This is a genomic window from Pseudoalteromonas sp. SG45-5 (assembly GCF_014164085.1).
Classification (GTDB): Bacteria; Pseudomonadota; Gammaproteobacteria; order Enterobacterales; family Alteromonadaceae; genus Pseudoalteromonas; species Pseudoalteromonas aliena.
In genome coordinates this window covers 1-40,665 of the sequence record NZ_JACJEM010000046.1, presented here as the reverse complement: position 1 = coordinate 40,665, position 40,665 = coordinate 1, and the positions used below count along the sequence as shown (strand labels likewise).

Genomic DNA, 40,665 nt, shown 5'->3' with positions numbered 1-40,665 from the left:
GTCTAACCGTTTGATTTTTAGATTCATATACACCTCAAAGTTGAGATGTTATTTTATCAAATTAAAGAGAATTAAGCGTTTAAATTAAATCGAAATTTTTGAAATTGGTCTGATCAATGTCTGTTGAATTCATTGTTTAGATGGGATTGATCAGCAAAACCGCATTCAAGAGCGAGTTGTGCCAAACTTAGCTGCGGGCTTTCTTTAATCAATTTTTTGGCCTGCCTGACTCTGTAAATACGTGCTAAGTGTTTGGCGGTAATGCCGCAGGTATTTTTTACGTAACGCTCTAATTGCCGCTTGCCTTTTGAGCTATCATCGTAAGCAGTAGTAAGTGGAGTAAGATTGATTATTTTATGGATCAGTGTTTGTGTATGCTCAATAGTATGATGATGTACTTCTGGTGCATTGAAGTGTGCTGATAATAAATCAATAAATGAATCTAAATTCGCATGTTGATTAAGCGCTTGTGCGATACCCGATAAAGTGGTTGGGGCAACAAGGGAATGATTAACCTTTTTTAGGTGAGCAAGCCCTGCGGGCTTAAACCTAATCCCACAAAAAATGGAGCCTGCAGTAAATGTCACTTTTTCTGATTGAGTTGATATGGTTTGCATGGAATAGGGGAGGCTTAATGGTTCGCCAGCTAAGTTAAGCTGCCCAGAAATTAAAAATATCACCCCTTGGGCACCATCGCAGGGTAGCCAACTCTCACCTGAAAACTGGGCGCGAGCAAACCAAAGTGCTTGTACATAATTTGCGATATTGCCCGTTGGACTATAAAGCTCAAGTAATAGTTTATCGTTCATTAAACTCAACAGTCGGTTTAAACATTTTCACCATGCGATTCCAGCTATTTATAGCATTGATTGCCACTGTGAGGGTAACTAAACTTGGTTGATCAAATAACTCGGCAAGAACAAGATAAAAGTCATCATCAATGTTCTGTGACAAGGTTAACTTTTCACAAAGCGCTAATGCAGCACGCTCTTTCTCGTTATAAAGAGGCGTGTCTTGCCACGTATTGAGGGCAATAATACGGTTAATACTTTCGCCATACTCCAGCGCTTGTTTGCTAAGCAATACGCACATTGGTTTAACTGTGATGCTCTTAGTTTTAGCAGCTCCCAAATTGTTAATCCAAAGCTCGCTTCGACTTTTTGTTTGATCAGTGCTTCTTGATTAATCAAGTAGGTCATTAACTCGGGTTCAACTGTATAGTAATTAGCTCTTTGCATAATCGTTCCTAATAGATAAATAACAGCTATCTAGTTTAGTGACGAGTAAATAAAAATAATTGTAAAAAAGCGACTTTCGCTGATAAGTGAATGGTAAAAAAGCACTGGCAATAGCAATGACCAGTGTATTAGGTTTTAAAGCTTACCCTTTGGCTCTATACGGTAAATACCTATGGCGTTGATCCCAAGATACAAATCACCATTTGGGTGGCTGGAGTACAACGATAAAATCGCTAGGGGTCGTCTAAATTGTAGGAGGAGTAAAAGCGAATTTCACCATTGATGGCACAGAGGCGTTTCGTTGCACAGAGATTAAATATTGGTAGTAGGAGATGGCTATAGCCACTAAGGATTTAACACCTGTGATAGGTTAACCATCATAGGTACTGAGCTTTCTGGCACGTGTTAAAAACTGTGTAAAAAACTTTATTCAAGGTTTCGTCGCGCTGGCGACAGCAGCCAAAGAGGGGCTATCGCTGGCCCCTCTCTGGACTCTCCGAGCGCCACCCGAGCATCACGTTTAATCCTTCAAAACATAATTGATGTGAACGTAAACGGCGAAGATAGGCCATCCATGGCCTAGTTTCGCCTCATCGCGCATCCATGCGCGATATTACTCATCAATTACTTATTTTCTGGGCGTGATGACGGGGGAGGGTGTTAAACGATAGATTGTTTTTTGGTCTTAGCAAGACATTAGGCCTTACTCAGTGCATTTTTATGATATGTATTTAAGAATTATATTTACTAACTTTGTATGGCACTATATAAAAAAGAGATATTTAAGAGGGAATTTGATGGCCGATATAAATGACTTTGATTGGAGCACACCGCCAAATCGTAAAATAGATGAGTACTTTCCTGCTGATAAGTTAGATAGAGCTAAATACGCAACATTTCTCACAAGGTTATTAATTCAAGAAGGTTTTGACGAGAATAGGCCGCAAAAAGAGCAAAAGAGAAATTACGTATTAAACTTAAATGCCGAGTGGGGCGCAGGTAAAACATACTTTCTCAAGCGTTGGTCGCAGGAACTCAAAAATTTTCCAGTTGTTTATGTCGATGCTTGGCAGCAAGATTACTCAGACGATCCGTTTTTAACTGTAATTTCGGGGATTATTAAGCAGCTACAACTTCAGGCGAAATTTGATATAACTATTCCCAAAAGCGCAGTTTCGATGTTTAAGGCTGTAGCACCAGCTATTGCACAAGGTTTAACTAAAAAAATATCAGGTATAGATATAGATGAACTGCATGCATTGTTATTTTCTGATAATGAAATTGATAACGATCAGAATCATAATACCAATAAGCTGACTGGTAGCGACTTTTCACCAGCAGTAAAAGCGCTTGCACAAAATTTGATTAAAGATCATGAAGCAAAAAATAAAAGCATCGAAGTAATAAAGTCTAAGTTAGCAGACTGGGTCAGTAAGTTTGAAAAGCAGGAAGGTAAATCGTTACCCATATTTATTTTTATCGATGAATTAGATCGCTGCCGCCCAAGTTATGCCGTCGAAATGCTAGAGACGATTAAACATATTTTTGATGTAGAGGGCATCGTGTTTGTTGTGGCAACAGATACAGAACAACTTCAACATACAATTAAATCAATTTATGGTGAAGGCTTTGATGCTAAGATTTACCTAGGCCGTTTTTTTAATAGCCGCTATAGCTTAAAACGACCTGTTTTAAAGGGTTTTTTATCAGTACATAGCGATACAACTAAATTTGAATCTGCGTATTTAGAAAGTAAAAATATTGAGCTACTCCCCCGCACAGAAACACCCGAAACCGCTTTAGCTAATATTTCAGTTGTTTTAGATGCGTTTAAGGTATCAGCAAGGACAGCTATTCAAATTACTGAACGTATTACTGCCATTATTGCAAATTTACCAAGTGGTAAAAAAGTTGATGTACTTGTGCTCGCTGTTTTGTTTTGTATCTATGAAAAAGACCACTCACTTTATGAAGAAATAATTACTGGAAGGTTTAAAAGAACAGAACTAGGTAGTGAAAATAAGATCATAGATATTAGCCTAGCTGACTCCTTACAAAAGGATATATCAAAAGAGTATTTATCAGCCGAGTTAATCTATTTTTTTGATCCACAGTCATACACCAGTCAATTGCATAGTGACCCAGATAGTTATTCTAAGGGAAACTACCCAATTTCATTATCTGAATTTATAGAAAAAGTTTTTTGTAAGATATTTAATAGCTTAGAAAGTTATTCTGTCTACTTTTTAGATCTTAATTATGAAGACGATACTTCTGAATTACAAAAAGCTGAGAGTGAATTAGCCAAACAGCCATATGGAATCTCTTATGAAACAACAATACTTTGGGTAAACTATATTTATATAAACGATGGATATAACACAATAACTAAAGAGCACTATCGTGAATTTATAGAGCTTTCATCACCATTAGATTACATGGGCGATAGTTAACTATCTCTGTGCAGTGCAAAGCGTCTCTGTGTTCTCGGTGGTAATATTTATCTAAATTACCACCAATCTCAACTGGACCAAACCACCTAAGCCCCACATTGCCTAACCCCAGCTCCTGCATGTTTAAGTGCAATAATTTGCCCTTTACCGTTATGCGCCATAGCGAGCATATCACCCGTATTTATATCGCTTTCAACCGCGTGTTTACCCTTTAAATCACTCAACAATGATTGCTTTATTTGCACTAGCACTTCATCATTACAGCTGGCTATGTACCAGTCGTTATCGACCTTTACGAGCGTACCGTATTCTAGGTGGCGCTGTTGGTGGCGACGTAAATCGTTAGCTAATTGGCTATCAAGCGCGTGTTTTTGCTCGTTTATAGAGCTTGCGTAGCTACCAGCTTGATTTATTTCGTGTGTTTTTATAAATGAATAGTCGTGAATGTCTATGGTGTTAAACACGGTTTTAGGTGCGTGGTTAAAGCCATCGTTATTATCAAATACAATAAATGCGAACACACCCAGTGCGCAGGCAAGGCTGGTTAGCTGCAACGTAAAGCCGAACTTTTTAGGCTTTGTGTGCGTGGCCTTTTTAAGTAGCGCTTTTTGCTGGTCACTTGTAAGTGTAGTGCGCGCTTTTCGCTCTTTAAAGTGTTGTGTGAGCTTTTGATCGAACGGCTCATCAGGCTTGTTCATTGTTTGCTCCTAATAAACGTTTAAGGTTTTGCTTGGCATAGCGCAGCCTTGTTTTAATGGTCTCGAGGCTGCTTTGCGTTATAAGTTCTATGTCGGTAAGCGAAAAGCCTTCTTGTTGTAATGTTATGGCTTCACGCTGTACAAAGCTAAGTTGTTTTAGCGCGGCATCGAACGCGTCATAGCTTATGTTTGAGCTGCCTATATGCGAGTCTCGACTAGCTAAGTCACCACTATTTAAGTCGCTTTCGCTTTTATCATTTTGTGCTGCTAAATGCGTGTTTTCGTCAAGCTCTACAAAGTGCTGTTGCCTGCGGTATTCGTCAATTAGTGTGTTGCGGGCAAGTTTAAATAACCACGCTTTGGGTGTGGTTTGTGCTTGGTAAAGGTGGCGCTTTTCGATTACTTTTAGCCATGTTTGTTGACTTACGTCGTATGCTAAATGCGTATTAGATTGCGTAACAAGGTAGTGATGTAAGTCGTTACTGTAGAGGGCAATAAGCTGCTCTAAGTAACGATTGTCGCCACTTTTTGCGTAACTTGCCATGCAGTCCTTGCTTGGCATTTCAAATAACCATGACTTAATACTTAGTAGCATAGGCTCATCGCTTTTATTGTTGTAATTTAAAATCGAGCTGTACAGTTTGACCTGTTTGTAATTGTGCCACACCTTCAATTACTTTGGGGCGATATTTCCAGCGTTTAATAGCTCTTATTGCTTCGCGGTCAAAGGTACGTTTTGGCTCGGCGTTAATAACTACTGGGTCGATTACCTCACCTGTTGGCGAAATACTAAAGCTTAGTTGTACCCAACCTTCAATACCATCGCGCGCGGCTGTGGTTGGGTATTTAGGGTTTATGCGCACTATAGGTGTTGCATCCCCTGTTGGGCGATTAATGGTGTTGTTAATGTCGCCACCAAAATCATCAATTGTAATCGGCGTAAAGTCGCTAATTGCAAGCACTGGATCGGCTGATGTATCAAGCGGTGGAGCTTTTGGCGGCACTTTAGGCATTGGCGGTGGTGGCTGTATTTTTTGTATGTGCCTTACTTTTGAATCCTCAGGCGCTTGAAAAATCTCTACTATAAAATCGTCCCCTGGTTTAACCGGTGCGCGTTGCTCGCCACTTATTAAATATTGCATAAACGCAAAAGCTGCAAAGGTCATTGCGGCGCCGCCAATAACGGCGGTCGATGTTTTAATAAATACTGGGTTGTTAGGTACTTCAAGTGTGTGCATAAGCCGCTCCAAATTTTATTGACCACTACAATTAGGGTGTTTTCAAAGCTATAACGGGTGGCAAATCAAAAAGGGGTGAAATAATTTTATAAAAAATGTGGGGTTTAGTTACAATAGCCATTCGCATTCTTTTACTTATTAACTTTTTAGGCTGTTATGCAACTCATTGAAATAAATAAAGCACGTTACCGTAAACATTTAAACCGTGTTATTGCAGGTTGTGGTATTGGCTTGGCTGTAGGTAGCTTGGCTATATCGCAAACGCTGATTGCTTTATTTCCTGATGAAAGTGGTAGCCACTTTCATTGGAACTTAATAGGCGTTGTTATTACAAGCGTTGGGCTTGCGTGGTTACTTAATAAATACCGTACACATACGTTTATGATTGAAGTTGTATATGTATGGGAGCTTAAAAAAGCACTTAACAAAATAACCCGTAAAATGGCTAAGTTAAAAGCCGCTGGCCGTGAAGGCAATGCCGATGCGTTATTAGCAATTCATTATAGCTACGCGGGCTCTCGGTTATTGTGGCAGCTAGACGATAACCTAATCACTATGGACGATTTAGCCATTAAACAAGCTGAGCTTGAATCTGTTGCAGCGCAACATAACGTAACGCTTAATGTTGAAGATTACGACGCAAGTATTTTAAAACAGTTTTAAAGCTTAGGTTTTTAAATTAGTTAGAGGAGCCTTAATGAAAAAAGTACTCATAGTGTGTTTAGGTAATATTTGCCGCTCGCCAACTGCAGAGGCGGTATTAAAAGCCCGTGCTAAAAAGCTAGGTGTTAACGTTAAAGTCGATTCGGCAGGGACTATTGGTTACCACGAAGGTAAAACGCCTGATAGCCGCTCAATGGCTGCAGGCGAAAAACGTGGTTATAGTTTTAAAGGTATTTATTCGCGTAAAGTACGCACAAGCGATTTTACTGAATTTGATTTAATTTTAGCGGCCGATACGCAAAATTTAGCTGATTTAACAGCGCAATGTCCTGAGCATCTACAGTACAAATTAGCGTTGTTTTTAGAGTTTGGTGAACAGATCGTTAGTGCGATTCCCGATCCGTATTACGGCGGTGATGATGGCTTTGAAAAGGTGCTCGATTTAATAGAAGCGGCTAGCGATAAGATTTTGTCAAAAATTTAATCATCCATAACGGCTAATTTAAAATATAACTAGGCTTTCCGCATTGCATTTAGATCCTAAAGTGGGTACATTTTGTGCTGGTTTTATACTTAATTAAAGGGAACTTTATGAAAACAAAAATATTACTACTCGCTTTATCTATTGCTTCTTACTCTAGTGCTGCCAACGAGGTTAGTTTTTCGATTGGGGGTGGCTATCCTTATTTAGTTATTCCTGAAGTGTCTTTATCGGCTAACGACGATACACAGCGCTGGTATGCAAACTATAAACTAGGCCTTGATGATGGATTTTCAGCAGGTTTTGAACAAGCAGTAAGCGATAATAAAAAGCATGCTTTTGGCGCGCTTGTGGGTGCTATTGGCGCAAGAGATACTGATCAAAAGTGTGAAAGTTCAACAAATGACGATATAGCAAGTGAATTTGGTAATATTATAGGTTGTGCAATTAGCGGTATTTTTGATGAAGAAACCACTAACGGTGTAGGGCTTACTTACAGCTATAACTTTAATGGGTTAAACAACTCCGGTTTTAGACTGGAATTAGATATAGGTTACGGAAAAGCAAGTGATAGTAACGAAAAAAGAGCGGATGGCGGTATTAGTTTAAGCTATGAATTTTAATTGCTTTGAGAATAATAATTAAGGCATAAAGGCGCTTAATGGCGCCTTTATGCCTATTAGTTTAGCGATTAATTTTAAAGTCTAGTCGTACTTGAGATGTCGCAGAAACGGGTTGTCCTTTTTCAAACTTTGGTGCATAGCGCCATTGCTCAACAGCTTTTATCGCCGATTTTTCAAAAGAGATACCACCATCAGAGTTTAATATACTAACGTTTTTTACAAACCCTGCCGTGTCTACTTCAAATTCCATAGCAACACTGCCACTTCTACCTTGTTTTGCCTTATTTAAAGGATAATCGGGATTAACACGGTAAAGCGGTTTTTGCTCTTGCGATTCTTTCCACGGCACCATTTTAGCAATAGCTAAGCAGTGTTTAGTTGCTTCATCACTTTTGCCTTGTTTCTCGTAAAGCCCAATAAGCTTAGAGTGCGCGCTTAGCTCTGCGCTATGATCAAAGCTTAAGTTGTTATCGAATACACCCACTACACGGTTTAGTCTTTCAATCGCTTGATTATACTTCTTACGACCTTCAGCGAATGAGGCCATTAAAAAATCTGCTTTGATACGATCAACTGAATTTTCAGGCAAATTGGCTTGATAGTACTCATCAGCCAGTTCTAAATAACGTTTAGCTCTGCGGTAATATTTATGTGAAAATTTTCGAGCAAGCAGCGAGGCGGCTTCAAATTGCATATCGGCAACAAGCTTTGGATTATTTTGTTCAGCTGCTATATCAATTATGTGTTCAAAATGGTTAGCAGCTTCTCTATCTGATTCGGTATTACTTGCCATACCGAGCAGAGCGTCGAGTGTTTCGACTGATTTATTACCGTGATTTTTGGCTAAAATGTCGTGCGCTTGCTTATAAAGTGCGTAACGCTGCTCGTAACCATCGCTAATGCGTGGGTTAATAGCTTTGGCATAATTAATAGCAAGGTTTGCTGTGTTATCTGACTCTTCGCCATAATTAGCTGAGCCTAGGGTATAAGCAAGCTCAGCGGCTTGTTTTACGTTTTTATTTTCTGCAACTGCAGTTAAGTAGGTTTGGTACGCTTGTGAAAAGTTGACTTCTGGGTTTGTTGCTTGGCTTGCAAGTGAATAAGTACTTAGCGTTGATAAACTTAAGCCTAATACTAAGGCGAGTTGTTGGCGTTTCATAATAATCCCTATCGTTGTTTTGCTTACAAAATATCAAATTCGTTAGTACCTGTCATTTTTTTAGGTAAATTAACGTGAACAATATAGTGCTCTATTTGCATCAATTTATTGCTAACTGTCATTGAAAATAACGCTTATCGTCGCCATATATTTGCGATAAACAGTCTTGTACTACGGTGTATTTATCCTATTTTGTGATATTATCACTTTATTGTCGTGTCGTAGTTATTTAAATATTTGGATTTGTCGTGGCGCAAGTAAGAGCAAGAGTTCAGCTTAATGTTGGCAAAAATAGTAATATCCCTGCAGAAATAATCTCATTTACTGATTTAAAAGATGGTCAAGAACATATTGCTATGGTGTTTAATAATGCTGATACAGAGCAAGATGTCCCACTTATTCGTATGCATTCAGAGTGCTTAACGGGGGATGTGTTTTATTCATCGCGCTGTGATTGCGGCGAGCAGCTAAATGAATGCATTGAAATGATGCATGAGCAAGGCGGCATTTTATTATATTTACGCCAAGAAGGCCGTGGCATTGGTTTGTATAACAAAATTGATGCTTACGTACTGCAATCGCAAGGGATGAACACCTACGAAGCTAATAATCATTTAGGCTTTGCTGATGATTTACGTGACTTTTCGGATGCGGTATTAATGCTCAATGCGCTTAATTTAAGCCACGTTAAATTAATGACTAATAATCCTAAAAAGCTTAACGCACTAAAAGATGCCGGTATTAATGTTGACTCGGTTGTGGGCACGCATGCGCACATTAAAGCGGGTGTTGCGGGTAATAAGTCGTACCTAGAAACAAAAATTAAGCATGGTGCACACATGTTAGATATTAAGAAAATTAAAAAACCTTAATCATTTAATTACGTTTCGTCTATTAATCCCCCCTCACGCCAAGTTATACTTGGCGTGTTTCGTTATAAATTAAGAGCAAGTATGTCTACACAATTACGAATTTTTAAAGCCGATGCAGGGCTAAAGTGGTTAAAAGCCGGATGGCTTATTTTTAAAACCCAGCCAGCAACCTTTATTTTTATGCATTTATTTATTGGTATTGTAGGGCTACTGTCATTATTTTTACCACTGCTGCAAGTTGTGGCAGCGCTAGCTACGCCATTTTTAACCGCAGGGTTTTATCAAGCTGTACTTACAAAACAGCAAGGCGGAAAAATAATGCTAGCCGATATCCTCAAGCCATTTTCGGCTAAGGGAAATCGTTTAGGGTTATTACGTTTAGCACTTTATCAAATGGGCGCAGGTATATTAATGGCGTTACTTGCTAATGGCTTATTTGCCGATGCGGTAGCAATTATGACTCAGCCAAATGTTGATCCCAATGTAGCGCTTGAGCAGATGGTCGAAAGTATATCGATGGCAAACGTTGTGTTGTTTTTGATTGCTTTATCGATTTATTTTACATCGTTTGCATACGCGGTGCCTTTAGTTTATTTCAATAAAGAGCAACGCATATTAAACGCGCTTAAAGATTCGTTTATGGTGTTTTATCATAACATTTTGCCACTTGGGGTTTTTGGCCTTATTTGCGCATTATTTATGGCGCTTTCGATGTTCTTATCGTTCTTACCGCTGTTGATTTTAATGCCGATTTGCTACATTAGCTTTTTTGTATCTTATCAAGCCATTTTTATGCCTGTTGTACCACCAAGTGACGACATTAATGTTAAGCCACTTAGCAGCGAAATAAGCGGGCGTTTTGACGCTTAATGGATGATAAATTAAAGCAAAAACTAAAAAACTATGTACTTTGGTTACTAGGGCGCCAAGAATATTCGCGTCGTGAGTTAACGCTCAAATTACAGCAAAAAGAAGCCACAGAAGAGTTTATTGAAACGCTGCTTGATTGGTGCGAAAAGCATAATTTTATTAACGAGCAGCGATACTGTGAAGGCTTTGTAAGAAAACACATATTTAAATGCCACGGGCTTAAGCGAATACAAAGCGAAGCGATGGGCAAAGGGATTGATCGTTCGCTACTTGAAAGGGTAGTTGAAGAGCTTGAAGTAGATTGGTTTGAGCTTGCGCAGGATGCGTACAATAAAAAATATTCGAATACACCGGCCGATCTCGATTACAAAGATAAAGCTAAGCGCGTGCGCTACTTAATGTATCGGGGTTTTAGCTACGATGAAATTAATTTTGCAATGCAAGCACAGTAAATACAGGTGAGACTTTCAAATGCAGCACATGACTACCGCACAAATTAGGCAACAGTTTTTAGACTTTTTTGCCAGCAAACAACACCAAGTTGTCCCTTCAAGCTCGCTTATTCCGGGTAACGATGCCACGTTGTTATTTAACAATGCCGGCATGGTGCAATTTAAAGATGTATTTTTAGGCGCAGAAAGCCGCCCTTATACACGTGCGACAAGCTCGCAGCGCTGTGTACGTGCTGGCGGTAAGCATAACGATTTAGAAAACGTAGGCTACACTGCTCGCCACCATACATTTTTTGAAATGTTAGGTAACTTCAGCTTTGGTGATTACTTTAAGCAAGACGCGATTAAGTTTGCATGGGAGTTTTTAACTGAGGTAGTAAGCCTACCTAAAGAAAAACTTTTAGTAACTATTTATCACGATGATGAAGAAGCGTTTGGTTACTGGGCTAACGAAATTGGTTTGCCAGAGGAGCGTATTATTCGTATTGCGACCTCAGACAACTTTTGGTCAATGGGCGATACGGGTCCGTGTGGTCCGTGTTCTGAAATATTTTATGATCACGGCGAGCATATTTGGGGCGGACCTCCGGGCTCACCCGAGGAAGACGGCGACCGTTTCATCGAAATTTGGAACCTTGTATTTATGCAATACAACCGTCAAAGCGACGGTACTATGTTGCCTCTACCTAAGCAGTCTGTTGATACGGGCATGGGCCTTGAGCGTATTGCTGCTATTTTGCAGGGCGTGCATTCAAACTACGAAATCGATTTATTCCAAGGTTTAATTGCCGCTGCTGCCAGTGTAACTAACGCACAAGATATGGGCGACAAGTCACTTCGCGTAGTGGCGGATCATATTCGCTCGTGTGCGTTTTTAATCTCAGACGGTGTTATGCCATCTAACGAAGGCCGTGGTTATGTACTACGTCGTATTATTCGTCGCGCTGTGCGCCATGGTAATAAGTTAGGTGCACAAGGTTCGTTTTTCTATAAATTAGTTGCGGCGTTAATTGAGCAAATGGGTCAAGCGTATCCTGAGCTTGCTAAGCAACAAGAAATTATTGAAAAAGTATTACGTATTGAAGAAGAACAGTTTGGTAAAACACTTGAGCGTGGCTTAGCTATTTTAGAAGAAAGCTTAAGCGACCTTAAAGGCGATATTATACCGGGCGACTTAGTATTTAAACTTTACGATACGTACGGTTTTCCAGCTGATTTAACGGCCGATGTTGCCCGTGAGCGCCAGATGACAATTGATCATCAAGGCTTTGAAGAATGCATGGCTGTACAACGTAAAACAGCGCAGCAAGCGGGTAAGTTTGGCGCTGATTACAATGACCAATTAAAATCAGATAAACACACTGACTTTAAAGGTTACGACAGCACACATTATAGCGCGACAGTGGTTGAAATTTTTGCCGATGGTGAAGTTGTTCAGTTACTAGAAGATGGTCAAAAAGGTATTGTAGTACTAAACCGCACACCGTTTTACGCTGAATCAGGCGGCCAAACGGGCGATACGGGTACTATTACAGTGGCTGGTGGCGAATTTAATGTTACTAATACAACTAAGCTTGGTAATGCATTTGCTCACCACGGTACTGTACAAGGTCGTATTGGTGTTAACGATAAAGTTGACGCAACTATTGATGATACGCGCCGTGATAGCATTAAGAAAAACCACACAGCTACGCATATTTTGCACGAAGCACTACGTCAGTTATTAGGCGATCATGTAGGTCAAAAAGGCTCACTTGTTCAACCTGATCGTTTACGTTTTGATTTCTCGCATTTTGAAGCGGTTACAAAAGATGAGTTACGTGAAATTGAGCGCGTAGTTAATGACGAAATTCGTCGTAATTTTGCACTTAATACTGAGCTTATGGCTATTGATGATGCTAAAGCGAAAGGCGCTATGGCGTTGTTTGGCGAAAAGTACGATGACGAAGTACGTGTAGTAACCATTGGTGACTACTCTATTGAGCTTTGTGGTGGTACTCACGTTGAACGCGCAGGCGACATTGGTTTATTCAAAATTGTATCTGAAAGCGGTATTGCCGCAGGCGTACGCCGTATTGAAGCTGTAACCGGTGCAGATGCTGTAGCGTACGTTAGCGAGCAAGAGCAACAACTTAGCGATGTTGCGGCTTTAGTTAAAGGCGATAGTGCATCAGTTCTTGAAAAGGTAACTGCTTTACTTGAGAAGTCAAAAAGCCTTGAAAAGCAAATTGCGCAACTTAACGATAAGTTGGCAAGTGCAGCGGGTGCGTCTTTACTTGATTCGATTGTTGAAATAAACGGTGTTAAGCTACTTGTAGCAAACGTTGAAGGTACTGAATCTAAAGCACTGCGCGGTATGGTTGATGACCTTAAAAACAAGATTGGCTCAGGTGTTATTGCACTAGGTGTTGCCAGTGGCGACAAAGTAAGCCTAATTGCTGGTGTAACGAAAGACTTAACAGGCAAAGTAAAAGCCGGTGAGTTAGTTAACCACATGGCAGGCCAAGTAGGTGGTAAAGGTGGCGGTCGTCCAGATATGGCACAAGCCGGTGGTAGTGAGCCACAAAACCTCGCTGCTGCACTAGATAGCGTTACAGCTTGGTTAACTGAGCGTACTTAAGCCTAAGTGGCGCTTATTGTTCAAAAATTCGGTGGCACTTCGGTGGGCTCAATAGAGCGAATTGAAGCGGTTGCCGACCTTGTTGTAAAAACCAGGCAACAAGGACATCAAGTGGTTGTGGTGCTCTCGGCTATGTCGGGAGAAACCAACCGCTTAATTAATCTTGCCAAACAAATAGATACTCGCCCGAGTAGCCGTGAACTAGACGTACTAATTAGCACCGGAGAGCAGGTTTCTGTATCACTGCTTGCTATGGCTATTATAAAACGTGGTCACTCAGCGGTGAGTTTATTAGCCGATCAAGTCAATATTCTAACCGACAACATGTTTGGTAAGGCTCGCATTGCAGAGGTTGCTGCTACGCGCTTAAAGCATGAGCTTGAGCATAATCGTATTGCTATTATTGCTGGGTTTCAGGGACGTGATATTGAGGGTAACATTACAACGCTTGGACGCGGTGGCACCGATACATCGGCTGTCGAAATAGCAGCAGCCATAAAAGCCGACGAATGCCAGATCTATACAGACGTTGACGGCGTATATACTACAGATCCTCGTGTCGAGCCTAACGCGCGCCGAATGGGCCAAGTTACCTTTGCTGAAATGCTGGAGCTGGCAAGTTTAGGGGCGAAAGTTTTGCATATACGCTCAGTAGAAGCTGCAGGTAGGCACAATGTGCCACTTAGGGTGCTTTCGAGCTTTAATCCCGATGAAGGCACGTTAATAAGTTTTGAGGAGAGCGATATGCCAAACAAGGTGGTATCGGGAATTGCGTTTAATCGCGATGAGTGTTTAATTAAAGTAGAAGGCATTCCAGCAGGTACGCAAAATCTTTCAAAAATATTGAAACTTTTTGCCGATAATGGCATCGAAATAGATATGATTAATCAAGTTAATCATAACTTTGAAAAAATAGACTATGCTTTTACAGTGCACTCGAATGACTACCTGCAAGCACTTGAATTAATCTCTGAGCAACAAGCTCAACTCGGTGCTCAAAATGTAGGCGGGTTAACCACAGTAGCTAAAGTGTCTGCTGTGGGGATGGGTATGAAATCGCATTCTGGTGTCGCTAGTTTATTTTTTGATGCATTAGCACAGGAAAATATTAATGTTGTTTTAGTGTCTACTTCAGAGATTAAAATTTCAGTTTTAATAGATGAAAAGTACCTAGAGTTGGCTGTTCGTGCATTACATAAAGCATTTTTAACAGAAAATGAATAGATTGGTAGTTTTTACTTACTTTTCAGTCTGATTTTCATTAATATGTTTAAGCGGAATCTTATAATTTATATTGGAACATGGGAGCAATAGAATGCTAATACTAACTCGTAGAGTGGGTGAAACCCTAATGATTGGTGACGAAGTAACAGTTACCGTGCTAGGTGTTAAAGGAAATCAAGTTCGAATCGGTGTTAATGCACCAAAGGACGTATCAGTGCATCGTGAAGAGATTTACATGCGTATACAAGCTGAAAAGTCGAACCCAAATCCGGGCAATGCTTAATCAACACGTATAAATAGCTGAGTACCTTACTGGGCTATATTAAAAAACCACTCATTGAGTGGTTTTTTTGTTTATGAAATCGAGTATTTCAGAGCTGAGAATTTGCTTTGAAATATACTGCATACCGCTTTTATTTTGAAGAAGGATACCTTGCTGCGTATCTATTACTGTATTAATGTCTTGCCATGCTAATTGATAGTTTTTGTAATGATTGGCAGATTTAATACCGTCGTCATCGAAGGTAAGTGTTACTTCTGAGCCAGAAGCTCTACTAAGCATTTGTCTGGTAACCCACCAAGGTCTGCGATAGTAAAAAGCGACGCACTCTAGCACACCAAGCATAATCAAAAACGATCCTAAGTAATGATCATTTAACCCATAAATACCAAATAAACCAAGTGCAACGAGCAACACAAGTAAAAAATACTTAGGTTTTGCACGTTTACTGTAAGGCAGTGATTCATCAAAGCACTCGTAAAAATAGGGTTTATCGAGTGTGTAGGTCGTTGTAAATGCCATATTATCTTATTTAAAGTATCATTTTTTTCTATTTTAACAAGCTAACCTCTAAATGAGCAGCTTTATAGTCAATGATTTTATTGCAGACACAAAAAAACGGCTCAAGAGCCGTTTTTTAGCGGTGCTAAAAGTATTAACAGTTAGTTTCTTCAGCGTTTACGCCTTCTTTAACTTCTTCGCATGCATCTTCTACTTTGTTCTGCACGTCGGTTACTGCTTCGTCAATACGTTCGCCTGCGTCTTCTGCATGATTGTCTTCACAACCCATGATGAAAAAACTTGCGAATAGACCAATTAGTGCTGCTTTTAAAGTTGTAGATTTCATAATGTGATTCCTTGTAAGTTTAAATTAAATTTTAGTGTTAGTTAGTGCTTTATCTACCTGGGAGATTTTCCGCGTAGTGCACCTGAAACTAATGAAATCACTAAAAGTACTATAAAGATAAAAAATATAATTTTTGCTATACCAGCTGCGGCACCTGCGATGCCACCAAAACCTAACACTGCAGCGATTAAAGCAATAACTAGAAATGTAATTGTCCAGCGTAACATTGTTTTCTCCTTGGTTTATAAATTTTGCTCACAATAACTAATGCCAGTTACATGCCAATGTTTATTCTTGTTTAATATCATTGGGTTATGGTTTTTGTGTGTTTTTGATTTTTAATTGGTTAGTAACTTTTACGCTTTGTTATGTAACTTATTCACACTACTGAAAATTACTGATAAATATTTACTGGATATATTTTATTTGGTAAGACCAATTTGCAATTGTGAAGTTACTTTATGGTTTTTATAATTTTTAATGTCTATTTTTACTAGGTTAAATAGTTAATTAACAACTTATATATAATTTTTAGCTATAGTTGTTATTCACTCTATGTATTGTAGGTCCTGTTTTTATTGGCCTACAACATGTAAATTAATTGGGTGGTATGTTGTTTTAAGATTAATTGGTTTTACCAATTTACAGGGTGTAGACAAAGTTATTGGTTTTGTTATTATTCAGTGAATAAATATTTAATTAAATTGATTTTTTATTTCAATGTAGGTTTCAAGGGGAAATAAATGGATATAGGTGCTCTACTCACAACAGCTGGTAGTTTAATGCTCACCGGTATGGTTGGGGTGTTTGTATTTCTGTCGATATTAATTGGTGCAGTAACGCTTATGTCTAGTTTGGTAACGCGCTTTAGCGAACCAGAGGTAGCATCACCAGCTAAATCGCCATCTTTTAAATCTCAAGGTGTGCCTAATGAGCACATCGCTGCTATTAGTGCTGCCATTGCTCAGTACAAATCAAATAATAAATAAGGGGCACATTCATGGCTAAATTAAAATTAACAGAATTGGTATTACGCGACGCGCACCAATCATTACTCGCAACCCGAATGCGCCTTGACGATATGCTGCCAATTGCTAGTAAATTAGATAACGCAGGTTATTGGTCTATTGAATCGTGGGGTGGTGCTACATTTGATTCGTGTATTCGTTATTTAGGCGAAGACCCGTGGAAACGTATTCGTGCACTTAAAAAAGCAATGCCTAATACTAAACAGCAAATGTTATTACGTGGTCAAAACTTATTAGGTTACCGCCATTACGCAGATGACGTGGTTGAAAAATTTGTAGAGCGCGCACATAAAAATGGTGTTGATGTTTTTCGTATTTTCGATGCAATGAACGATGTACGTAACCTTGAAACAGCGATTAAAGCGGCTATAAAAGTAGGCGCACATGCTCAAGGTACTATTTCTTATACTGTAAGTCCTGTACACACGCTTGATATGTGGCTAACGCTAGCTAAGCAATTAGAAGATTTAGGTTGCCACTCAATTTGTATTAAAGATATGGCGGGTTTATTAAAACCATACGACGCTGAAAAACTAATTAAAGCACTTAAAGAAACCGTATCGGTTCCTATTGCTATGCAGTGCCACGCTACAACTGGTTTAAGTACAGCAACTTATCAAAAGGCGATCGATGCGGGCATTGATATGCTTGATACCGCTATTTCATCTATGAGCATGACTTACGGACATTCAGCAACCGAAACCATTGTGGCAATTGTTGAAGGAACCGAACGTGACACTGAACTTGATTTAAATCATCTAGAAGAAATAGCGGCTTACTTTAGAGACGTACGTAAAAAATATGCGGCATTTGAAGGTAGTTTAAAAGGGGTTGACGGACGTATTTTGCTTGCTCAAGTACCTGGTGGCATGCTTACAAATATGGAAAACCAGCTTAAAGAGCAAGGCGCAGCAGATAAGCTTAATGAGGTTTTACTTGAGATACCGCGCGTACGAGAAGATCTAGGCTTTTTACCATTAGTAACACCCACGTCGCAAATTGTAGGCACTCAAGCGGTACTCAACGTGCTAACAGGTGAGCGCTACAAAACAATTACTAAAGAAACTGCGGGCGTATTAAAAGGTGAGTATGGCTTAACACCTGCGCCAATGAATAAAGATCTACAAGAGCGTGTACTTAATGGTGCAGAGGTTATTACTTGTCGTCCTGCTGATAATATTGCGCCTGAGCTTGCAACGCTTGAAGCTGAGTTGTTAAAAGAAGCGCAAGAGCAAGGTTTAACACTGGCTGATGAGCAAATTGATGACGTACTAACTTATGCATTATTCCCACAAGTTGGTTTAAAATTTATTAAAAATCGTAACAACCCAGATGCATTTGAACCAGTACCTTGTGTTGAAGATAAAAGCAATAAAGTACCCTCTAAATCTGCTTCAAATAATCACAGCGTAAAGGCCGAGCAATACAGCGTAAAAGTAGACGGTAAAGTTTACGACGTAGTAGTAGCGCAAGGCGGTGAGCTTAAAGAAGTAACCTTAAAAGATTCCGAGCATATGCCCCAGTCTGCGTCGGTTGCCTCGGGCGAGACACTTAACGCACCTTTAGCGGGTAATATTTTTAAGGTTAAAGTAAAAGCGGGGCAAGTGGTAAATGAAGGTGATGTAGTTATCATTATGGAAGCCATGAAAATGGAAACGGAAGTGCGTGCCATGCACACGGGTACTGTTGCTGAAGTACTTGTTTCTGAGGGTGACTCAGTTACAACGGGTGACGCTATGATTGCATTAGCATAAGGAGTAAATAGAGGATGGACGGTATTTTAAACCTCTGGCATGCAACAGGTATTGCTAACTTTACAATCCCATCGCTAATAATGATAGCGGTAGGTTGTTTACTATTATTTTTAGCGATAGTTAAAGGCTTTGAACCATTGCTGTTATTACCTATTGGCTTTGGCGCTATATTAACAAACATACCCGTGGCTGGTTTATCAGACCCTGGTGGACTTTTGTACTACGTATATTATATAGGTATTGATACGGGGATTTTTCCGCTGTTGATATTTATGGGGGTCGGAGCGCTAACTGATTTTAGTGCACTTATTGCAAACCCTCGTATGCTGTTATTAGGTGCGGCTGCACAGTTTGGCATTTTTGCGACTTTGTTTGGCGCGATATTACTAAACTATGTGCCAGGCTTTGAGTTTACCCTACAGGATGCGTCCGCTATTGCTATTATTGGTGGTGCCGATGGCCCTACTGCAATATTTTTAGCATCAAAACTAGCTCCTGATTTACTCGGCGCAATTGCGGTCGCAGCATACTCATACATGGCATTGGTGCCAATTATTCAGCCGCCAATTATGCGAGCATTAACAACACCAGAAGAGCGCAAAATTAAAATGCCAGAGCTGCGTAAAGTATCAAAAAAAGAAAAAATTATTTTTCCGCTTATGGTGCTTAGTTTAACTGCCATGTTTTTACCAGCAGCAATACCGCTAGTGGGGATGTTTTGCTTAGGTAACTTAATGCGTGAGTCAGGGGTTGTTGATAGATTGAGCAACAGTGCGCAAAACGAAATCATCAATGTAACCACTATATTTTTAGGGTTAGCGGTCGGTTCAAAGCTCGCGGCGGATAAGTTTTTAACGGTTGAGACGATTGGTATTTTAGTGCTTGGCGCACTGGCTTTTGCAATTGGTACGGCATCAGGCGTATTTATGGCAAAAGGACTTAACCGCATATCTAAAACACCTATCAACCCATTAATTGGTGCAGCGGGAGTATCTGCAGTACCAATGGCCGCGCGAGTGGTTAATAAAGTTGGCCTTGAAAGTAATCCACATAACTTTTTGCTTATGCATGCAATGGGGCCCAACGTAGCGGGTGTACTTGGTAGTGCAGTTGCTGCGGGTATTTTATTAGCACTTGTTGGCTAATAATTAAAGTGGTAGTTAATAAATGATTTAGCGCAGTTTACTGCGCTTTTTTTTGTTATTAATTTCTCATCGCTTAATGGTTTCTTGTTTAGCGCTTTTTGTTTACAGTGGATACTCTTCGCAATTTTAAGGATAGTCATAATGCTCCACACTCCTCTGGCAAAATATTTACCGAACGTTAGTAAGCTTGTATTTGGATGTATGGGCTTGGGCGGCGGTTGGAATAAAGACGCAATTACTGACACGCACGTTAAACAAACTCATGAATGTATAGATAACGCTATTGAAGGCGGTATTAACTTTTTTGATCATGCAGATATTTATACTTTTGGTAAAGCTGAACAAGTATTTGGTAAGGTGTTAAGTGAACGATCGAACCTTAGAGAACACATATATCTACAATCTAAGTGTGGCATTCGTTTTGAAGATGACTTAGGGCCAAAACGCTACGACTTTTCGGCTAACTGGATTGAGCAATCAGTTGAAGCGTCCTTAAAGCGACTAAACACAGAGTATTTAGATGTACTTATGCTGCATCGCCCAGATCCACTCATGGAAGTTGATGAAATTGCCCGTGTATTTAGTTGTTTAAAAGAAAGTGGCAAGGTGCGACACTTTGCAGTATCGAATATGCAGCAGCACCAAATGAATTTTTTGCAGCATGCGCTTGATATGCCCATAGTGGCTAATCAAATTGAAGCGAGCCTACAAAAACATCAGTTTGTTGATGAGGGCGTTTACACCGGTAACACCGATGGTAAAAATCTCAATTTTACACCTGGGTGTATTGAATATTGCCGCAGCTTTGATATTCAAATACAAAGCTGGGGAAGTCTGTGCCAAGGTCTATATACAGGAAGCGATTTATCAAACGCATCTCAGGCTGATATAAATACGAGTCTTTTAGTTAACAAGCTGGCTGCACTTTATGGTACTTCTGCTGAGGCAATTGTACTTGCGTGGATACTTCGTCATCCAGCATCTATTCAGCCCATTATTGGGACAACTAATGCTAAGCGAATTCAAGCTTCTTGTGATGCTGTAAACGTAGAATTAACCCGAGAGCATTGGTACGCGCTTTATGTCAGTGCTAAAGGCCATGAATTACCGTAAATAAGGTTTAACTATGAACATATTTGTTATTTTAATTTGTTTATTTGTCGCCTTAGCGGTGCTGATCCCATTACTTGAAAAATACCAAAGTAAAATGGGACTCGAAGGCGCAACTAAGTACAGTAAGTATATATGGCCGTTAGTGATGATATCTTTGGTTATTCAGCTTATTTATGTATTAGTGATTTAATGTATTAATGTATTAATGTATTAATGGTTTATAACGTATACAAAAAAGCCTTTGCCGGTTAACCCTGCAAAGGCTTTTTTAATACTTATAAATAAACTTTATTTAAGTGCTAATTGTAGCTCGCGATTGCGCTCAAGTTGGGCAATAAAGCTATCTGCAATAGGTTTAAATTTAGCAAGTTCTGAGCGCGGTAATGGCTCAGATTTAGGTAGCTTTACTGTTTTAGGGTTACGATGAACGCCATTGACTAAAAACTCATAATGCAAATGCGCGCCAGTAACACGACCAGTAGACCCTACAGTACCAATTTTTTGACCCTGTTTAACTTTTTGGCCCGTTTTAACTAGTTTTTTATTTAAGTGTAAGTACTTAGTTACGTATTGTGTACCGTGGCTAATAAATACGTAGTTGCCATTGTATTTACTGTAACCCGCTTTAATTACTTTACCGTTACCAGATGCAACGACCGGTGTACCGGTGCGTGCTGCAAAGTCGATACCACGGTGAGCTTTAACTTTTCCTGTCACCGGGTGTAAGCGGCGAGGGTTAAAGCTCGAACTAATATATTTAAAGCTGACAGGTGCACGTAAAAATGCTTTTTTCATACTACGCCCTTCAGGCGTATAAAAACTTCCATCGGTGTGACGAATAGCAGAAAAACGTTGGCCTTGATTAATAAATTCAGCTGCAATAATTTTACCAGTGCCAATAAATTCACCATCTACGTAATGAGACTCGTAAATTAAACCAAACTGATCGTTTTTGCGAATGTCGTTTGCAAAATCAACATCCCAGCCAAATATATCAGCAAAGTTCATTATTTGGCGTTCGCTTAAACCTGCTGCAATGGCAGAGGTCCAAAAGTTGTTAGCTATTTCGCCACCAGCCGTTTTTGTCAGAGTTTCAATTTCTTTACTATCGATGGCTGTATCGTAGTTACCCTCATCATTTAGAGTAATAAATAATGTGTCTGTTTTAGAAATAACATAGCGTAATTGAGCGAGCTCGCCATCTGCTGACGTTGCAAAACTTAATACTTCGCCAGGGTGGATTTTAGTAAGCTTTCGCGTTTCGGCATTAGTATTAACAAGCTTGTAGAGCGTTTGAGCTGAAAAGCCTGCGCGTTTAAATATGATTGCTAAGTTGTCACCATTTTTAACTTGGTGATCGACTAGATTATACTCAGGTAGTTTTTCTGCGGCGTGCTCTGAATTTAACTCTGTTAGTTTTTCTTTGCTATCAACTTTAACGAGTAATTCATAACGCTTACCAATTTCTAGTGCGTTTGCACTGTTGTCTTTGGAAGCGGTTGCTTTTTCGGATGGAAGAAAGGTCAAGCCGATGATCGCAGAAACTAGGCCTAAGATAAGCAATTTGTGTTTTTTGGGGAGCGTGTTAACCACGTGAACCATAAAGTGCCTTTTCCTGCTGTCAAGATAATAAATACATAATATTGCAGGATATACCTAATAATCTACGAATACCAGTATTTTGTAGATTTAAACTGGCGCCAAATTGCGCTAAAATCGGGCTTTTAAAACCTTTTTTAACTGCGTAACAAATTAAGACGGCTTTGTTTTTATTTAGTTGTATGAATCGATCAAAAAGTTGTTTAAATTGATTAAAAATTTGTTATGTTAGCTACATATATAGATTCGGTTTAAAGCTTATTAAACCGAGATTGCGCAAGTAACTAGTCGCCCCCTTCGTCGGCAGAATTTTGGAGTAATACAAAGTGGATTTACAAACCGCTCTAGCAGAGATAAAACGCGGTGCAGAAGAAATATTAATTGAAGACGAATTAGTTGAAAAACTTAAGTCGGGCAAAAAGTTAAAAATTAAGGCTGGTTTTGATCCAACAGCACCTGATTTACACCTAGGCCACACTGTACTAATTAATAAAATGAAGACTTTTCAAGACTTAGGCCATGAGGTTATTTTCTTAATTGGTGATTTTACCGGCATGATTGGTGATCCAACGGGTAAAAACGTAACGCGTAAACCACTTACTCGTGAAGACGTACTTGCTAATGCTGAGACGTATAAAGAACAAGTGTTTAAAATTCTTGATCCTGCAAAAACAACGGTTGCATTTAATTCTACTTGGATGGAAAAGCTAGGTGCCGCAGGTATGATTAAATTAGCTGCAAACCAAACCGTTGCGCGTATGCTAGAGCGTGATGATTTTAAAAAGCGTTATGGTAGTGGTCAGCCGATTGCAATACATGAATTTTTATACCCTTTAGTGCAAGGTTGGGATTCTGTTGCGCTTGAATCAGACGTAGAACTGGGTGGTACCGATCAGCGCTTTAACTTATTAATGGGCCGCGAGCTTCAAAAAGTTGAAGGTCAAAAACCACAAACAGTACTTATGATGCCATTGCTGGAAGGCACTGATGGCGTTCAAAAAATGTCTAAATCGCTTGGCAATTACATTGGCATTACTGATGCGCCAAATGATATGTTTGGTAAAATAATGTCAATTAGTGACGTGCTAATGTGGCGTTACTACGATTTGTTAAGTGCGCTTTCTATAGACGAAATTGCAGCTCAAAAAGAACGTGTTGAGCAGGGAACTAACCCACGCGATATCAAAATTGAACTGGCAAAAGAGTTAATAACTCGCTTTCATAGTGCGGCTGATGCGCAAGCAGCCCATGACGATTTTATTCAGCGTTTTCAGAAAAAAGCGCTACCAGATGAAATCCTTGATATGACTGTAACAACTGAAGATGACACTATTTTGATTGCTAATTTACTTAAAGAAGCAAACTTAGTCGCAAGTACTTCAGAAGCAATGCGGATGATTAAGCAAGGTGCGGTTAAACTCAATGGTGAAGAGAAAATCACTGATACTAAACTTGAAATAGCAAAGGGTACAACGGCTATTTATCAAGTAGGTAAGCGCAAGTTTGCAAACATTACTGTTGCATAAGCACAGTTTAAAAACTAAAGAACCAGCCTAGGCTGGTTTTTTTGTATTTGTACTTTTAGTCTAGACAAGTAATTATACCAAACTACATAAATCTTTGATCAATTTAACGAATTAAATTGCACTATAACGTCGTTAAAATTTTTTATTTAGAACAAATAGATACAAAAAATTTTGCCTAATTCTAGCGTAATTTTATTAACGTTAAATAGACCCCATATATAAACAGATTGGTATTAAATTATTTTTAATACTTCAACAGCCATAATTACTAACAACCAAAATGCACGAATTTGGTTTAACCTATTAATTATAGTCGGCACATCATCTGCAACAGGAAGTCTGTCAGTACCAATACGCATTTTATTAAATCGTTTGCCAAAATATATCGCAGGTCCCCCTAATTGTATTCCCAGCGAGGCAGAAAAAGCACTTAGCAGCCAACCGGTATTTGTTTGATAAAAGTGCCTTCCGTAATGCTTTATATAATGTACTGCGAGTTTACTTTCATTACTGATAATCACCGTGAATGCAAGTAAACGTATAGGAATAAACTCTATAGCAAAGAGAATCATTTTAAGTGGTGCTAAAAAAGGACTGTTGGGAGTTATTTCAGAACGCCATGCATATTGAATCAAAGTTAATAATCGATAGGCGAGCACAGCTATTGGGCCAAGTACTAAAAATATAAATATAACAACAAAGTAATAACGAGCGCTGCGTAATATTAAGCTCTCTATGAGTGCTTTAATAATTCCAGGGGCAGAGAGTTGGCTCACGTCACGGGCCAGTAGCGGTTTTAAAAGTTCGCGAGCAGCAGATTTTTGGTTTTGTTTAGTTAACTTTGCAATGCGAATCGCTTTTTTGTCTACGCTTTTGCTTTCTAGGCAGAGGTATAAAATAAGCCCTGCGAGTAGTTCAGGGTAAAAAGCAAACTCTAATATTAGTACAACAATAATGAGTACAATACTTAAAATAAGCGTGCTAGCTAGCATTGCGGCCAAGTATTGATAATTATCAGGTTCTTTAGGCTTATAAGTGCGCTTTCCAATTGCGCGAAAAATAGCGACTAAGGCTGTACTTGGATGATACCAACTAACTAAAGGAATAAAGCGCTCAGCAAGGAGCGCTATAATAAAGGCAATAAAGTCCAAATGGTTTTGAACAATATTGCTAAGCATTTAAAGCTTAACAGCGGTTAGTTTTTCTAGAAGTGCAACAACCATTTTAGATGAATTGATTGATGCGGTTTCTAGGTATTCTTCAAACGATTGCGGAGATTCTTTGCCAGCAATATCTGACATCGAACGGATAACCACAAACGGGGTGCTTAGTGTAAAACACGTCTGCGCTATTGAAGCGCCTTCCATTTCAACAGCAAGCATTGTAGGAAAGTCATTACGTGCTTTATCAATACGTACAGGATCACACATAAATGTATCACCAGTACAAATTAGACCTACTAATGTTTTAACATCACTAATTTGTGTAATTGTTTGCTGCGCAGCTTCAACCAATTTAGGGTGAGCTGTAAAGCCTGCTGGCATTTGTGGTACTTGGCCAATCTCATAACCAAAAGCAGTTACATCTACATCGTGATGACGTACTTCTGATGAAATTACTACATCGCCAACGCTAAGTGATGGATCAAAACCACCTGCAGAACCCGTATTGATAACACAATCAGGTTTAAAGTTATCGATAAGTAAGGTAGTTGCAATAGTTGAGGCTACTTTTCCAATACCAGATTGAACGAGTGTGACTGTATTACCAGCCAATTCGCCAGTATAAAAAGTGAAACCTGCTTTAGTCAAAATTTGTGGATTTTGCATGGCTTCACGCAAAATTTTAACTTCTGGCTCCATTGCGCCAATAATACCAACGTTCATAGTTTTAAATTCCTGAGTTTGAATAAATTTATTATACGTGAAGTTAGTTATAAAAAACAAAAAAGCGAGCAGTTTTAAACAGCTCGCTTTTTTATGTATTAATGCCAGATTTAAATTTCAGCTAATGCTGTAGAATGAGCTTTAGCTTGCGATGGTGATAGCACCGCTGGTTTGCTTACGCGATTACGAACAGGACGCTGTGTTTGTGAAGAGCCAAGCTTACCAAGCTTAAACATAATGGCATTGCGCACTTCTGAAGGGCGATACCCTGATTTTACTTTCATACGAATATGTGGAATGCCGGCAGCTTCTAATGCCCCATTAACAAACCAATCTCGCTGCGCTTTATGACCGTCTTTATTCGCGTTGTTTACGAGATCAACGGCAGCCACTATGGTCATTTTTTCTTTATCTATTAATACAAAATCAAGCTGTTTGTTTTTTGCCTTAGCAATTGCAGCTCGTTTAGATTTAACAGATAAACCTTCTTTGCAGTCAATTACATCGATTAGCTTAACGCGGCTAACTATTTTGTATTGGTCGCCAACAGCACGTTCAAGTAAATTTAAAAACGCACTTTCTACTTGCGTAAATACACTTTGCTTACGCGTAAAAGGATAAGGGTTTCCGCCATCATCATTAAACTTTGACACAAAGATTGATGCGCCTACCACTAATACTAAAATTGATAATAAAGCGAACTCCATACGGTAACTCCACAACAACAAATTGACACTAATTTTATATAGCAATTTATGTGCCTAAATAGTGCCAGTTAAGAATTTACCGCCGTATCTTTTTTAATATGCAATTGAATTTACGCTTTGTATCCGTTTTCAATTCCTTTCACTGCTATCGCGACGGCATCGTGAGCATGTAATGATTCATAATGATTGATTTGCAACCAATAATCGGCATAGTTGCTTGCTTCAAGACTCGCTTTTATTTTGCGAGCTGCGTCTTCACAAAACATCAGATTTTGACCATTTAAACGAGCAAATTCCTGTTCGTCTTCTCGCTTTACAGCAGCCTGAACAGGTGTTTTGAGCTCATTTTCAAGAGTATTAATTAAGTTTACAACATCAAACTCGTTAATATCATTATTGAGTTTAACCTTTACATTAGCAATTGAACGCTGAGAATGAGGTGTTGCAACAATACCTTGCGTAGTACCAAGCCATTCGTGAACATCTTTTTGACTTAATGTATCTTGATCGAATTTTTCGTTAAATGCATTTTGTATAAGCTGACGCGCGAGAGCTGCCGAGCATGGGCAAGTTGATGAGTAGGTAACATCGACGGTTAACTCATAGCTAATTATATTGTGCTCAATAGTACTGGTTAATGTTAATGGATAGCTCTTCCAGCCGACTTTACCACTCAATAGTGATTTTCGGCGCAGTGGTAATTCAAATTTAAACTCTATTTGCGCTTTGTCACTGAGATTTTCATGGCTACTAATAAAGGTATTGAGTGTGTTAGCTAACGTCTGCGGATTAACTTGTTGCTCGGTTGAAAGTACATCGAGTGCTAAATATAAGCGCGACATATGAATGCCTTTAGCATCTTCTTTATGTAAGTTTACAAATGCGCGGGCTTTCGCATTAACGGTAACGGGAGCAAGGTCGCGCGATTCAAAAATAAATGGCAGCTCAATTTCAGCCATGCCAACCCAGTCTAACTTACCGGTTTGTAAGGCGGGAGCCGTGTCGGCTATGTCGGGCATGTTAGTTTGCATGGTATGTTACTCGTTATTAGCAATGATAAAGCGACGTATTTTACATGAAATAACCACTACCTGAAACGAAGACTTTTAACTGTCGTTATCTTCAAAGGTGAATTTTTTCTATTTTTGTCGCACAACATGAAAATAGCGAATAGAAAAATGCTAAAATCGGCGAAAATAATATGTTTAGTATTTTGTTCTGCTCTATTTATATTTAAGCACACAGCTAAGAGATAAACTTAACTATGACCGATTACTCTTTGAGCCCTTGGGTTCGAATTCTTTCTAGCCTGATAACTCGATTTGGTGAGTTTAAAGCGGCCGTTGCTTGTTATACGCTATTTCTGACAGCGTCGCTTATTTTATCAAGCATGTTTTATTATGTGGCTGTAGGGGAAATTCACCTTGTTGATATTTTAGCCGTCATCTTTTTTACCGCAGTGGTTTCTCCGTTAGTCATCAGTGTATTATTAAATTCAATTCGTCAATTAGATGCTTCGTATGCTTATCTTGATAGTGCGACTAAGCAGGAAAAACTATTAAACCAAACACTCAAAGATAACATTAGTCGATTAAATGTTGAGATCGACGAACGTAAAATGGCGTTTCATGCTAAACACCGTGCAATTGAAGAGCTTCGTAAAGAGATAGCAGAGCGTAAAAAAACGCAGCAAGAGCTTGCGCAGCAAGGTATGTTATTACGCTCAATTGTTGATTCGTCCCCTGATTTATTTTATTACCGTGATAATAATGGCGTATTTGCGGGTTGTAATAAAATGTTTGAAGAGGTGATGGGTAAAACGAGTGCTGAGCTTATTGGTAAAACGGCAGAGCAAACGTTTCCAAGTGAGTTTTTGTCTGAAGTACTAGAAACAGATAAGCAGGTAGAGCAAACCCATCAAGCGATAACAATTGATGTTGGCTACGATGTTGAAGGTGAAAAACGTTGGTTTGAGTTGCGTAAACTTCCTTTCATTAATGACGAAGGTGATTATATTGGCTTACTTGGCTTTGGCCGTGATATTACGAGCCGTAAAGAGGCCGCTCAAGCACTCGAAACCGCCTATAAAGATAAAGGGAAATTTATTGCCACCCTCAGCCACGAATTGCGGACACCGCTAAATGGTATTGTAGGGTTAACGCGTATGCTGCTTGATACAGATCTAGATAAACAACAGCGTAGCTGGAGTAATACAATTTTTTCGAGCGCTGAAACGCTAGGTAATATTTTTAACGATATTATAGATTTAGACAAAATAGACCGAGAGCAGCTTGATATAGCAACTAATCCTATTAATGTCTCTGACTTTATAAACGATGTTGTTAATTTTGCGGGACTTATAGCTGAGCAAAAAGATCTTGAATTTAATATTGAGCGCAGCGGTATGCTTGATATATATGCATTGCTCGATCCTACTCGTTTGCGTCAAGTCGTTTGGAATCTAATAAATAATGCAGTTAAGTTTACTCAAAGCGGTGAAGTTAAACTTGAATGTGTGCGTGAGAATCGTATTGAAGGCCCTTGGCTAATAATGAAAATATCAGATACAGGCCAAGGTATTCCACCAGAGCAGCTACCGCGTATATTTGATATGTATTATAAAGCACCTGATTTAAAAGGAACTAATGCCATTGGCTCTGGAATAGGCTTGTCGGTTACCAAAGCGCTGGTTAGTGCAATGAGAGGTGTGATAACCGTTGAGAGTAGCGAAGGTGAGGGCAGCTGCTTTACAGTCCAAATTCCACTTAATCTATGTATAGCACCAACAGAGCAAAGTTATGTTGGCCGTGGACTCTATATTTTATTGGTAGAAGATGTGCCACTTAATGCTGAAATTGCAACTAACTTATTAGAGCAGCGAGGTCATGAAGTACTGTGGGCCGAAACGGGCGAAGACGCTTTGTCTTTTGTCGAAACTGAAGACGATTTAGATTTAGTCTTACTCGACATGCAATTGCCTGATATAAATGGCGATGAAGTAGCAAGGCAGATAAGAGCAGATAGCCATTTTGATAAATTACCAATAGTGGCACTGACGGCTAATGTAAGAAGTGCAGAAGAAGAGCTTAAAGGTATATCTATACAAGGTGCGCTCGCAAAACCTATTAATACTGTAAAGCTTGATAAAATGCTGGCTGATTTATTTGATATAAAGCAAATTGAGAGTAGTACACCACAATTAAAAGTAAGTGATGAAGCCCTTATTGGTATTAATGCGCATTTACTCGATACTGAAACAATTGAAGACTTTGTTAACTCTATGGGCTTAGTTGTATTTAGGCGTAGTAGTCAGTTATTTGAAAAACTTAATCCACAGTATCAGCAAGAGCTACTGGCTTCATTAAATGCAGGTGATAGAGAAGAATACAAATCTGTAGCGCACAAGCTCAAAGGAGCTGCAGGTTCGGTTGGCTTAAATGATGTGCAATTACATGCAAAAGTCATGGAGCATGGTGCTACTGAGGAAACTGATGATGTATTAAAAGAGTGGTTGAATGTATTAGCAGATAAAATAAATGAAGGGCAACAAGCCCTTCATTTATTTTTACAACAATTAGAATAACAGTGAGTTATTTTAATTAGCTGTCGATTTTACCTATAAAGCGATAACCTTCACCGTGGATGGTGCTAATTAGCTCCGACGTTGAGTTGTCGCTTTCAAAATGCTTACGAATACGACGGATAGTAACGTCAACAGTGCGGTCATTTGCGCGAAGTTCACGACCAGTCATGTGTTTGATTAATTGCTCACGGCTAAAAATACGACCTGGAGAATCAAGCATCAAGCGTAATGCTCTATATTCACCTTTAGGTAAACGTTTAGCGTCACCACTTGGAGAAGTAAGGCAACGGCTATTTTCATCAAGTTCCCAACCATTAAACGTAATAACACCATTTGTTTCTAGTGTTGATTCTTCACCCCCTAGAGCTGTTCGAGTAATTAAATTACGAGCTCGAATAGTCAATTCACGTGGGTTGAACGGTTTGGTGATGTAATCATCTGCACCAATTTCAAGACCTAAAATGCGGTCAACGTCGTTATCACGGCCAGTTAAGAAAATAAGGCCTACTTTACGCTTTTGGCGTAATTCACGGGCTAATATAAGGCCGTTTTTACCTGGAAGATTGATGTCCATAACTACAAGATTGACGTCATCATTATTTGTAAGCTTGTCATGCATATCATCGCCATCAATGGCTTCAATAACTTTGTAACCTTCAGCTTCAAATAAACTAACGAGGTTTAGTCGAGTTACGTCTTCATCCTCTACGATTAGAATGACTGGCGTTTGCATTATTTATTAACCTTTTTGGATTGTTTTACGTACAAAAAAACCGATCTTATTTTATAAAAATCAATTGCTAGAGATTATAGAATCTTATCTAATTGTTAACAAGTAAAAACAATTTGGATAAAAATAAAACAGTAGAGGGATCCAAAGTCTACCTAAAAAGGGCTATGCAAAAACTACTGTTTAATTGATATATTAGCGGATGCAGCTGTTTGAATTATAAGCGTCGAAGCGATTTTTTCTAAAAGTTGATACATCCATCAACGGTATAAAGATATTTAAAATTATCAGACTAATTCAAAGCGAAATTATATCATTTTCTAACCTTTCATCAATGTATGTGATATCACAAATACGATAAAGTTCATAAAGTATTTTGTATTAATTATTTAATGAAATTAAATAGTTTTTCACTATACACCACATGCCTCTTAAATGAGGCCATAAAGTCGTAATTCAAGTACAAACCTTAAGTTTATGCACTTTTAGTAATATTTATTTTAGGGTATTGTAATTATAAATCGGGTTCCCTGTTTTTCTTCTAAATCAAATAGAATTCTACCGCCTAACGCTTGAGTTACTAAATTGTAAACTAAGTGCATGCCAAGCCCACTCGCGCCTTGCCCTCTTTTTGATGTTACAAAGGGATCAAAAATTCGATGTTGAATTGTTTTATCAACACCTTGGCCATTATCGCTGTAGGTTATAATTATATGCTCTTGTGCTTGTTCAATATCAATAACTATTTTATTATTTTCAATGCCTACAAACCCATGAATAATTGAATTGAGTAGTAGCTGCTGAAATATTTGCTGTAAGGGCTCAGGTTTACTTTGGACGATTAAGTCAGTGGGGCAGTTAATTGTAATTGTAGGTTTTTTTACAATCAGCTCGGAATGTATTGATATTAATATATCGCTAATAAGTTTATGAATATTAATATGTGTTTTAGCACCGTCATCTTGAATAACCGCTACTTTTTTGAAGTTGGAAATTAAATCGGCGACGCGATTTAAACTACGATAAATTAAATCTAAATTTTCGATGCCTTCATCTATAAAGCGCTTCAATTGATTGGAGGTTAGTTTTTTCTCATCAAAACTAATTCGAACATCAGCGAGTTTATCACGCAATAAAGTTGAGCTTGTGATCCCAAGCCCTATAGGCGTGTTAACTTCGTGAGCTACCCCAGCAACCATTTGTCCGAGGGAAGCCATTTTTTCGTTTTCAACAATTTGCGTCTGATACTGATGCATTCGCTCTAATGTTGCGAGCAATTCTTGATTGGCTTCTCTGAGTGCAATTGTTCGTTGATTTACTTTTCCCTCAAGGCTCTGATTAAGTTGTTTTATTTCTTCTTTATCTTTTTCATGTCGCTTTAGCTGCCGTTGAGTTCTGGTTAGCATAATATTTAAGCTATTAGAAAGTGCAGTAATTTCTTTCACGTTTGTTGCAGGTGCACGAGCATCGTAGTTATGATTTTTAGATACACCCTGCAAAAGCATACTCAGCTGCTCAATAGGTTTAGCAATTCGTTTTTGTACCTTAATAGCGATGAAATAAACAACAACGAGTATTAATAAGGTCAATAATATATCAATAAAGATTTTTTGTTTTATATAGTCATCTAAACTTTCAAGGCTGCCGCGCATATAAACATAGCCAACGAGTTCTTTATTATTATAAATAGGGCGTATAAGTTCAATGTGATCATTTATTATATTTGGGGTTTTTAATTCATTTATACTGTCTATTTTAAGCGGTACAGGTGGTGTTTTTTTTGCATTAAAGCTGATAAAGAATGCAGGCTGTTGTGATTTTTTTTCAATAGAATAAATATGAATGTTTTTTATTAGTGGAATTTTATCAAACGACTTCAATCGTTTTTCTTCTGTTTGTCGATCATCATTGATGACTGAGTTACTAGCATCAAAAGCCACAATTTCAGAGAGGATAACAAGTTTACTAATAATTAATTGTTTCTGTTCTTTTACGCTTAAATAAGTGGAAATAGAGATAGATAACGATAAACAAATAGCGGTTATCAGCATAATTAAATTTATTAATGCTTTACGGATACTGCTTTGATGTACTTTTTTAGGCATTATGTCATCGTCGACTGAGTTAATTGTACTGATTGAAATTTAAGTTTAGCAAAGGCGAAGAGAAATGGAGGAAAAAATTAAACATTATATCTATTCGTAATTAGGGTTGAGCACAAAATCACCCAACCCATATAAATATCTAGCTACTGTATACTGCAAATTTGTTACTTTTGAACACGGTTTGATAATTATCAAATTGCGTTTCAAGAATCGGGGTATATTTTAAAAAGCTGTTTGCCACTATATTCAATTTACCCGTCTTAGTTAGATGTTGCTTGGCGTTTGATAAAAAGGCTTCAGCGACTGTGTAATCAGTAGATATGCCTGTATGAAATGGCGGGTTGCTAATGATTAGGTCAAATTTGTCCGTAATACTGTTAAGACCGTCGCTTAACAAAGCTTCGCCTTTAATGCTATTAAGCTTTAGAGTTTGCTCAGTTGCATAGGTAGCCAAAGCACTTACATCACTACATGTAAAATCTAGAGCTGGATTTTTTAAGCCTAAAAATGTAGCTATTAAGCCCGCACCACAACCAAAGTCCAGTACTTTACCTTGCTTAATGGTTGGCGCGTTTTCAAGCAGTACCTTTGTACCAATATCTAAACCGCCGTGATTAAATACACCAGGTACGCTAATTGCCGTAAATTCTGTATCCGCGACAGTGACTAAAAACCGTTTATGGTATTGAGTTATATCAAAATGAAGGTGTTGTTTAATTTCAGAAAAAGAATAAAGAACACAATGTTTTGCAGAATCAATTTTATTACTATAAACAGTTTTACCCGCCAATTGTTTTTCAATTGATTTAACGCCGCTTTTGTTTTCGCCTACAACTAACAGTTTGGCGTCAGTTGTAATAACTGCGCGAATGTTATCGAGCGTCATTAATAATTCAGGTTTTGATTTGGGGTAGTAAAGAATTACTAAGTCGTAGCTGTGGCCTGAAATTGTATGATCAATGCAAATATCGACATCTTTCGTATTTTTAGCAAATTCGCCATTGGCATGATTATAGCTAAATGCAGTTATTTTACTTTGCGGATTAAGTTTTTTAAGTTCAGTTAAAAAGCCATCCTGAGCAAAGTTGACCACCAAGATAGATTTACCCGTTAGTTCCTCACTATTTCGAATTAACAGTAAACTAGGGTTGGTTAATACGCTCATAAATGGCTTTGCCTTACATATGTTTAGTTTTATTAAAGTTAAAAAGAGTCTTTAAGTTATTAATTACTTAGTGCGCTCAAACATTAAATCCCATACGCCGTGTCCTAATCGATGACCACGTTGTTCAAACTTAGTTAACGGGCGCAAATCTGGGCGTGGAACGTAATCGTTCGTCTCTGACTGATTTTTAAAGCCAGGAGCCACTTTCATAACCTCAAGCATATGTTCAGCGTAGTTTTCCCAATCTGTGGCCATATGAAAAACGCCGCCCATTTTTAGTTGAGTTCTTAATTTTTCAACAAACTCAGCTTGCACAATACGACGTTTATGATGGCGCTTTTTATGCCAAGGATCTGGGAAAAACAATTGCAGTGTTGTCAGGCTTTCATCTGCAATACAATCTGCAAGTACTTCAATTGCATCATGTTCAAAAATACGTAAATTTGTAATGCCCGCTTCATCAGCGTCCATTAAGCATGCGCCAACGCCAGGGCGATGTACTTCAATACCTATAAAATTTAGATGCGGCGCATTTTTTGCCATCTCTACAAGCGATTTGCCCATACCAAAACCAATTTCAAGCACTACATCATTATTATTACCAAAAACTTCGCTTAAATTAAGCATGCCGTTTTTATGCTCTAAGCCCATAGTTGGCCAGCATTTTTCAATTGCTGCGGCTTGACCTTTGGTTAATCGACCTTCGCGTTTTACAAAACTACGAATAGTGCGGATGTATTTACCTTCTTGCTTAGCTTGCTCAAGATTACTGTTGCTTGATTCACTCATATTATTGGCCTGACAAAAACAATGTGTATAAAAATGGTTGCGTATTATCCCTGACCAAGCCGCCAATCACAAGTATTAGCTTATTTTACACCCCCTATAGCTTGATCTTTTTAATAACTGCAATAGACTGAGCCGCCATTGGGCATCAGTAAAAGTTAAAAATGTTGGACTTAAATAAAGAACAGTCACACTGGTTTTCTAATCAAGTTGTTGATTGGTATCACCTTCATGGGCGTAAAACACTCCCGTGGCAGCTAGGTAAAACACCTTATAAAGTATGGGTGTCTGAAGTGATGCTGCAGCAAACCCAAGTTATTACTGTTATTCCGTATTTTGAGAAATTTATGGAGAGCTTTCCAAATATTATTGCTTTGGCAAATGCTGATGAAGATCACGTATTGCATCATTGGACGGGCTTAGGTTATTACGCCCGCGCTCGTAACCTTCATAAAACAGCTAAAATAGTACGCGATAAGTACAACGGAGAGTTTCCTCAAACACTTGAAGAGGTTATTGCATTACCAGGAATAGGGCGCTCCACAGCGGGAGCTGTACTGTCGTTGTCGCTTGGCCAGCATCATCCAATTTTAGATGGCAATGTTAAACGAGTATTGGCGCGTTATTTTATGATTGAAGGCTGGTATGGTGTAAAAAAAGTAGAGAATCAGCTTTGGCATTTATCAGAGCAATTAACACCTGAAAACAATGTGACAGAGTTTAATCAAGCGATGATGGATTTGGGGTCAAGTTTATGCTCTCGAAGTCGTTTTGATTGCCAAGCGTGTCCATTGAATAGCCACTGCGGCGCTTTCAATGCTGGCAAAGTAAAAGAGTTTCCTCATTCAAAACCTAAAAAAGCAAGCCCTAAAAAAAGCTGTCATCAGTTAATTATAAAATGTGATGATAAAGTTTTAATGGAGAAAAGGCCTAGTTCGGGTATTTGGGGTGGTCTTTTTGGCTTTTTTGAATTTAACGAGCGTCAAGATTTAGAGGCATTTTTAGCTCAACAGGGATTTAAAATGGAGTTAGAGTCGCTTGATCCATTTGTGCATGTGTTCTCACATTTTGAATTGACGATAAATCCACATGTGCTCAATATTGATAGTATTTTAGATGTCGTAAACGACAGGCAATTAGTCTGGTACCCATTAGATCAATCTGTAGAGGTAGGTTTGGCTGCCCCAACTAAAAAGTTGGTTAAACAAATCGCACCAATAGGTTAAACTGTTAGCATTTAGCGCTAAAGAGAATTAATTATGGCACGTACAGTATTTTGTCAAAAGTTACAAAAAGAAGCTGAAGGCCTTGGGTTTCAGTTATATCCAGGTGAAATTGGCGAAAAGATTTTTAATAACATTTCTAAAGAAGCTTTTGCGCAATGGCAGCATAAACAAACAATGTTGATCAATGAAAAGCATCTTAATATGATGGATCCAGAGCATCGTACTTTTTTAGAAGAGCAAATGGTTGGCTTTTTATTTGAAGGTAAAGATGTAGAAATTGAAGGCTATCGACCGCCAGAAAAGTAACGTATTCAAATTTAAAAAAAAAGGGCTATTTAGCCCTTTTTTATAGCTTATAAAACTTAATCGATTAATTCATCTTCTTGCTCGGCAGTTTTAATTTGTTCTTTTAAAAACTGAGCTGCTTTGGAGTATTCAATCTCTAGCTGATCCCTTAAACCAATGAGCTCATCAACGGTTAGCTCATCCGCTTTACATTTATCTTCAAACGTAGTTGTTAGATCCGCGACCATTTCTGCCCCAATGGTTTTTGAGATTGATTTTAGCTGATGGCAACTTCCAATTATTTCATTTAAATCATTCATCATAACGCCTGAGTTGATTGACTTGATCAAACTTTGACTTTGATCTAAATACATTTTGAAAAAGCGTATTTGCTTAGCTTTATCACCATTTATGTATTTTTCGACGGCTTCCATGTCTATTGGCAATGCTATATTTTGATGAATGATCTCATTTTTACTTTGGTTTTGCTTGTCGCTCCAACGGCTTAGTGTGTCTTCCAGCGCATTTAGTTCTATTGGTTTAGTGATGAAATCGTTGATGCCAACGGCTAAACAGCGTTCTTTTTCGCCTTTTAAAGCATTCGCTGTAACGGCAATAATATAAGGTTGTGCGTCTATTGCTTCTAGTAATTCAGCCTCGCCTCTAATTTTTTCGACCATATCGTAACCAGACATTTTAGGCATATGTAAATCTGTTAAAATAAGTGAGTAGTTACTTTTACGCCACATATTAAGGCCTTCTTCACCATCATTAGCAACCTCAACGCCGTATCCCAATATGTGCAATTGATCAGTTAAAACTTGCTGGTTAAGTAAGTTATCTTCAACAAGCAGTATTAATTTATTCGCTTGACGTGCTTGTTCAACGTTTAGCTGGCTCTTAAGTGTTTTAGTTTTTTTGATTTTTTTCGGTTTATGTAGACCCGCTGCCACAAGCACAGAGAGCATAAAGTTTGACTTACATAACGGTGATGCATTGATGTAAAAAATATTGTTGTGGTTAATCGCTGCTTCGTCTAGCTTACTTAGCACGACGACTTGTTGGTTATTGTCCTCTAAAGAGTAAAGTAGGCGTCTTAATAAAGCATTAATACTATCCATATTATCAATACCATCAACGACCCAAATTACATCTCTAACATCGAGTTGGGTTTCAATGTCTTGCTCGTTATGTGCATAGGTTATTTTAGCGCCCATAAATGACAAATAGCGATACATAATCTTTTCACGTTCTAAATGGTTACTTACTACAACAATGTGTTTTCCATCTAAAGCATTTTTATGAGCATATTGAATTTTACCTTTAATACTAAATGGCAATTCAACCGTAAATTCGCTTCCAATACCAATATGGCTAGTTACATGTATTGTGCCAAGCATTAACTCAGTTAAGCTTTTGCAAATTGAAAGGCCTAGGCCTGTGCCACCATACTCTCTGGTAATTGAGTTTTCAGCTTGGATGAAAGGATTAAATATTTCCCGTAACTGAGACTGGGTCATGCCTTTACCGTTATCGGTTACACAAAAACGTAGAGTAAAGTGATCGGCAGTATTATGGGCAACTTCAACAGATATTTTTACATGGCCCTGTGTTTTGTCGTCAGTACTGGTAAATTTAATCGCGTTGCTACATAAATTATAAAGTACTTGGCGCACTCTAACCGTGTCGCCCATAAGATTAGTTGGAATATCAGGTGCTATAGATAACTCTAAATCAAGCTCACGCTTTTTAGCGACAGAAGACAGTACACGAGAGACTTCTTCAATAGTATCGGTTACTGAAAAGGGAATAGGATCGATGTTTAATCGGCCCGCTTCAATTTTTGAAAAGTCTAAAATATCGTCTAAAATACTCAATAATGAAAAAGCGGATTCGCGAATAATGGTGCTCAAACGATGTTGCGCACCATCAAGTTCTGTTTGTCTTAATAAGTCAATTGTTCCAATAACACCATTCATAGGCGTTCTTATTTCATGACTCATGGTTGCTAAGAAGGTTGTTTTAGTCTCACTGGCACGTTCAGCTTTTAATGAGGCTTGTTCTAGTGCAATTGTACGGTTATGAACTTCTGTATCTAAACCATTTTGCAGTTTCTTTAATTCTACTTGTGCATCATCGTTACTAGTAATAGCCGTTTGCGTTTTTTGCAGAAGCAAATTAATATTTTTTGCGATCTCACCAAGCCCAATATCTAATTGCTCATTTACATTACTATTGTAATTACCAGTGTCGGTTATAGTGTGTAATTCATTGCTCAGCAAAGTAATACTTTTACTTACACGGTTGTTAACATATCGATTAAAGAGCAGTGCTAATAGAAAAAGCGCTATAACACTGGTAAAAGCTATAACATAAGTAATTATTTGAGAATCTAATGTGCTTAATGCAGAACCCGATACGTCTTGCTTAATGATCAACTCACCAATTGATTGCCCGTTAAGCATTAATACATGGTGTAAAATATTGTCTTCAATTAAATATTTATTGAGCTGAATAGGAAGCGGTGCTGGTTTTACGCTACTGTAAACCAGTTCCGTTTGCGACGAAGCACTAAAGCGATACAGAGTATATTGAAAGTTATTATCAAGTAACGACGTTAAATCTAATAGTTGCTTTACTTTTCCTTGGCCAGACATGGTTAGTGCATCTACCATAGGTAAATCTAGCCTTGTTGCAAGTTTATTAATATCAATAGAAGATACGACTTCTTCAGTATGGTTTTTATTAGACGGATAAAAAGAATAAGCAACAATAGCGAGTGTTGAGACCACAATATTGATGATTAAAAAAAGAGGCAATAAGCCTTTGACCGGAGAGGAAAATTTGTTCTGCATTACTTGTTCCCATTGGTATGTTTAATACGATAGACCCTTATCGTGTTTATCTTGGTAATCGTAACAGTTACAAAAAATAATTCACTACGTGTTTAGTCTGGTTTAAATGTATTTATAGTTTGTTTTAATGCTTAGCAGTAGTAAAAATAAGCGTTATTGATAAAAAACAGACCGAGTTGGCTGAAAACCGTTCAAACAGTTATTAAAGTAGAAAAAAAAGTTGACTTGTAAGGGTAAAACTCGTTTAATACGCCGCACGCCCAGATAGCCCTGTCAGTAGAGCTAATGGGAATTGAATTAAAAGTCCTTTAAGATTTTTAAGTAGCACTGTTTAAGTGCCTCGATAGCTCAGTTGGTAGAGCAGAGGATTGAAAATCCTCGTGTCCCTGGTTCGATTCCGGGTCGAGGCACCATTTATTAAAGTAGTGGTGTTTAATCAACAGTTTAAACATTATTACGCGTGCCTTAGCACACAGTTTTGTGTGCCGACTTAGCTCAGCTGGTAGAGCAACTGACTTGTAATCAGTAGGTCAACCGTTCGACTCGGTTAGTCGGCACCATTTATTTAAAGTAGTTTGAAAAGAAAAACTGTAATCAGTAGTCTGTTCAAATTACCCGTCGACTCGGTTAGTCGGCACCATTTATAAAATTAATTGTAGAATTACAATTAATTAGCACAGTTTATGTGCCTCGATAGCTCAGTTGGTAGAGCAGAGGATTGAAAATCCTCGTGTCCCTGGTTCGATTCCGGGTCGAGGCACCATTATTAAAGTTATCAATCTTTAAAATTGATAAAGTGCCTTAGCACACAGTTTTGTGTGCCGACTTAGCTCAGCTGGTAGAGCAACTGACTTGTAATCAGTAGGTCAACCGTTCGACTCGGTTAGTCGGCACCATTTATAAAGTTAATTGTAAAAAATTACAGTTAATTAGCACAGTTTATGTGCCTCGATAGCTCAGTTGGTAGAGCAGAGGATTGAAAATCCTCGTGTCCCTGGTTCGATTCCGGGTCGAGGCACCATTTATTAAAAAACCTGCTTATGCAGGATTTTTTATTTTAGTGCTTCATAAGTTATCAATCTTTAAAATTGAAAGTGCCTTAGCACACAGTTTTGTGTGCCGACTTAGCTCAGCTGGTAGAGCAACTGACTTGTAATCAGTAGGTCAACCGTTCGACTCGGTTAGTCGGCACCATTTATTTAAAAGCCTCGCATAATGCGGGGCTTTTTTGTTTTTGATTTCAAAGTTAGAAGTCCTCGCGTTTTCAGGACGGGACATATATCTAGCTCTCTTTTAACCCCTTCATCGATTGATGTTTTATTTCTAGTTATACCAATTCCAATAAATAGCTGATCTATTTTACTTGCTAAAACAACCCATTTCTTTGTTGTAAATTTCGCAAAGGGAACAACCATTTATATCAATTTACGCCTAGAACTGAATTATTTTTTCGG

The 40,665-nt window shown here is 38.5% G+C and carries 38 protein-coding genes and 6 tRNA genes; 25 read left to right on the top strand and 19 right to left on the bottom strand.

What is annotated here, in order from left to right:
- Window positions 1-113: 113 nt before the first annotated feature.
- Window positions 114-809 carry a helix-turn-helix domain-containing protein gene (locus H5119_RS14865; protein WP_182702814.1) on the bottom strand — a complete coding sequence of 232 codons (696 nt, stop codon included), beginning with the start codon at window positions 807-809 and terminating at the stop codon, window positions 114-116.
- Entirely contained in the window at window positions 799-1,083 is a 285-nt protein-coding gene (locus tag H5119_RS20535) for a carboxymuconolactone decarboxylase family protein (protein WP_259399629.1), read from the bottom strand. Before H5119_RS20535 ends, H5119_RS14865 begins: the two co-directional genes overlap by 11 nt.
- Before the next feature lie 952 nt (window positions 1,084-2,035).
- Here H5119_RS20535 and H5119_RS14855 point away from each other — a divergent pair.
- Window positions 2,036-3,691 (top strand): P-loop NTPase fold protein, encoded by a 1,656-nt coding sequence (locus H5119_RS14855; protein WP_182702813.1) that lies wholly within the window; start codon window positions 2,036-2,038, stop codon window positions 3,689-3,691.
- A gap of 86 nt (window positions 3,692-3,777) precedes the next feature.
- On the opposite strand, the gene H5119_RS14850 is transcribed toward H5119_RS14855, so the two are convergent.
- The 3 genes from H5119_RS14850 to H5119_RS14840 are packed head-to-tail and all read right to left on the bottom strand — an operon-like array spanning window position 3,778 to window position 5,627.
- Window positions 3,778-4,389 (bottom strand): hypothetical protein, encoded by a 612-nt coding sequence (locus tag H5119_RS14850; RefSeq protein WP_182702812.1) that lies wholly within the window; start codon window positions 4,387-4,389, stop codon window positions 3,778-3,780.
- Window positions 4,376-4,984: a sigma-70 family RNA polymerase sigma factor gene (locus tag H5119_RS14845; protein ID WP_259398963.1), complete on the bottom strand. Its 609-nt coding sequence runs from the start codon at window positions 4,982-4,984 to the stop codon at window positions 4,376-4,378. Before H5119_RS14845 ends, H5119_RS14850 begins: the two co-directional genes overlap by 14 nt.
- Before the next feature lie 13 nt (window positions 4,985-4,997).
- Window positions 4,998-5,627, bottom strand: coding sequence for an energy transducer TonB (locus H5119_RS14840; RefSeq protein WP_182702811.1), 630 nt, complete (start codon window positions 5,625-5,627; stop codon window positions 4,998-5,000).
- Window positions 5,628-5,783: 156 nt separating this feature from the next.
- Between H5119_RS14840 and H5119_RS14835 the strand changes: the two genes are divergently transcribed.
- The 3 genes from H5119_RS14835 to H5119_RS14825 all read left to right on the top strand — a co-directional run bounded on the left by H5119_RS14835 (window position 5,784) and on the right by H5119_RS14825 (window position 7,394).
- On the top strand, window positions 5,784-6,290 hold the full coding sequence (locus H5119_RS14835; RefSeq protein WP_182702810.1) for a DUF3087 domain-containing protein: 507 nt from the start codon (window positions 5,784-5,786) through the stop codon (window positions 6,288-6,290).
- Window positions 6,291-6,324: 34 nt separating this feature from the next.
- Window positions 6,325-6,774 (top strand): low molecular weight protein-tyrosine-phosphatase, encoded by a 450-nt coding sequence (locus tag H5119_RS14830; RefSeq protein WP_182702809.1) that lies wholly within the window; start codon window positions 6,325-6,327, stop codon window positions 6,772-6,774.
- Between the two features lie 107 nt (window positions 6,775-6,881).
- Window positions 6,882-7,394 (top strand): hypothetical protein, encoded by a 513-nt coding sequence (locus H5119_RS14825; RefSeq protein WP_182702808.1) that lies wholly within the window; start codon window positions 6,882-6,884, stop codon window positions 7,392-7,394.
- 61 nt (window positions 7,395-7,455) lie between these two features.
- Here the strand turns inward: H5119_RS14825 and H5119_RS14820 are convergent, their stop codons facing one another.
- Window positions 7,456-8,553, bottom strand: a complete 1,098-nt coding sequence (locus tag H5119_RS14820) for an energy transducer TonB (RefSeq protein WP_182702807.1) — start codon at window positions 8,551-8,553, stop codon at window positions 7,456-7,458.
- 248 nt (window positions 8,554-8,801) lie between these two features.
- On the opposite strand from H5119_RS14820, the gene ribA reads away from it, so the two are divergent.
- From ribA to csrA, 6 genes are all read left to right on the top strand, one after another.
- Entirely contained in the window at window positions 8,802-9,425 is a 624-nt protein-coding gene (ribA, locus tag H5119_RS14815; protein WP_182702806.1) for a GTP cyclohydrolase II, read from the top strand.
- Between the two features lie 81 nt (window positions 9,426-9,506).
- Complete coding sequence (locus tag H5119_RS14810) at window positions 9,507-10,295, top strand: BPSS1780 family membrane protein (RefSeq protein ID WP_182702805.1); 789 nt, start codon at window positions 9,507-9,509, stop codon at window positions 10,293-10,295.
- Window positions 10,295-10,747 carry a regulatory protein RecX gene (locus tag H5119_RS14805; protein WP_182702804.1) on the top strand — a complete coding sequence of 151 codons (453 nt, stop codon included), beginning with the start codon at window positions 10,295-10,297 and terminating at the stop codon, window positions 10,745-10,747. Before H5119_RS14810 ends, H5119_RS14805 begins: the two co-directional genes overlap by 1 nt.
- Before the next feature lie 19 nt (window positions 10,748-10,766).
- On the top strand, window positions 10,767-13,367 hold the full coding sequence (alaS, locus tag H5119_RS14800; RefSeq protein WP_182702803.1) for an alanine--tRNA ligase: 2,601 nt from the start codon (window positions 10,767-10,769) through the stop codon (window positions 13,365-13,367).
- A 6-nt stretch (window positions 13,368-13,373) separates the two neighbouring features.
- Window positions 13,374-14,591, top strand: a complete 1,218-nt coding sequence (locus H5119_RS14795; protein ID WP_182702802.1) for an aspartate kinase — start codon at window positions 13,374-13,376, stop codon at window positions 14,589-14,591.
- A gap of 91 nt (window positions 14,592-14,682) precedes the next feature.
- On the top strand, window positions 14,683-14,874 hold the full coding sequence (gene csrA, locus H5119_RS14790) for a carbon storage regulator CsrA (protein WP_004587515.1): 192 nt from the start codon (window positions 14,683-14,685) through the stop codon (window positions 14,872-14,874).
- Between the two features lie 51 nt (window positions 14,875-14,925).
- Here csrA and H5119_RS14785 read toward each other — a convergent pair whose 3' ends face one another.
- The 3 genes from H5119_RS14785 to H5119_RS14775 form a co-directional block, all read right to left on the bottom strand.
- Window positions 14,926-15,393, bottom strand: a complete 468-nt coding sequence (locus H5119_RS14785) for a YcxB family protein (protein WP_077537022.1) — start codon at window positions 15,391-15,393, stop codon at window positions 14,926-14,928.
- Window positions 15,394-15,526: 133 nt separating this feature from the next.
- On the bottom strand, window positions 15,527-15,718 hold the full coding sequence (locus H5119_RS14780) for a hypothetical protein (RefSeq protein WP_138584160.1): 192 nt from the start codon (window positions 15,716-15,718) through the stop codon (window positions 15,527-15,529).
- 53 nt (window positions 15,719-15,771) lie between these two features.
- Window positions 15,772-15,945, bottom strand: coding sequence for a DUF1328 family protein (locus tag H5119_RS14775; RefSeq protein ID WP_006794345.1), 174 nt, complete (start codon window positions 15,943-15,945; stop codon window positions 15,772-15,774).
- Window positions 15,946-16,461: 516 nt separating this feature from the next.
- Between H5119_RS14775 and H5119_RS14770 the strand changes: the two genes are divergently transcribed.
- The 5 genes from H5119_RS14770 to H5119_RS14750 all read left to right on the top strand — a co-directional run bounded on the left by H5119_RS14770 (window position 16,462) and on the right by H5119_RS14750 (window position 20,948).
- On the top strand, window positions 16,462-16,707 hold the full coding sequence (locus H5119_RS14770) for an OadG family protein (protein ID WP_077537024.1): 246 nt from the start codon (window positions 16,462-16,464) through the stop codon (window positions 16,705-16,707).
- Window positions 16,708-16,718: 11 nt separating this feature from the next.
- On the top strand, window positions 16,719-18,500 hold the full coding sequence (oadA, locus tag H5119_RS14765; RefSeq protein WP_182702801.1) for a sodium-extruding oxaloacetate decarboxylase subunit alpha: 1,782 nt from the start codon (window positions 16,719-16,721) through the stop codon (window positions 18,498-18,500).
- A 14-nt stretch (window positions 18,501-18,514) separates the two neighbouring features.
- Complete coding sequence (locus H5119_RS14760; RefSeq protein ID WP_182702800.1) at window positions 18,515-19,645, top strand: sodium ion-translocating decarboxylase subunit beta; 1,131 nt, start codon at window positions 18,515-18,517, stop codon at window positions 19,643-19,645.
- Between the two features lie 141 nt (window positions 19,646-19,786).
- The gene (locus H5119_RS14755; protein WP_182702799.1) at window positions 19,787-20,758 is read left to right on the top strand and encodes an aldo/keto reductase family oxidoreductase; all 972 of its coding nucleotides are present in this window, start codon (window positions 19,787-19,789) and stop codon (window positions 20,756-20,758) included.
- A 13-nt stretch (window positions 20,759-20,771) separates the two neighbouring features.
- Window positions 20,772-20,948 carry a hypothetical protein gene (locus tag H5119_RS14750; RefSeq protein WP_182702798.1) on the top strand — a complete coding sequence of 59 codons (177 nt, stop codon included), beginning with the start codon at window positions 20,772-20,774 and terminating at the stop codon, window positions 20,946-20,948.
- Between the two features lie 98 nt (window positions 20,949-21,046).
- On the opposite strand, the gene H5119_RS14745 is transcribed toward H5119_RS14750, so the two are convergent.
- The gene (locus tag H5119_RS14745) at window positions 21,047-22,360 is read right to left on the bottom strand and encodes a peptidoglycan DD-metalloendopeptidase family protein (RefSeq protein WP_138584164.1); all 1,314 of its coding nucleotides are present in this window, start codon (window positions 22,358-22,360) and stop codon (window positions 21,047-21,049) included.
- A gap of 323 nt (window positions 22,361-22,683) precedes the next feature.
- On the opposite strand from H5119_RS14745, the gene tyrS reads away from it, so the two are divergent.
- The gene (gene tyrS, locus H5119_RS14740) at window positions 22,684-23,883 is read left to right on the top strand and encodes a tyrosine--tRNA ligase (RefSeq protein WP_077537029.1); all 1,200 of its coding nucleotides are present in this window, start codon (window positions 22,684-22,686) and stop codon (window positions 23,881-23,883) included.
- 233 nt (window positions 23,884-24,116) lie between these two features.
- On the opposite strand, the gene H5119_RS14735 is transcribed toward tyrS, so the two are convergent.
- From H5119_RS14735 to folE2, 4 genes are all read right to left on the bottom strand, one after another.
- Window positions 24,117-25,061: a regulatory signaling modulator protein AmpE gene (locus H5119_RS14735; RefSeq protein ID WP_182702797.1), complete on the bottom strand. Its 945-nt coding sequence runs from the start codon at window positions 25,059-25,061 to the stop codon at window positions 24,117-24,119.
- A complete protein-coding gene (mtnN, locus tag H5119_RS14730) occupies window positions 25,062-25,769 on the bottom strand; it encodes a 5'-methylthioadenosine/S-adenosylhomocysteine nucleosidase (RefSeq protein ID WP_077537031.1) in 708 nt (235 codons plus the stop codon).
- Between the two features lie 110 nt (window positions 25,770-25,879).
- Window positions 25,880-26,476 carry a DUF2726 domain-containing protein gene (locus H5119_RS14725; protein ID WP_182702796.1) on the bottom strand — a complete coding sequence of 199 codons (597 nt, stop codon included), beginning with the start codon at window positions 26,474-26,476 and terminating at the stop codon, window positions 25,880-25,882.
- Window positions 26,477-26,586: 110 nt separating this feature from the next.
- Window positions 26,587-27,507, bottom strand: a complete 921-nt coding sequence (gene folE2 / locus H5119_RS14720) for a GTP cyclohydrolase FolE2 (RefSeq protein WP_182702795.1) — start codon at window positions 27,505-27,507, stop codon at window positions 26,587-26,589.
- Window positions 27,508-27,740: 233 nt separating this feature from the next.
- On the opposite strand from folE2, the gene arcB reads away from it, so the two are divergent.
- Window positions 27,741-30,059 carry an aerobic respiration two-component sensor histidine kinase ArcB gene (gene arcB / locus H5119_RS14715; protein WP_077537034.1) on the top strand — a complete coding sequence of 773 codons (2,319 nt, stop codon included), beginning with the start codon at window positions 27,741-27,743 and terminating at the stop codon, window positions 30,057-30,059.
- Between the two features lie 16 nt (window positions 30,060-30,075).
- On the opposite strand, the gene arcA is transcribed toward arcB, so the two are convergent.
- The 4 genes from arcA to trmB form a co-directional block, all read right to left on the bottom strand.
- Entirely contained in the window at window positions 30,076-30,792 is a 717-nt protein-coding gene (arcA, locus tag H5119_RS14710) for a two-component system response regulator ArcA (RefSeq protein WP_077537035.1), read from the bottom strand.
- A 497-nt stretch (window positions 30,793-31,289) separates the two neighbouring features.
- The gene (locus H5119_RS14705; protein ID WP_182702794.1) at window positions 31,290-32,894 is read right to left on the bottom strand and encodes a sensor histidine kinase; all 1,605 of its coding nucleotides are present in this window, start codon (window positions 32,892-32,894) and stop codon (window positions 31,290-31,292) included.
- A 139-nt stretch (window positions 32,895-33,033) separates the two neighbouring features.
- The gene (locus tag H5119_RS14700) at window positions 33,034-34,059 is read right to left on the bottom strand and encodes a methyltransferase (RefSeq protein ID WP_182702793.1); all 1,026 of its coding nucleotides are present in this window, start codon (window positions 34,057-34,059) and stop codon (window positions 33,034-33,036) included.
- A 63-nt stretch (window positions 34,060-34,122) separates the two neighbouring features.
- Window positions 34,123-34,848, bottom strand: coding sequence for a tRNA (guanosine(46)-N7)-methyltransferase TrmB (trmB, locus tag H5119_RS14695; RefSeq protein WP_182702792.1), 726 nt, complete (start codon window positions 34,846-34,848; stop codon window positions 34,123-34,125).
- Between the two features lie 161 nt (window positions 34,849-35,009).
- On the opposite strand from trmB, the gene mutY reads away from it, so the two are divergent.
- Both mutY and H5119_RS14685 read left to right on the top strand, forming a co-directional pair.
- Window positions 35,010-36,071 (top strand): A/G-specific adenine glycosylase, encoded by a 1,062-nt coding sequence (gene mutY / locus H5119_RS14690; RefSeq protein WP_182702791.1) that lies wholly within the window; start codon window positions 35,010-35,012, stop codon window positions 36,069-36,071.
- A gap of 33 nt (window positions 36,072-36,104) precedes the next feature.
- The gene (locus H5119_RS14685) at window positions 36,105-36,377 is read left to right on the top strand and encodes an oxidative damage protection protein (protein WP_077537040.1); all 273 of its coding nucleotides are present in this window, start codon (window positions 36,105-36,107) and stop codon (window positions 36,375-36,377) included.
- 56 nt (window positions 36,378-36,433) lie between these two features.
- Here H5119_RS14685 and H5119_RS14680 read toward each other — a convergent pair whose 3' ends face one another.
- A complete protein-coding gene (locus tag H5119_RS14680; protein WP_182702790.1) occupies window positions 36,434-39,211 on the bottom strand; it encodes a hybrid sensor histidine kinase/response regulator in 2,778 nt (925 codons plus the stop codon).
- Window positions 39,212-39,548: 337 nt separating this feature from the next.
- On the opposite strand from H5119_RS14680, the gene H5119_RS14675 reads away from it, so the two are divergent.
- The 6 genes from H5119_RS14675 (at window position 39,549) to H5119_RS14650 (ending at window position 40,405) form a co-directional block, all read left to right on the top strand.
- Window positions 39,549-39,624 (top strand) — tRNA-Phe (locus H5119_RS14675).
- A gap of 71 nt (window positions 39,625-39,695) precedes the next feature.
- A tRNA-Thr gene (locus tag H5119_RS14670) sits at window positions 39,696-39,771 on the top strand.
- Between the two features lie 127 nt (window positions 39,772-39,898).
- Window positions 39,899-39,974, top strand: a tRNA-Phe gene (locus tag H5119_RS14665).
- A gap of 57 nt (window positions 39,975-40,031) precedes the next feature.
- Window positions 40,032-40,107, top strand: a tRNA-Thr gene (locus tag H5119_RS14660).
- Between the two features lie 49 nt (window positions 40,108-40,156).
- Window positions 40,157-40,232 (top strand) — tRNA-Phe (locus tag H5119_RS14655).
- 97 nt (window positions 40,233-40,329) lie between these two features.
- A tRNA-Thr gene (locus tag H5119_RS14650) sits at window positions 40,330-40,405 on the top strand.
- Window positions 40,406-40,665: the final 260 nt, after the last annotated feature.

What these genes read in the sequence shown, in the direction of transcription:
- H5119_RS14865 (WP_182702814.1), bottom strand. Translation starts at nt 809, where the DNA reads ATGAACGATAAACTATTACTTGAGCTTTATAGTCCAACGGGCAATATC.
- H5119_RS14855 (WP_182702813.1), top strand. Translation starts at nt 2,036, where the DNA reads ATGGCCGATATAAATGACTTTGATTGGAGCACACCGCCAAATCGTAAA.
- H5119_RS14850 (WP_182702812.1), bottom strand. Translation starts at nt 4,389, where the DNA reads ATGAACAAGCCTGATGAGCCGTTCGATCAAAAGCTCACACAACACTTT.
- H5119_RS14845 (WP_259398963.1), bottom strand. Translation starts at nt 4,984, where the DNA reads ATGCTACTAAGTATTAAGTCATGGTTATTTGAAATGCCAAGCAAGGAC.
- H5119_RS14840 (WP_182702811.1), bottom strand. Translation starts at nt 5,627, where the DNA reads ATGCACACACTTGAAGTACCTAACAACCCAGTATTTATTAAAACATCG.
- H5119_RS14835 (WP_182702810.1), top strand. Translation starts at nt 5,784, where the DNA reads ATGCAACTCATTGAAATAAATAAAGCACGTTACCGTAAACATTTAAAC.
- H5119_RS14830 (WP_182702809.1), top strand. Translation starts at nt 6,325, where the DNA reads ATGAAAAAAGTACTCATAGTGTGTTTAGGTAATATTTGCCGCTCGCCA.
- H5119_RS14825 (WP_182702808.1), top strand. Translation starts at nt 6,882, where the DNA reads ATGAAAACAAAAATATTACTACTCGCTTTATCTATTGCTTCTTACTCT.
- H5119_RS14820 (WP_182702807.1), bottom strand. Translation starts at nt 8,553, where the DNA reads ATGAAACGCCAACAACTCGCCTTAGTATTAGGCTTAAGTTTATCAACG.
- H5119_RS14810 (WP_182702805.1), top strand. Translation starts at nt 9,507, where the DNA reads ATGTCTACACAATTACGAATTTTTAAAGCCGATGCAGGGCTAAAGTGG.
- H5119_RS14805 (WP_182702804.1), top strand. Translation starts at nt 10,295, where the DNA reads ATGGATGATAAATTAAAGCAAAAACTAAAAAACTATGTACTTTGGTTA.
- alaS (WP_182702803.1), top strand. Translation starts at nt 10,767, where the DNA reads ATGCAGCACATGACTACCGCACAAATTAGGCAACAGTTTTTAGACTTT.
- csrA (WP_004587515.1), top strand. Translation starts at nt 14,683, where the DNA reads ATGCTAATACTAACTCGTAGAGTGGGTGAAACCCTAATGATTGGTGAC.
- H5119_RS14785 (WP_077537022.1), bottom strand. Translation starts at nt 15,393, where the DNA reads ATGGCATTTACAACGACCTACACACTCGATAAACCCTATTTTTACGAG.
- H5119_RS14780 (WP_138584160.1), bottom strand. Translation starts at nt 15,718, where the DNA reads ATGAAATCTACAACTTTAAAAGCAGCACTAATTGGTCTATTCGCAAGT.
- H5119_RS14775 (WP_006794345.1), bottom strand. Translation starts at nt 15,945, where the DNA reads ATGTTACGCTGGACAATTACATTTCTAGTTATTGCTTTAATCGCTGCA.
- H5119_RS14770 (WP_077537024.1), top strand. Translation starts at nt 16,462, where the DNA reads ATGGATATAGGTGCTCTACTCACAACAGCTGGTAGTTTAATGCTCACC.
- oadA (WP_182702801.1), top strand. Translation starts at nt 16,719, where the DNA reads ATGGCTAAATTAAAATTAACAGAATTGGTATTACGCGACGCGCACCAA.
- H5119_RS14760 (WP_182702800.1), top strand. Translation starts at nt 18,515, where the DNA reads ATGGACGGTATTTTAAACCTCTGGCATGCAACAGGTATTGCTAACTTT.
- H5119_RS14755 (WP_182702799.1), top strand. Translation starts at nt 19,787, where the DNA reads ATGCTCCACACTCCTCTGGCAAAATATTTACCGAACGTTAGTAAGCTT.
- H5119_RS14750 (WP_182702798.1), top strand. Translation starts at nt 20,772, where the DNA reads ATGAACATATTTGTTATTTTAATTTGTTTATTTGTCGCCTTAGCGGTG.
- H5119_RS14745 (WP_138584164.1), bottom strand. Translation starts at nt 22,360, where the DNA reads ATGGTTCACGTGGTTAACACGCTCCCCAAAAAACACAAATTGCTTATC.
- H5119_RS14735 (WP_182702797.1), bottom strand. Translation starts at nt 25,061, where the DNA reads ATGCTTAGCAATATTGTTCAAAACCATTTGGACTTTATTGCCTTTATT.
- mtnN (WP_077537031.1), bottom strand. Translation starts at nt 25,769, where the DNA reads ATGAACGTTGGTATTATTGGCGCAATGGAGCCAGAAGTTAAAATTTTG.
- H5119_RS14725 (WP_182702796.1), bottom strand. Translation starts at nt 26,476, where the DNA reads ATGGAGTTCGCTTTATTATCAATTTTAGTATTAGTGGTAGGCGCATCA.
- folE2 (WP_182702795.1), bottom strand. Translation starts at nt 27,507, where the DNA reads ATGCAAACTAACATGCCCGACATAGCCGACACGGCTCCCGCCTTACAA.
- arcB (WP_077537034.1), top strand. Translation starts at nt 27,741, where the DNA reads ATGACCGATTACTCTTTGAGCCCTTGGGTTCGAATTCTTTCTAGCCTG.
- arcA (WP_077537035.1), bottom strand. Translation starts at nt 30,792, where the DNA reads ATGCAAACGCCAGTCATTCTAATCGTAGAGGATGAAGACGTAACTCGA.
- H5119_RS14705 (WP_182702794.1), bottom strand. Translation starts at nt 32,894, where the DNA reads ATGCCTAAAAAAGTACATCAAAGCAGTATCCGTAAAGCATTAATAAAT.
- H5119_RS14700 (WP_182702793.1), bottom strand. Translation starts at nt 34,059, where the DNA reads ATGAGCGTATTAACCAACCCTAGTTTACTGTTAATTCGAAATAGTGAG.
- trmB (WP_182702792.1), bottom strand. Translation starts at nt 34,848, where the DNA reads ATGAGTGAATCAAGCAACAGTAATCTTGAGCAAGCTAAGCAAGAAGGT.
- mutY (WP_182702791.1), top strand. Translation starts at nt 35,010, where the DNA reads ATGTTGGACTTAAATAAAGAACAGTCACACTGGTTTTCTAATCAAGTT.
- H5119_RS14685 (WP_077537040.1), top strand. Translation starts at nt 36,105, where the DNA reads ATGGCACGTACAGTATTTTGTCAAAAGTTACAAAAAGAAGCTGAAGGC.
- H5119_RS14680 (WP_182702790.1), bottom strand. Translation starts at nt 39,211, where the DNA reads ATGCAGAACAAATTTTCCTCTCCGGTCAAAGGCTTATTGCCTCTTTTT.